This is a genomic window from Nocardia sp. NPDC051929, from assembly GCF_044548645.1.
In the GTDB taxonomy this organism is placed as follows: domain Bacteria; phylum Actinomycetota; class Actinomycetes; order Mycobacteriales; family Mycobacteriaceae; genus Nocardia; species Nocardia sichangensis.
Map to the genome: position 1 here is coordinate 1 of NZ_JBIUCG010000036.1, position 52,980 is coordinate 52,980.

Annotated in this window: 28 protein-coding genes and 2 pseudogenes; 17 read left to right on the plus strand and 13 right to left on the minus strand. The window is 66.7% G+C overall.

Going from position 1 to position 52,980, the window contains the following annotated elements:
* Positions 1-133: 133 nt before the first annotated feature.
* Entirely contained in the window at positions 134-913 is a 780-nt protein-coding gene (locus ACIHAX_RS35395; RefSeq protein WP_355079110.1) for a purine-nucleoside phosphorylase, read from the plus strand.
* Positions 914-2,410: a phospho-sugar mutase gene (locus tag ACIHAX_RS35400; RefSeq protein ID WP_397281993.1), complete on the plus strand. Its 1,497-nt coding sequence runs from the start codon at positions 914-916 to the stop codon at positions 2,408-2,410. It abuts the gene before it with no gap.
* Between the two features lie 11 nt (positions 2,411-2,421).
* On the opposite strand, the gene upp is transcribed toward ACIHAX_RS35400, so the two are convergent.
* The gene (gene upp, locus ACIHAX_RS35405; RefSeq protein ID WP_355079106.1) at positions 2,422-3,045 is read right to left on the minus strand and encodes a uracil phosphoribosyltransferase; all 624 of its coding nucleotides are present in this window, start codon (positions 3,043-3,045) and stop codon (positions 2,422-2,424) included.
* Positions 3,046-3,189: 144 nt separating this feature from the next.
* Here upp and ACIHAX_RS35410 point away from each other — a divergent pair, with 144 nt between their 5' ends.
* The 5 genes from ACIHAX_RS35410 to ACIHAX_RS35430 are packed head-to-tail and all read left to right on the plus strand — an operon-like array spanning position 3,190 to position 6,592.
* Positions 3,190-3,510: a hypothetical protein gene (locus tag ACIHAX_RS35410; RefSeq protein ID WP_355079104.1), complete on the plus strand. Its 321-nt coding sequence runs from the start codon at positions 3,190-3,192 to the stop codon at positions 3,508-3,510.
* Between the two features lie 4 nt (positions 3,511-3,514).
* Positions 3,515-4,627: a C40 family peptidase gene (locus ACIHAX_RS35415; protein ID WP_355079102.1), complete on the plus strand. Its 1,113-nt coding sequence runs from the start codon at positions 3,515-3,517 to the stop codon at positions 4,625-4,627.
* Positions 4,624-4,965 (plus strand): hypothetical protein, encoded by a 342-nt coding sequence (locus ACIHAX_RS35420; RefSeq protein ID WP_067803443.1) that lies wholly within the window; start codon positions 4,624-4,626, stop codon positions 4,963-4,965. The genes ACIHAX_RS35415 and ACIHAX_RS35420 overlap by 4 nt, the downstream gene beginning before the upstream one ends.
* The gene (locus ACIHAX_RS35425) at positions 4,962-5,309 is read left to right on the plus strand and encodes a YbaB/EbfC family nucleoid-associated protein (RefSeq protein ID WP_355079100.1); all 348 of its coding nucleotides are present in this window, start codon (positions 4,962-4,964) and stop codon (positions 5,307-5,309) included. Before ACIHAX_RS35420 ends, ACIHAX_RS35425 begins: the two co-directional genes overlap by 4 nt.
* A 26-nt stretch (positions 5,310-5,335) precedes the next feature.
* Positions 5,336-6,592 (plus strand): primosomal protein, encoded by a 1,257-nt coding sequence (locus ACIHAX_RS35430; RefSeq protein ID WP_397281995.1) that lies wholly within the window; start codon positions 5,336-5,338, stop codon positions 6,590-6,592.
* Here ACIHAX_RS35430 and ACIHAX_RS35435 read toward each other — a convergent pair whose 3' ends face one another.
* The 4 genes from ACIHAX_RS35435 to ACIHAX_RS35450 all read right to left on the minus strand — a co-directional run bounded on the left by ACIHAX_RS35435 (position 6,593) and on the right by ACIHAX_RS35450 (position 10,742).
* Positions 6,593-7,249 carry a hypothetical protein gene (locus ACIHAX_RS35435; protein ID WP_364437749.1) on the minus strand — a complete coding sequence of 219 codons (657 nt, stop codon included), beginning with the start codon at positions 7,247-7,249 and terminating at the stop codon, positions 6,593-6,595. It lies immediately after the preceding gene.
* Positions 7,250-7,356: 107 nt separating this feature from the next.
* Complete coding sequence (locus ACIHAX_RS35440; RefSeq protein ID WP_355079094.1) at positions 7,357-8,454, minus strand: adenosine deaminase; 1,098 nt, start codon at positions 8,452-8,454, stop codon at positions 7,357-7,359.
* A 477-nt stretch (positions 8,455-8,931) separates the two neighbouring features.
* Positions 8,932-10,221, minus strand: a complete 1,290-nt coding sequence (locus tag ACIHAX_RS35445) for a thymidine phosphorylase (RefSeq protein ID WP_364437753.1) — start codon at positions 10,219-10,221, stop codon at positions 8,932-8,934.
* A 119-nt stretch (positions 10,222-10,340) separates the two neighbouring features.
* On the minus strand, positions 10,341-10,742 hold the full coding sequence (locus ACIHAX_RS35450) for a cytidine deaminase (RefSeq protein WP_356964662.1): 402 nt from the start codon (positions 10,740-10,742) through the stop codon (positions 10,341-10,343).
* A 276-nt stretch (positions 10,743-11,018) separates the two neighbouring features.
* On the opposite strand from ACIHAX_RS35450, the gene sdhC reads away from it, so the two are divergent.
* From sdhC to ACIHAX_RS35470, 4 genes are read left to right on the plus strand one after another with little or no spacing between them, the layout of a single operon-like run.
* Positions 11,019-11,417, plus strand: coding sequence for a succinate dehydrogenase, cytochrome b556 subunit (gene sdhC / locus ACIHAX_RS35455; RefSeq protein ID WP_083863252.1), 399 nt, complete (start codon positions 11,019-11,021; stop codon positions 11,415-11,417).
* Between the two features lie 2 nt (positions 11,418-11,419).
* Entirely contained in the window at positions 11,420-11,851 is a 432-nt protein-coding gene (locus tag ACIHAX_RS35460) for a succinate dehydrogenase hydrophobic membrane anchor subunit (protein ID WP_039796191.1), read from the plus strand.
* A gap of 16 nt (positions 11,852-11,867) precedes the next feature.
* Positions 11,868-13,637, plus strand: a complete 1,770-nt coding sequence (gene sdhA, locus ACIHAX_RS35465) for a succinate dehydrogenase flavoprotein subunit (protein ID WP_355079085.1) — start codon at positions 11,868-11,870, stop codon at positions 13,635-13,637.
* On the plus strand, positions 13,637-14,410 hold the full coding sequence (locus ACIHAX_RS35470; RefSeq protein ID WP_355079083.1) for a succinate dehydrogenase iron-sulfur subunit: 774 nt from the start codon (positions 13,637-13,639) through the stop codon (positions 14,408-14,410). Before sdhA ends, ACIHAX_RS35470 begins: the two co-directional genes overlap by 1 nt.
* Positions 14,411-14,681: 271 nt before the next feature.
* Here ACIHAX_RS35470 and ACIHAX_RS35475 read toward each other — a convergent pair whose 3' ends face one another.
* Both ACIHAX_RS35475 and ACIHAX_RS35480 read right to left on the minus strand, forming a co-directional pair.
* Positions 14,682-14,873, minus strand: a complete 192-nt coding sequence (locus ACIHAX_RS35475; protein WP_397281999.1) for a hypothetical protein — start codon at positions 14,871-14,873, stop codon at positions 14,682-14,684.
* Positions 14,870-15,151, minus strand: a complete 282-nt coding sequence (locus ACIHAX_RS35480) for a hypothetical protein (protein ID WP_397282002.1) — start codon at positions 15,149-15,151, stop codon at positions 14,870-14,872. The genes ACIHAX_RS35475 and ACIHAX_RS35480 overlap by 4 nt, the downstream gene beginning before the upstream one ends.
* Before the next feature lie 189 nt (positions 15,152-15,340).
* Here ACIHAX_RS35480 and ACIHAX_RS35485 point away from each other — a divergent pair, with 189 nt between their 5' ends.
* Positions 15,341-16,705, plus strand: a complete 1,365-nt coding sequence (locus tag ACIHAX_RS35485) for a hypothetical protein (RefSeq protein WP_397282004.1) — start codon at positions 15,341-15,343, stop codon at positions 16,703-16,705.
* Here ACIHAX_RS35485 and ACIHAX_RS35490 read toward each other — a convergent pair.
* Positions 16,689-17,225: an NUDIX domain-containing protein gene (locus tag ACIHAX_RS35490; RefSeq protein ID WP_397282006.1), complete on the minus strand. Its 537-nt coding sequence runs from the start codon at positions 17,223-17,225 to the stop codon at positions 16,689-16,691. The two genes, ACIHAX_RS35485 and ACIHAX_RS35490, sit on opposite strands and share 17 nt — an antisense overlap.
* 313 nt (positions 17,226-17,538) lie before the next feature.
* Complete coding sequence (locus ACIHAX_RS35495) at positions 17,539-19,251, minus strand: AIPR family protein (protein ID WP_397282008.1); 1,713 nt, start codon at positions 19,249-19,251, stop codon at positions 17,539-17,541.
* Positions 19,252-19,361: 110 nt separating this feature from the next.
* On the opposite strand from ACIHAX_RS35495, the pseudogene ACIHAX_RS35500 reads away from it, so the two are divergent.
* Positions 19,362-19,874, plus strand: a pseudogene (locus ACIHAX_RS35500) (succinate dehydrogenase iron-sulfur subunit); the annotation flags it as partial.
* A gap of 113 nt (positions 19,875-19,987) precedes the next feature.
* Here ACIHAX_RS35500 and ACIHAX_RS35505 read toward each other — a convergent pair.
* Complete coding sequence (locus tag ACIHAX_RS35505) at positions 19,988-20,479, minus strand: helix-turn-helix domain-containing protein (RefSeq protein WP_355079081.1); 492 nt, start codon at positions 20,477-20,479, stop codon at positions 19,988-19,990.
* A 94-nt stretch (positions 20,480-20,573) separates the two neighbouring features.
* On the opposite strand from ACIHAX_RS35505, the gene ACIHAX_RS35510 reads away from it, so the two are divergent.
* Complete coding sequence (locus ACIHAX_RS35510) at positions 20,574-21,074, plus strand: hypothetical protein (RefSeq protein ID WP_355079079.1); 501 nt, start codon at positions 20,574-20,576, stop codon at positions 21,072-21,074.
* An 83-nt stretch (positions 21,075-21,157) separates the two neighbouring features.
* On the opposite strand, the gene ACIHAX_RS35515 is transcribed toward ACIHAX_RS35510, so the two are convergent.
* The 3 genes and pseudogenes from ACIHAX_RS35515 to ACIHAX_RS35525 all read right to left on the minus strand — a co-directional run bounded on the left by ACIHAX_RS35515 (position 21,158) and on the right by ACIHAX_RS35525 (position 21,809).
* Entirely contained in the window at positions 21,158-21,322 is a 165-nt protein-coding gene (locus tag ACIHAX_RS35515) for a hypothetical protein (RefSeq protein WP_397282011.1), read from the minus strand.
* Positions 21,323-21,369: 47 nt separating this feature from the next.
* Positions 21,370-21,675 (minus strand): annotated as a pseudogene (locus ACIHAX_RS35520) (HEAT repeat domain-containing protein); the annotation flags it as partial.
* A 38-nt stretch (positions 21,676-21,713) separates the two neighbouring features.
* Entirely contained in the window at positions 21,714-21,809 is a 96-nt protein-coding gene (locus ACIHAX_RS35525; protein ID WP_397282018.1) for a hypothetical protein, read from the minus strand.
* Between the two features lie 206 nt (positions 21,810-22,015).
* Here ACIHAX_RS35525 and ACIHAX_RS35530 point away from each other — a divergent pair, with 206 nt between their 5' ends.
* From ACIHAX_RS35530 to ACIHAX_RS35540, 3 genes are all read left to right on the plus strand, one after another.
* Positions 22,016-23,698: a hypothetical protein gene (locus tag ACIHAX_RS35530; RefSeq protein WP_397282012.1), complete on the plus strand. Its 1,683-nt coding sequence runs from the start codon at positions 22,016-22,018 to the stop codon at positions 23,696-23,698.
* Positions 23,699-23,847: 149 nt separating this feature from the next.
* Positions 23,848-24,282, plus strand: a complete 435-nt coding sequence (locus ACIHAX_RS35535) for a YbaB/EbfC family nucleoid-associated protein (RefSeq protein ID WP_397282014.1) — start codon at positions 23,848-23,850, stop codon at positions 24,280-24,282.
* Positions 24,283-24,445: 163 nt separating this feature from the next.
* Positions 24,446-52,980: sigma-70 family RNA polymerase sigma factor (locus tag ACIHAX_RS35540; RefSeq protein WP_397282016.1), on the plus strand; the 28,535-nt coding region annotated here is incomplete at its 3' end.

Sequence of the window (52,980 nt, forward strand, 5' to 3'; positions counted from 1 at the left end):
CGGCGCGGGGGGGGGGGGGGGCGGGCCGCGGTGTGCTCTCCACCCCGCCCGGCGGGGCCCCCCCCCCCCCCCCCAACACCCGGCCCGCCAACACCCAGCGCCGCAGGCGCTGAAATCCACTATCGTGACGATCATGCTTGCCGAACAGGCCGCCGAGGCGATCGCCGAACGTACGGGAGTGTCACGCCACCGGGTCGCGGTGGTACTGGGGTCCGGCTGGCAGGACGCGGCAGCGGAGATCGGGGCGCCGCGGGCGTCGGTGTCGATGCCGGAGCTGCCCGGTTTCGGGAAGCCGACCGCGCAGGGCCATGTCGGCATGATCCATTCCGTCCAGGTGGACGACAACGCTGTGCTGCTGTTGATGGGACGCCAGCATCTCTACGAGGGGTATCAGCCCGCCGATGTGGTGCACCCGGTGTCGGCGGCCGTGGCCGCGGGCGCGGAGATCATCGTGCTGACCAACGCCGCGGGCGGTATCCGCTCGGGTCTCCGGGTGGGTGAGCCGGTGCTGATCAGCGACCATCTGAACTTGACCGGCCGCACGCCGCTGGCAGGCGCGACCTTCGTCGACCTGGTCGACGCCTGGGATCCGGAGTTGCGGGCGCTGGCCAGGGAGATCGACCCGAGCCTGGCCGAGGGCGTCTACGCGGGGCTCACCGGGCCGCAGTACGAGACGCCCGCCGAGATCAGGATGTTGCGCACCATCGGCGCTGATCTGGTCGGCATGTCCACCGTGCTCGAGGCCATCGCCTGCCGCGCGCTCGGTGCGCGGCTGCTGGGCATCTCGCTGGTCACCAACTTGGCCGCGGGGGTCACGGGCGCGCATCTGTCCCATGCCGAGGTGCTCGCCGAAGGCCACGCCGCCGCGCCCCGCCTCGGCAAACTGCTGCGCGGCGTGCTGGAACGGGTGTAGATGCTGCGCTTCGGCACGGCAGGCCTGCGCGGGCCGCTGCGCGACGGCCCCGACGGCATGAATGTCACCACGGTGAGCCGGGCGACCGCCGGCCTCGTGGCGTGGTTGCGTGATCGCTGCCTCGGGGGCGGCGCGGTGGTCGTCGGCCGCGACGCCAGGCATGGTTCCGCCGAGTTCGCCACGGCGACCGCGGAGATCTTCGCCGCCGCGGGCTTCCCGGTGACGCTGCTGCCGCGTCCGCTGCCCACGCCTGTGGTCGCGTACGCGGTGCGTGAGTTGGGCGCGGTCGCGGGCGTGCAGATCACCGCCTCGCACAATCCGGCCACCGACAACGGCTACAAGGTCTACCTCGACGGCGGGTCGCAGTTGATCGCCCCGGCCGACGCCGAGATCGAGCGCTGCATCGAGGCGGTCGCCGAGCCGATCGACCGCGTGCCGGTCACTCCCGCCGACGACGACCTCGTGCGGCGTTATCTCCACCGCGTCGCCGCACTGCCCGCCCGGATCGGCGGATCCGGCGCGCGCGCCGGAATCCGGATCGCGCTCACTCCGCTGCACGGCGTCGGCGGCGAACTCGCTGTCGAAGCGCTCCGCGCGGCGGGTTTTCCCGATGTCCATGTGGTCGATGACCAGTTCCGGCCGGACCCCGACTTCCCCACCGTCGCGTTCCCGAACCCGGAGGAACCCGGCGCGACCGATCTGCTGCTCGCGACGGCGGCACGAGTCGGCGCCGACGTGGCGATCGCGCTCGATCCGGACGCCGACCGGTGCGCGGTCGGCGTCCCGCGGCCGGACGGTGGCTGGCGGATGCTGCGCGGCGACGAGACCGGCGTGCTCCTCGGCGACTGCGTGCTGCGCACCGCCCCGGATGATGCGCTGGTGGCGACGACCATCGTGTCCTCGCGGCTGCTGTCGAAGCTGGCGCCCGCGCGCGGCGGCCGCTACGCGGAAACGCTCACGGGATTCAAATGGCTGGCTCGGGCGGGCGACGGCTTGGTGTACGCCTACGAGGAGGCGATCGGCCACTGCGTCGACCCGGCGGCGGTCCGGGACAAGGACGGCATCTCCGCGGCCGTGCTGGCCGCCGACCTGGTGGCCCGGTTGAAGGCCGCGGGCCGCGACCTGAACGACGAACTCGACGACTACGCGGTGGAATTCGGCCTGCACGCGGGCGATCAGGTGTCGTTGCGACTCGCCTCGGCCGCGGCGGCCGCCGCCGCGGTCGAGCGGTTGCGGACGGATCCGCCGCACGAGATCGCGGGCGAGCCGGTGGAGTACACCGATCAGCTCCGCGTACGTGGCCGGATGCGCACCGACGCGCTGATCTTCCAGGGTGTTTCGTCCCGCGTGGTCGTGCGCCCTTCCGGCACCGAGCCGAAGCTCAAGTGCTATCTGGAGGTGGTCGAACCGGTCGGCTCGCGCGCCGATCTTCCGGCCGCGCGAGCCGCCGCACGCGAACGCCTCTCGGCGCTGCGCGACTTCTGCCGGAAATTCTGACCCGCAGAGATTCAGCGCGGGCCGAATTGCCTGTCGCCCGCGTCGCCGAGACCGGGCACGATATAGGCGTTCTCGTTCAGGCCCGCGTCGACGACGGCGGTGACCAGCCGCACCGGCAGTCCCGAATCCGCCAGGGTCGCAATTCCTTCCGGAGCAGCGACGACGCACACCGCGGTGATGTCGGTGGCGCCGCGTGCCGCGAGCAGCTCCAGGGTGTGCCGCATCGAGCCGCCCGTGGCCAGCATCGGGTCGAGCACGAAGACCGGCAGCCCGGCCAGATCCGCGGGCAGTGATTCCATGTAGGGCACCGGCAGGTGCGTGTCCTCGTCGCGGGCGAGACCGACGAATCCGATTCTGGCGTCCGGGATCAGCTCGGCGGCCGCGTCGACCATGCCGAGTCCGGCGCGCAGCACCGGAACCAGCAGCGGCGGGTGGGCCAGCCGGACGCCTTCGGTGGGAGCGACCGGGGTGACGATCTCGAAGCGCTCCACCTCCGCGTCGCGCAGCGCCTCGTAGATCAGTATTCCGGTCAGATCACGCAGTGCGGCACGGAAAGCCGGATTCGGTGTTCGCTCGTCCCGCATGGTGGTGATCAGGGCGGCGACGAGTGGATGGTCCACGGTGTGGGTGCGCATGAGGGAACGATAAGGTCGGTCGCGGACGCCCCGCCGGACGCCACCGGACTTTTTTCCGAAGCGGCGGAACCGAAACGGAACAGCGCGCGTCGAACCAAGTGGATGACGTACTCTGCCTGGGAACAACAGATGGGGGAAGCTCTGATGCGAAAGATGTCGGCGGACACCGAAGGCATCGCGGCCTACGGTGCGACCGCGCACGTCATGGCCGGTGAGATGGCGGCGGCGGGGGTGAGCGCGGCGGCGGCCGAGCCCGCGTTGCTCGGCCCGATCATGGGGTTGATCGGCGGTGACTTCATGGCGGCCTACGCCGCGGCGCACGCCGGGCACGTGGCCTCGATCGGGCAGCTGTCGGCGGTGCTGACCAGCATGGGCGGCGCGGCCACCGGGTCCGCGGCCGTCCTCACCGAAACCGACGCCGCCCACGCCGGAGCGCTGCGGAGCGCGGCCACCGAGCTGGAGTGAGCGCGTGATCGATGTCAACGCACTGGCCCAGCCGATCCTGGACCTGCTCGCCAGCTTCGGCAGCGGTGTGCTGCCCGCGGGCGGTCCCACCGACGCGCTGCGCAGCACCTCGACCGTGGTCGACCAGATCCATCAGATGGGCCGCGACAGCATCAACGAGATGAACGCCGCGTGGGACGGCCGCGCCGCCGACGCGGCCACCGCGAAAGCGCTGCGCGTGCAGACCACCGCCGCCACCATCTCCGATCGCGGCAACGACATGGCCACGGTCGTGAACCAGGCCGCGGGCGAGGTCGAGACAGGTCAGAAGGAACTCACCGACATCGCGCAGTCGTTTGTGAACACCGCGGCGAGCATGGGTCCGGTCCTGGCGACGCCGGAGGGTCTGACGGTGCTCGTCGGCTCGGCGATCGACCACCTCAACCAGGCGCTCAACGTCGTCGGCCGGGTGCAGAACGAATTGCAGACGCACACCGCGTCGATGAACGACCTGACCCCGCCGCCGCCCACCACGTCGCTCGCCGGTGTGCCCGCCGCCGGCGTGCAGCAGGCAGCGTCCGCCGCGTCCGGCGTGCTCAACGGTGCGGGGTCGTTACTGAGCACCGTGATGGCCACACCGCTGCAGTCGCTGTCCTCGCGCAGTTCCAGTGGCACACCCGGCACGTCGTCGGGTACGCCCCGGCCGGACACCGGTTCGTCGGGGGCGCCCGACGACGGCAAGGGCGTGAAGATCACGCTGCCCGACGGCAGCGTCGTGGAGGCCCCCAACGAACAGGCCGCCACAGCGGTCCGGTCGGCGATCGGCGCCGTCGGCACGCCTTACGTCTGGGGCGGCAACAGCCCGGGCGCCGGATTGGACTGCAGCGGGCTCACCAAATACGCCTACGGCGAGGCGGGCGTCGACCTGCCCCGGCTCGCGGCCGACCAGGGCAACGGGGCCACACCGGTGTCGGCCGGTGACCTGATGCCAGGCGACCTCGCGATCTGGGACGGCCACGTGGCCATGGTGATCGGCAACGGGCAGTTCGTCGAGGCGGGTGACCCGGTCCAGATCAGCTCGATTCGAACGGAGAACTCAGGCATGGACTTCCACGGCTTCTACAGGCCGACGGCATGACCCGACCCCAAGTCCCGAATGTCACGGTCGCGGCCAGCAGCAACCGGTCGGGCACCATCTCGGTGCGCGCCACCGACCAGGGCATGCCGGTGGAGATCAAGTTCGAGCGCAGCGAATACCGCTACGGCGCACAGTCGCTCGCGAACGAGATCCTGCGGCTCACCCAGCGTTCCGCCATCGCGGCGCGGGCGCGGCGGCGCGAACTGCTCGCCGAGGCGGGCATGCCCTCGGACATCCTCGACCGGCTCGGCCTGCCCACCCGCCAGCAGGCGGTGGACGAGCTGGACCGGATCGACGACGCGGACACGGGACCGACGAGCTGGATGAGGCCGGTATGAGTGCGGAAATGGACGCCCTGGTCACGTCGGCCACCCAGAAACTGGAGGCGCTGGAAGCCGCGCTGTACGGACTGAAGCAGGTACGAGGGCGGTTCACCTCGGAGGACGGCGCGGTGAGCGTCGAGGTGAACAGCGATGGCGCGCTGGTCGGCCTGACCTTGGCGGAATCGGTCACCTCGCTGCCGCCCGCGGAGGTCGGACAGTTGATCGTCTGGGCGTGCAGACAGGCCGCCGAGGACGCCGGCGCACAGCGGTCCAAGGTCGTTGCGACACTGAACGAGTCGTTCGTCCCCGCGGCGGAGCCGCCCGCGGGGACGAATGGGGGCGGGCCGGATAGTGCCTGACGCGGAAGGTCGATAGGCTTCCGCACATGGCTTCTGGAGACATCGTCCCGATCGAGCTCGGCCTGACCGACGGCGATCTCGTCACCTTGTGGGCACCGCGCTGGCGAGACGGTGACGACGAGTGGGAGGCGTTCCTCGGTCACGAGGACGCCCTCTACGGTTTCGAGTCCGTGGCGGAGCTGGCCGCATTCATCCGCACCAACGCCGACAACGACCTGGTGGACCATCCGGCCTGGAAGGTCATCGCGGGTCTGTCGGCGGTCGAACTGGAGCCGGAGGAGAACTTCTCCTTCGACCTGGTCGCGGTGCCGGAGCTGGCGGCGGGCGAGCCCGACGTCGACACCGTCGCCGAGCTGGAGGACACGCTCGGCATGGTCCGCAACATCGGCGAGGTGTGCGAACTGGAGACGGTGACCAAGTTCTTCGGCTCGCATCCGGTGCTCGGCGCGCTGCCCGGCGGCGTGAGCGCGTTCGTCGGTCGCGACGGCGAGGAGCTGTGGGACCAGATCGGCGCGGCCATCGCCAAGGGCTGGGACGACGTTCTGGACGCCATCGACTCCGTGGTGCGGACGCCCGAGGTCGACGCCGAGGCGGTCGCGGTCGCCGAGGCCGAACTGCTGGCCGCCGAGGAGAACGTGGTCGACGCCGACGACGCGGCCGACAGCGACGAGGACGAGGAGTTCGAGCCCGTCGACCTCGACGAAGAGGAAGACGACGAGGACGAGGACGAGGACGAGTCGTTCTGGCACGAGGTCGGCATCGACCCGGTCAAGATCATCACGTCCGAGGGCAGTGTCTTCACGCTGCGCTGTTACCTCGACGACGAGCCGATCTTCCTCGGCTCCAAGGGCTCGATCACCGTGTTCTCCTCCGAACGGGCGCTGGCCCGCTACCTCGCCGACGACCACGAGCACGATCTGTCCCGCGTGAGCACCTTCGCCGATGTGCAGACCGCGGCGGTGGACGGCTCGCTGGAGGTCGAGGTCACCGACGAGAACGTCTACGTGCTGCCCGGCTTGGCCGAGGACCTGGCCGAAGGCCCGGAGGCGGTCGACATCGAGCAGCTGGACCTGGCGGTCGAACTGTTCACCGACGCCGCCGACTACGCCGACGACGACACGGTGGAACAAGCCCTGGCCCAGTCCACCCCGCTGGGCTGGTATGTCTCCTACCTGCTGAACCCGGACCCCACCCGGCTGGCGCCCAACCCGCCGTTCGCCGCCGAGTCCCAGGCCTGGCGGGAACTGGAACGCAACCTGGAGTCCCGGCTCGACAAGCAGTAATCAGGTCAAGCGGATCCAGACCTGCTCGGCCTGCCCGAGCAGGCGTCCGTCGGCGCTGTAGACCGCGGTCGAGGCGAAGCATTTGCGGCCCTGCTCGCCGTGGAACTCGCCCACCACGACGCAGCGCTCGTCGACGTGCGGGATGCCGTGCACCGTGGCGGTCATCGAGCCGAGCAGCGCGGGACGTTCGAGCATGCCGGGCAGCGACCAGCCGCCAGGGCAGTCCATCGCGGCCCACAGCAGCGGCGGCCCCAGCGGCACGGTGGCGTCGGGCACCCACGGCGCGGCCACTCGGTTCTCATCGAGCCTGCCGGGTTCGATGCGCAGACCGTCCGCCCGGCAGCTGCCACAGACGAAGCAGGAAGCGAACATCTCGATGCTCGTGTAGCTGCGTGTCGCCTCCACCGCGTCGTCGAACGCGACATGACGCGGTGCGTCGCGTTCGAGTTCACCGCCCTTCGACTCGGCGATCAGCTTGTCCCCGTCGTAGAGCCGTTCGTCCCGCACGTCGAGCGGCGTCTCCAAGGGCGGCGGACTCCGCAGTACCACGGTGACGGCCGGCTCGGGGCGCCGGTCGGCGAGCAGACCGGCCACGTAGCCACCGTTGCCGGAGTCGGGCGGTCCGTTGAACCGGCGGGGGATGCGCAAAGTCGCCATAGTCGCCACGCTAGCGAACCGGTTGCCGACTGCGGAACCTCGCTGCCGCGCGGTGATCCGGCGCCGCCTACCCTCGTGCGCGCCCGCAATCCGTCCTATGAACAGCGCTACCCGATGAGGACCGCGTATCCGGGCTTGATGATGTCGTCGATGATCCGCAACCGCTCGGGAAACGGGATGAACGCCGACTTCATGGCGTTGATGGTGAACCGTTCCAGGTCGCTCCAGCCGTAGCCGAACGTCTCGACCAGCTTGAGCATCTCCTGGCTCATGCTGGTATCGCTCATCAGCCGGTTGTCGGTGTTGACCGTGACGCGGAAACGCAGGCGGGCCAGCAGGTCGAAGGGGTGCTTGTCCAGCGAGGGCACCGCGCCGGTCTGCACGTTCGACGACGGACACAGCTCCAGCGGGATGCGCAAGTCGCGGACATAGTTGGCGACCAGCCCGAGCTGTGCGTCCTCGACCGCGCCGGGCACGGTGATGTCGTCGGTGATCCGCACGCCGTGGCCGAGCCGGTCGCAGCCGCAGAACGCGAGCGCCTCGTGGATGGACGGCAGACCGAAGGCCTCGCCCGCGTGGATGGTGAAGTGCGCGCTGTTGGCGCGCATGTATTCGAACGCGTCCAGGTGCCTGCTCGGCGGGTAACCGGCCTCCGCGCCGGCGATGTCGAAACCGCCCACTCCGCGATCGCGGAAGCGCACCGCCAGCTCCGCGATCTCCCGCGAGCGCGCGGCGTGCCGCATCGCCGTGAGCAGACAGGTCACCACGATCGGGTGCCCGTCCTCGGCGGCGGCCGCCTCGCCTTCGCGGAAGCCGGTCAGCGTGTGCTCGACCACCTCGTCCAGCGTGAGACCGCGCTCCAAGTGTTGTTCGGGGGCGAAACGCACCTCCGCGTACACCACGCCGTCGGCGGCGAGGTCCTCGGCGCATTCGCGGGCGACCCGGCGCAGGCCCTCGGGGGTCTGCATCACGGCGACGGTGTGCGCGAAGGTCTCCAGGTACCGTTCCAGCGATCCGCTGTCGGCCGCGTCGCGGAACCAGGCCGCCAGCGACGCCTCGTCGTCGGCGGGTAGATCCTCGTAGCCGCACTGGGCGGCGAGGTCGAGCACCGTCGCGGGCCGCAGGCCACCGTCGAGGTGGTCGTGCAGCAGCGCTTTCGGCGCTTGGCGGATCGAGGCGAGGGTCAGAGGCATCGGTCCAGTCATGTATCGACGGTAGCCGCAGCGGGCCGAAACGGCAGCCGACTTCGGCCGTAACAACCATCTCGTTGCCCGCCGGATGCTGCCCGGTCCACAGCCGGACACCGACCGGTTCTGCGTCACCCGCGCGTCACGTGTGCGGCCCACTACAGGCCGGAGTACCGCAGCCCCTCGGACCGGCCACCGACGCAGGGACCGTGGACCGCAAGCGCGTATGTGCGCTGATTCCGGATCGGGAGCCTGGTGATGCTCACCCCTTACAGAGGCCGAACGGTCGAGCCTCTTAGAGAGGCCGAACGGTCGAGTACGGCGGAGGCCCGGCCGGGACAGGACGTGTGGAGCAAGCAAGCAGGTGAGCCGCTGGACCGGTGTGGGCGCCGAGACGAGCATCGACATTCCCGCCGAGGTGCGACCCTGAGCCCACGAGACGGAACGACCCCTCGACCGCCCATTGGTCAGTCCCGAGGGGACACCGCGGACAGCTCAGGACGTGATCCGATCGAGAACCAGCTGGCCCGGAATGGGCACGGCATCGGTTCCGATGGTGACGGCGTCGCGCAGAGCTTCCATCGCGCCGGGGAACGCCTCGGGAGTATCGGTGTGCAGAGTGAGCAGCGGCTGTCCCGCTGTCACGGTATCGCCCGGCTTGGCGTGCATTTCGATGCCCGCGCCGAACTGAACAGGATCGCCCTGACGCGCCCGGCCCGCCCCCAGACGCCAGGCGGCGATGCCGACACCCAGCGCATCGAGCCTGGTCAGGACGCCGTCGGCGTCGCAGCGCACGGTCTCGGTGTGTTTCGCGGTGGGCAGCTTCGCGTCCGGGTCGCCGCCCTGGGCGCGAATCATCGTCCGCCAGTGATCCATCGCCCTGCCGTCGGCCAGCGCGTCCGCGGGGTCGGTGTCCAGCCCGGCCAGCGCGACCATCTCGCGAGCCAAGGCGATGGTCAGCTCGACGACGTCGGCGGGACCACCGCCCGCGAGCACCTCCACCGATTCGGCGACTTCCATGGCATTGCCCGCGGTGCGGCCGAGCGGGGTGTCCATGGCGGTGAGCAGCGCGACCGTCCGCACACCCGCGTCGTCGCCGAGTTCGACCATCGCGGTCGCCAGCTCGCGCGCCCCGGCGAGGGTCTTCAGGAACGCGCCGGAGCCGACCTTGACGTCCAGCAACAGCGCCGCGGTGCCCTCGGCGATCTTCTTGCTCATGATGGAGCTGGCGATCAGCGGGATCGATTCGACCGTGCCGGTGACGTCGCGCAAAGCGTAGAGCCGTCGGTCCGCGGGCGCGAGGTCGGCGCCTGCCGCGCAGATCACCGCGCCGATGGCCGGATCGGTCAGGAGATCTCGCATCCGCGACGCGGGCACGTCCGCCTGCCAGCCGGGGATGGATTCCAGCTTGTCCAGGGTGCCGCCGGTGTGACCGAGACCGCGCCCGGACAACTGCGGCACCGCCGCGCCGCACGCCGCGACCAGCGGCGCCAGCGGCAGCGTGATCTTGTCACCCACGCCGCCGGTCGAGTGCTTGTCCACGGTCGGGCGCGGCAGACCGGTGAGGTCCATGCGCCGCCCGGACGCGATCATCGCGGCGGTCCACCGCGCCGTCTCGCGCCGCGTCATCCCGCGCCAGACGATCGCCATGGCCAGCGCCGACATCTGCTCGTCGGCCACCGCGCCGCGGGTGAAGCCGTCGACCACCCAGTCGATCTGCGCGTCCGACAGCTCACCGCCGTCGCGCTTGGTCGTGATGATCGAAACCGCGTCCAGTGCCGTCACGGTCGACAGTTTGGCATGGGCCGACGCACACCCGGGTTCTCGCCGATGGGACGGAACCGCGCGCGCCGCCTCGGCTGTGCGCGCCGAGTCGAGGTCGTCCGCCGATTCACGGATCCGGCCTATACCTGCCCGGCGTCCAGGTCGTCCGGGCCGAACGCATCCGGCAACAGTGTGCGCAACGGCACCGGCCCGGCCTTGTGATCCACCAAGAGATCGCCTCCACCGTGCTCGTGGAGCAGTTGGCGGCAGCGCCCGCAGGGCATCAGGATTTCGCCGCGAGAATCGGTGACGGAGATGGCCCGAAGACGCCCCCCACCCCCCGAAATCAAGTTACCGATGAGTACACATTCGGCACACAGGCCCAAACCGTATGAGACATTTTCCACATTGCAACCGCTCACTGTTCGGCCATCGACACTGAGAGCCGCGGCGCCGACCGGAAACCGCGAGTACGGCGCGTAGGCGTTGTGCATGACTTGAAAAGCGTTGTCGCGCAATAATTTCCAGTCGATTTCCGACACAGAGAACCCCTTCGGGACCGAGCCGATCACGGCCGCGCAAGGACCACGACGGAACCCCGCACCCATCAAGAAAGGTAAGCCTAACCCGATCCGGTGTCGCGCAACGCACGGTACGCCGAATTAGTTCCGGGATTGCTGGAGGATTAGAGTCCAGAACAGATCGGTTCAGGTTCCCTGCGACGGGCCGGAGTACAGCCACCTGGGCATTCGCCCGCCACGCCGTCGGCGTCGGATCTGAAACCGGGTCCATCAACGACGTTGGAGGCACCGCACTCTATGACCACGATTGAAGCTCCGGCCCAGCCGAAGCGGAAGACGCTGTACCGAGGCGACCCCGGAATGTGGTCGTGGGCGCTGCACCGGATCACCGGCGTCACCATCTTCTTCTTCCTCTTCGTCCACGTGCTGGACACCGCCCTGGTGCGCGTGAGCCCGGACACCTACAACGAAGCGATCGAGACCTACAAGACGCCCATCGTGGCGTTGATGGAGATGGGCCTGGTCGTCGTCGTCCTGTTCCACGCGCTCAACGGCGTCCGCGTGATCCTGGTGGACTTCTGGTCCAAGGGCCCGAAGTACCAGCGCCTGATGCTCTGGATCATTCTCGCGATCTGGTTCCTGCTGGCCGTTCCCGCGATCGGGCGCCAGTTCTTCTACCTGTTCACGGAGCACTGAAAATGAGCGCACCTGTCATCGGAAAGTCTTACGACCGTCCGGCCAGCCTGGACCTGCCGCGTTCGCCGCGCGCGCGCTCGAACAACAACTTCGAGAAGTACGCCTGGCTGTTCATGCGTTTCTCCGGCCTGCTGCTGATCGTGCTTGTACTCGGCCACATGGCGATCATGCTGCTGCTCGACGGCGGCGTGAAGCGACTCAACTTCGCCTTCGTCGCAGGCCGCTGGTCCAGCCCGTTCTGGCAGTTCTGGGACCTGACCATGCTGTGGCTGGCGCAGCTGCACGGCGGCAACGGCCTGCGCACGGTAATCGACGACTACTCCCGCAAGGACTCGACCCGCTTCTGGCTCAAGACCCTGCTGGCCGTCTCGATGATCCTGATCATGGGCGTGGGCACCTACGTCATCTTCACCTTCGACCCCAACATCAGTTAGGAACAGGCCCCCTCGCATGAGTGAATCTCGTCCTGTCCAGGAGCACCGCTACGACGTCGTCATCGTCGGCGCGGGCGGCGCGGGCATGCGCGCCGCGATCGAGGCCGGCCCGCGTGCTCGGACGGCGGTGCTGACCAAGCTGTACCCCACCCGCAGCCACACCGGCGCGGCCCAGGGCGGCATGTGCGCCGCGCTGGCCAACGTCGAAGAGGACAACTGGGAATGGCACACCTTCGACACCGTCAAGGGTGGTGACTACCTGGTCGACCAGGACGCCGCGGAGATCATGGCCAAAGAGGCCATCGACGCGGTGCTCGACCTCGAGAAGATGGGCCTGCCGTTCAACCGGACGCCCGAGGGCAAGATCGACCAGCGGCGCTTCGGCGGGCACACTCGCGATCACGGCAAGGCCCCGGTTCGCCGCGCGTGCTACGCCGCCGACCGCACCGGCCACATGATCCTGCAGACGCTGTACCAGAACTGCGTCAAGCACGACGTGGAGTTCTTCAACGAGTTCTACGTGCTGGACCTGGTGCTCACCGACACCGATCGCGGCCCGGTCGCGACCGGCGTGGTCGCCTACGAGCTGGCCACCGGCGACATCCACGTCTTCCACGCCAAGTCGATCGTGTTCGCCACCGGCGGTTCGGGCCGGATGTACAAGACCACCTCGAACGCGCACACCCTGACCGGCGACGGCATGGCGATCGTGTTCCGCAAGGGCCTGCCGCTGGAGGACATGGAGTTCCACCAGTTCCACCCGACGGGCCTGGCCGGACTCGGCATCCTGATCTCCGAGGCCGTCCGCGGCGAGGGCGGCATCCTGCGCAACGCCGACGGCGAGCGGTTCATGGAGCGCTACGCCCCCACCATCAAGGACCTCGCGCCGCGTGACATCGTCGCCCGCTCGATGGTGCTCGAGGTGCTGGAGGGTCGCGGCGCGGGCCCGAACAAGGACTACGTCTACATCGACGTGACCCACCTCGGCGAGGACGTGCTCGAGGAGAAGCTGCCCGACATCACCGAGTTCTCCCGTACCTACCTGGGTGTGGACCCGGTGAAGGAACTGGTGCCGGTGTTCCCGACCTGTCACTACGTGATGGGCGGCATCCCGACCCGCATCCGCGGCGAGGTGCTGCGCAACAACAGCGACGTCGTCCCCGGCCTCTACGCCGCGGGCGAGTGCGCGTGCGTCTCGGTGCACGGCGCCAACCGTCTGGGCACCAACTCGCTGCTGGACATCAACGTGTTCGGCCGCCGCGCTGGCATCGCCGCCGCGGAGCACGCGCAGCGCAGCGAGTTCGTCGAGCTGCCGGAGAACCCGGCGCAGATGGTGCAGGACTGGCTGACCCAGCTGCTGAGCGAGCACGGCGACGAGCGGGTCGCCGACATCCGCACCGAGCTGCAGCGGTCGATGGACAACAACGCCTCGGTGTTCCGCACCGAGGACACGCTCAAGCAGGCGCTCACCGACATCCACGCGCTCAAGGAGCGTTACGCGCGGATCACCGTGCAGGACAAGGGCAAGCGCTACAACAGCGACCTGCTCGAGGCCGTCGAGCTCGGCTTCCTGCTCGAGCTGGCCGAGGTCACCGTGGTCGGCGCGCTGAACCGGAAGGAATCGCGCGGCGGCCACGCCCGCGAGGACTACCCGGACCGCGACGACGTGAACTTCATGCGCCACACGATGGCCTACAAGGAGGGCTCGGAGCTCCTTTCGGACATCCGCCTGGACTTCAAGCCGGTGGTGCAGACCCGTTACGAGCCGATGGAGCGTAAGTACTGATGACTGCTGTTGCCGAAGCACCCTCTTCGCAGACGCCCGCTCCGGTCCCCGAGGGCTCCGTGATGATCACCGTCAAGGTGGCCCGGTTCAATCCGGAGGACGACAAGGGCGCGCACTGGGAGTCCTTCCAGGTGCCCGCGCTGCCGACCGACCGCTTCCTGAACCTGCTGATCTACATCAAGTCCTACTTGGACGGCACGCTCACCTTCCGCCGGTCCTGCGCGCACGGCGTCTGCGGTTCCGACGCCATGCGGATCAACGGCGTCAACCGGCTGGCCTGCAAGGTGCTGATGAAGGACATGCTGCCCAAGAACGGCAAGTCGATCACCGTCACCGTCGAGCCGATCCGCGGCCTGCCCGTGGAGAAGGACCTCGTGGTGAACATGGAGCCGTTCTTCGACGCGTTCCGCGCGGTGAAGCCCTACCTGATCACCTCGGGCAACGAGCCCACCCGCGAACGCATCCAGAGCCAGGCCGACCGCGCCCGGTTCGACGACACCACCAAGTGCATCCTGTGCGCCTGCTGCACCACCTCCTGCCCCGTGTACTGGAGCGACGGCAGCTACTTCGGCCCGGCCGCGATCGTGAACGCCCACCGCTTCATCTTCGACAGCCGCGACGAAGCCGCCCGCGAACGCCTCGACATCCTCAACGACGTCGAAGGCGTCTGGCGCTGCCGCACCACCTTCAACTGCACCGACGCCTGCCCCCGCGGCATCGAGGTCACCAAGGCGATTCAGGAAGTCAAGCGAGCGCTCCTGTTCACCCGCTGATTTCACGGCTCAGCCGAAACCGAAGGCCGCTTTCACCACCCGGTGAAGGCGGCCTTCGCCTTTCCTGGAGCGGACCGCATTCGTCACGGCCGCTCGTTCGCAGGAGACTGTCGGCACTCATCTTCTGCTAGCACTCGAAGTGGCAGGCAATCCGCTGTTGCGTCGCAGTCGTCGACAGCTTCTGAGTCGTCGGCACCGATCGGATGCGGGATTCCGTACTCGTCGACCGCAGCCCAGGTACCGTCATCCCAACGCAGCCAACCGATGCGGGTCATGCCAGCGCCTCGTCCGCCAAGCCGCTGCTGTACGCCGATGCAGCGAGATATTGCAGGCAGTTCGGGCCGTGCCCCGAATGAGCGTTGAGGACGAACCTAGCTTGGTCGAGGGAACGAAAAGCGCCCTCCACGTAACAGTTGCGATGGAAATGACGCCACTGTTCGACGTCCGCCGAGGTAATGGTCATCGAGCGATCCGTTCCGCCCGCAGCGACGGCGTGATGTGTCCGGCGTCGACCAATGTCCAGTAGGCAAGCCGCTTGATGTCACAGGTTTCGGCCGGGCAATCGCGATACTGCTGCATAATCCTGTGCGCTTCCGCAACGGAGACACTAGGTAAGACATCCCTGATTCGTTCCCTTGCAGCAGAGGGTTGATTCTCTCGTTCGAGGTAACGCAAACCCAGACAAAAGGCGGCGACAGTGGCGAGGATCGTGACGACCAAAATAGGGACAAAAGGGTGCATGACTGACCTCGAGTGTTGTGGGCACTGTGGTGCGACGTGGACAAAGCCGAACGCCGCCGGACAGTTCCAGGAGACCGTGCACATCCCGTCATTGGTAAGACGCGCAACTCGGGCGGGTGTGTGCAATGGGTGTGTGAACGCGGGCGTGATCATGGCGTCCGTGCTGTTTTCCGTGACACACTCTCGGACATGGGACGTCAGCCCAAGCAGCCGAACTGGCACCTCGCGGAACTGTTGGAGGAAGCCGGTCTGAGTCGAAAAGGTCTCGCACGCCGCGTAGTCGAGCATGGGAGCGCGGTCGGGGTCACACTTCGCTACGACCACACCGCAGTAAGTCGGTGGCTGGCCGGTGAGCAGCCGAAACCGCCGGGGCCGGAACTGGTGGCCGAAGTACTCACCGAAGTAGTGGGCCGTCGTGTAATCCCCTCCGACTGTGGAATGTCCGGCGGGGCGAGCACTGCCGACCTCGGATTGGAATTTTCGTTGAGCCTGTCGGAGGCAACAGCTGCCGCGACCGCGCTATGGAGGAGTGATGTGGAGCGACGACGTTTCTTGATAGGAGCGTCATACGCTGCGGCGGTCTATCCGGCCGCGTCGATGCGATGGCTGACCATGCCCGCGCCGGAACATCCGATTTCTTGCTCAGGTATTCGCCGGATCGGCCAGTCCGATATCGATGCGGTGCGAAAGATGAACGCCGCTTTCCGCGACTTGGACAATCGTGTCGGTGGCGGCAAGGTTCGCTCGACTATCGTTCAATATCTCCACAGTTCGGTAGCGCCACTACTGCGTGGCAGCTACACCGAGCCGATTGGGCGTCAGTTGTTCGCTACCACTGCTGAACTCACCAAGCTTGCAGGATGGGCCGCGTATGACTTGGAAGAGCACGGCCTCGCACAGCGCTATCTGATCCAAGCTTTGCGGATGACCCGCGCCGCAGGAGACGCCGGACTCGGCGCTGAGATCCTCGCCGCGATGAGCCATCAAGCCATCTATGTCGGCCGACCGGGCGACGCGATCGATCTCGCTCGAGCGGCGCGTATCTCAGCGCGCACCGCTGGACTGGCGGCTCTGGAATCCGAATGCCACGTGATCGAGGCACATGGTCACGCGGCGCGCGCAGACAGTTTCTCATGCGCCGGTTCCCTCAATGCGGCGGAACGAGCCTTCGCCCGCGCTGAAAGCACCCGCCCTCCCTGGCTCGAGTACTTCGATGATGCCTATTTGTCCGCCAAGACCGCACACTGCTTCCGTGACCTCGGCGACACTGCCCGTACGGCCCATTTCGCCGAACGATCATTGAACATGTCAGACGGCTACGTCCGAGGGCGCGCGTTCAACCTGTGTCTTCTGGCATCCGCCCACGCCGATGATGACCCGCGAGAAGCAGTACGGATCGGCACCGAGGCCCTTGAGATCGCCAACGGCCTGGAATCACAGCGGACGCTTGCATACCTGCGAGAACTTCGCCATCGACTCGCTCCGTACGCCACGCTCCCGGAAGTCAGCAAATTCCGACAGCAGGTGCTCTCGATCGCTAGGCGGGCAGACTGAGCGCCCGGTACACCGCCACCACTGTCGCCGCGCCGACAATCTCGCCGCGGTCAATCATCGCGGCCGCTTCCTCAAGCGGAATCCATCGGATGTCCTCGGCCTCGTTGATATCTGGTTCGGTGTGGGTCAGGTCGGCACCGCGCGCAAGGTAAACCTCCTGCGGCTGATCCAAGGTGCCAATCGCAGGCTGATAGGTAACCAGCCGTTCCATTGACCGTGGACGCCAACCCGTCTCTTCTTCGACCTCCCGCGCCGCAGCGGCGGCGACGTCCTCGGCATGATCCACATAGCCGCCCGGTAGCTCCCATACCCAGCGGTCGATGATGAAGCGGTGGCGGTACATGAGCAGTGCCTCGCGTCTTTCGTTGAGCACCAACGTCATCGCACACCTCGGCATCCGTGCCACATACTGGGTGAACTTCACTCCATCGGGTAGCTCGACATCGACGGTCGACAACTTGATATGGCGATTCTCGTCCACGACGTGCTCATCGTGGATTGTCCACTGCGTCCGGGCCACGGTTCGACCGTATACGCAGACGACCATCCACAGGCAACACACCCATGACTTGTTACCGCGTAGAGTCTCCGAAGCTGACTACCTGTCTTTCGCGCATGCCTACGGCGGCTACGACGTCACGACATGGCCGACCTTCCGACTCTTCGCCGACATCCAGGAACTTCGGCCATCCAAGAAGTCAACCGAGCGCTTCTGTCCAACCGCTGGCGCCCCGTGCTAGCCGGTAACCGAATGCCTTCTACTGAGTTCACGGGAGGCCTTCGCTCACATGCACATACACCTCGATGCTTGCCAGGTGACTATGCAACAACGTCTAGCGACCCCGCATGAAGTGACTAATCATCTCCTGCGTGAAGGGCTGACGCTTCAGGCGATCAGCAGTGGGCAGCTGACCACCCGCCGAGCGGATGATCTTGTGGGCAGTCTCGCGAAAAATCGCCACATAGTCGGGTTGACGTAGCGTATCCACGATCTGCTGACTTTGATCGTCAATCGATCGCTTATTCAAACTCGCAGAATTTCCGCCGAACAAATCGTACTTGTAAGCAGTCAATATATGATATCGGATTGGCTTGAATTCCGGCTCCAAAGTTGTTCTGAAGGCAGTCTCTAACCGATACGCGGCGAAGGCGGAAGCGAGGTAAGGAGCCAAACGATGACTATCATCGAAGATCGAGTCGCCAACTTCAGCGTACAAATGCGCAGGGTACCTGGCAGCCAGATGCGGAAGATCAAGAAATGTCGCAGCAACGGCCCGCATCTGCTCACTGATCGTGACAATCCTGGTGCGGGTGACGTCGCGATAGTAGAACTGACCAGCACGTCTTTCGTAGGTAAGTCCGGCGTTCATCGGATCCTGCGAATAGAAATCCTCCAATCGCTTCTGAAATTTTGTTAGAGCAATGAGGTCGCTGTCATTTACTGCAGTTTGCGAATTCGTAGCTCGAATTATCCGAGTCGCAACATCTTCATCGTCGGTCACCACAAGCCTCATGGGTACAAAAACCGAATCCGCGACTGCGGCCAACTGCTCCTTTGCAAGAAATATGCAATGGCTGGTCTGGCACCCGTTCACAACTTGGTAGCCAGTAAGCGAGACAGCATCACCGGGCTTGGGAGCGTACGACCTAGCGACCACTGTTACGCCATTGTTGAGCACGGGCAAAAGTGACCTCGATGGCGAACCAAGCGTCTCAATGATCTGCTGGTTAACCGCATTTTCCTCGCCTTTGAATCCGCGCACGTTGTCATAAAAGACCCGCTCATTAAGCGACCCGTTCTCATTCTCAATAAGCTTTAGAAGCTCCCTTATCGAGATGACACCGAGGATCGCTTGGTTGATTCCAGGCATCTGCGGTAGATTGACCGCCTTCTCCAGCACAATATCCGATTCGTTGGCGTGCAGCTTTCTCCTAGATGCTTCATATATACTGGCCGCGCCGTATACTTCGAATACTAATTCGCCCACGTAACTCAGGCTGCGAACTTCTTTCTGCACCGTTGCAACCCTGTCCTGCACCACACCGTCAGAAAGGGCGTCGTCATTAGCTGTTGTAACGTAAGCAAGATTTACTCGCGGTCGATCCTTAAGCCTTGAAGCATAGCCGTCGTAGATCGCAAATAGCGCCTCGGAGATTGCTGATAGTTTCGGATGGTGCGCTGGGACTTCATTGGAAAGAACCTTTTTGATTGCATCACCGAAGTTGAGTATTTCCGATGTATTTACACTCGTCGATGTTTTGACTTGCATCAGAGTCAAAGTGACTTCAAGACTGCGTTTGCTGTCGCATACGGCGGATACTTCAGTCGGACCAGCAACAAGCTCACCATTGACCTCAAGGAGAGCAAGATCAATGCCGAGTGTACCGGGATCAAGTAGCAAATCAGTCATGTCGATCTGATCCAGGAGGTCGTCACGCAGTAGCAGCGTCGCGACGAATAACTCGAATGCATCGGATTCGCGCATGTCAAGCAGTTCCTGCGTCTCGCGAAATTCCTTGAAAAGCCCCTTGATGAGGGGATCCACCCTGCCTCCTCGTGCAGTCTCTACCGCGCCAGACCGTCGCTGGCGCAGAGTACTTAGCTCCTTGTGGCAGCAAGATTACGCGGATTCACCGACAGGAAGCCGAGATCAGCAACCAAAACCGGCTGGCCTGCAAGGTGCTGATGAAGGACATGCTGCCCAAGAACGGCAAGTCGATCACCGTCACCGTCGAGCCGATCCGCGGCCTGCCCGTGGAGAAGGACCTCGTGGTGAACATGGAGCCGTTCTTCGACGCGTTCCGCGCGGTGAAGCCCTACCTGATCACCTCGGGCAACGAGCCCACCCGCGAACGCATCCAGAGCCAGGCCGACCGCGCCCGGTTCGACGACACCACCAAGTGCATCCTGTGCGCCTGCTGCACCACCTCCTGCCCCGTGTACTGGAGCGACGGCAGCTACTTCGGCCCGGCCGCGATCGTGAACGCCCACCGCTTCATCTTCGACAGCCGCGACGAAGCCGCCCGCGAACGCCTCGACATCCTCAACGACGTCGAAGGCGTCTGGCGCTGCCGCACCACCTTCAACTGCACCGACGCCTGCCCCCGCGGCATCGAGGTCACCAAGGCGATTCAGGAAGTCAAGCGAGCGCTCCTGTTCACCCGCTGATTTCACGGACCCAGCCGAACCGAAGGCCGCCTCCATCGATGCGATAGAGGCGGCCTTCGCCGTTTGTGAGGCGGACTGCTTCCATCGGCGGTCACTGGCATCCTCAGCCGAGGTCAGACCGGGTTCACGAGATGCGCCCCAGGTCCGGGTGTGCGGCGGATCGTCGAGGGTGGCAAATGGGTGTGGCCACCGGCGCATTCGAGGACGACGCGGACCGGCTTCTGGCATTCCTCGCCGCTTTCGGTCTGGTGGCGGACCACTACCGAGGGGCCCTGCGGATCTGCCAGATATTTGTCGCCCCATTCGAGTAAGGCGATCAAGGTCGGTCGCAGATCCAAGCCGCGCTGGGTGAGGCGGTACTCGTAGCGCTGGCGAGTCCCTGGTTCCCGATAAGGAATTTTTTCCAGCACGTCGGCTTCGACGAGGCTGTCGAGCCGGGCCGAGAGCAGATTGCTGGCTATGCCCAAGCGGTCGCGGAACTCGCTGAACCGTCGCGCGCCGTCGAGCGCCTCCCGCACGATCAGTAGCGACCAGCGTTCTCCGATCACCGACAGCGCACGTGCCACTGAGCAGTTGACGGGGTCGATGCGCGGTGCGGACGTCATGCGGCCACGATACCCATCTGAGTTGACTTTTTATATCCAGGGTCATACGGTGCCGCCATCTGAGTTCCATAACTAAACCTAGGAGACGGTCGGCATGCCCATGCTCGATGTCTACATCCCTGCGGGCACCTTCACTCCCGAGCGCGAAGCAGCCCTGCTGAACCGAATCACCGAAATCCTCATCCGGCATGAGGGTTTCGACCCGTCGGACCCGATCACACGCTCCGTGTCGTGGGCCTTTCTGCACCGGCCAGCCGCCGTGTTCGTCGGCGGCGCGCCCGCGGAAGCCCCACGGTACAAAGTGGTGCCGTCCGTACCGGAGGGACAACTCGACGCGATCCAGCGGGCCGGTGTCGTCCGGGAGATCACCGAGGCCATCCTCGACGCCGAAGACGGCGCGTGGCCTCGTGACCCCGGCCGCATCTGGGTCTTTCCCACCGAGATTCCCGAAGGACACTGGGGCGGTTCCGGCGAAATCAAAACCTTGAAGGACATCCTGGCCCGATTGACCGGCGGCAACCTCGACCAAGCCTCGGCACTAGCCACCGAACGAATCACAGCCAGCCGACTCGAACGCGATCGGGCTCCGCGATGACGACGAGTGGCACACCAGCGAGAGCTCTACTCGACGTTTGCCACAGCCATGTGCCACTCGCGGGGGTTGGCGCGCTTCGCGAGTTAAGGAAGCGTGCCTTTATGGTCGGGGCGAAATTCGAGCGTTGCCGCGAGGGCCGAGGCGAGAGCGGCCACGGCGCGATCGTCGTCGCGGGTCAGTGGCCGCAGGGTGTTGAGCGCGATGGTGCCCGGCATCTCGGCGAGCGCTCGAGTCAGGCGTAGCCGCACCGCCGAATCACCCTAGCGGTGACAGTGTGGCGAGCGTGGCGGCCGGCCCCGATCTTGGACAACGTGTGCAGCGCTTGACTGCGAGCCTGAGGACGTTCGGAACCCAGCTCCGCGCGAAGTTCCGGAACCGTGATCGCCGATGGCAGCCGCGTCAGCGCCCACGTGAGCATGTCCCGCACGAAGAAGTCCGGCTCGATAGCGCACCGTTCTATCAGCGCGTCGACGAAACCGGGTTCGGGATGCGTGCCTACCGCCAGCGCCGCCTGCAGCCGCGTCGACGAATTCGCGGCCGCCAATGCGTCGAGCAGCCGGGTGTGCTGTGTATTTCTGTGTGTCGAATTGATGGGGACCACCTCCGACAGCCAGTGAAAGCCTTCACACAGTGAGAAGGTCAAGCGAACTTCGGTGCGCTCGTCCACCTCTCCCCCGCGATGACCACGTGGTCGAGGAAGCGGAGGCCTACGGTGTGGGCGGCTTCGGTGAGCAGGGTGGTGGTGTGGCGATCGTCGGAGCCGTGGTTCCAGCCTCATGCACGCAGCGCTGGCCACCACGTTCCCGCCGACGGGAACACCAGCGACCGTCGCTTATGCTTCGGCTCGGGTCGGCCCAGCGCGTGGCGGTTCGCCGATGCGCGACGTCCCGTTCAGCAGCCGAAGACGGCCGGGCCGTCTCGATATCGACCTAGGGGGTCGCGTGGCCGAATCACTGTCGGTCGACCTCGCCCAGCTGCGCGAATCGGCGGCGGAGTTGCGGCAGGCGGCCGAGGACGCCGAACGGGTGGCGAACGAGCTGAAGGCGGCACTCGCCGACGAGGGTGAGTTCTGGGGTGACGACGAAGCCGGCGAGACGTTCGCCCACACCTACAAGCCCGGTGCCGACCGTACGTTGGAGGGGTTCGACGACCTCGTCGCGGACATACGGGCGATGAGTTCCGCGATGAAGGATGCGGCCGATGCGTTCGAGGACCGGGACCACGACGGCAGGCGGAACATCCGAAACTCGGCCGACGATGGCATCCCGTACACGAACGCACCGAGCCAGAACCGGTCGGCAGGACCCATTCCGCAGACGACGTCTAGCGAATCTCTCAGTCCCACAGATGATTCCGTACGGTCGCCGGGCACGTTCGATCGCACGGCGAACGGAGACTCCGCCCGTCCGCAGCCGGACACCCCGAACGACCGCGTCGATACACAGCAACCACCGACATCCGGCCAGCAACCCCCGACACCCGGTCAGCAGCCCGCGAATCCTGGCCAGCAGCCCGCAGAGTCCGGACAGCAACCTCCGGAATCCGGACAGCAGGACGATTCGACGACCAATCCTCCAGAAACCGAATCGCAGGACAAATCCGGTGACCAACCCCCGGCGGCCGAGACCGGATCGCCGACGACGCCCGGTAACGGCGCAGAGCGGCAGGGAGCGCCGGCGGATACACCGACGAGGCAGCAGGCGGGTCCACAGACGATGCCGGGCGGCCGCAAGGACGCCGGCAAGCCGCCGGCGGGTACGCCGTGGACGCGGAACGGGTCGGGCACCCCTTGGGCAAAGGCTCCGAGCCCCTCGGCCGCGCCGGCGAACGAAACCCCGCCTCGGATATCTCCTCCGCGCACCCCGCACCGCCCGCCCGCGGGCAAGAAGCCGGAGCCGGCTCGTCTCGGGCGGAAGCGGGCCCCGAAACCCGCAGGCGTGCGGGCTCACCGAGCAACCGATGCCGAGGCCATGCGGATCGCTCGGGAGATGGCCGCTCGGCACAACATCGAAATCGTCGGATTCGACGCGGCGGGTATCGCCGCGGCAACGGTCCAGGACATCGCCGATGCTGTCGACACCGTCCTCCCGCGGATGCCGGTCGTGCTGCGCGGAGTCGAGATCCGGGATGTGACGGATTCGCTGTCTTCCGTCGAGGATCGCAGCACGGCAAAGCGATCCGGTGAGGTGGCGCCGTGGATCGTACTGGCTCACGCTGCTGTGATCGATCCTCGGACGTTGGCCGGCCGTTCCCGGGCGACGACCCGATCCGGTCCTCCACGGCGACCGATGTATGCCGCGATCCTGCGGGAACTCGGCGCCGCGATCGACCTCATCGGCGGGTTCCGGGCGCACAAGGAGGCGCAACGCGCGCTCATCACCGAATACGTGCGGATCGACGACCCCCGAGGCCAGACGCTGAGCCGGGTGGTCGCCGGCTACAAGCGGTGGCGGGCGCAGCTCGGCGACGACTGTTTCGAGCAGGGTCTATTCGTTCCGGGCAGGGCGCTGGCCGAGGGATTCGCCGCGGTCGAATCGAGTGACGACGAGGCCAACGGCCCGCAGAAGGTGCTGGGTCGGCTGCTGGTGACGATGTCGCGTGCGGCGGTGCCGGACCGGCGATGAGACCCGCCTCGGCCCGGGCGGACGGCGTCTGGTTCTTTCTCCCTTCCCACCAGCGGTGAACCACGCACCTGTCGGTCATCATTATGGGCACGTTCGGAGGTCCGCGGTCGTCGCTGTCCGCTGAGGAATTCGAGTCGGAAGGTCGTGGCATGGATCGATGGGAGCGCGAAGGCCTGCGCTCGGCCAACAACGGCATGCGCAACCAGCTCGAACATCTCCTCGACTCCTTCGAACGTCAGCAGGGTCGGCTCGCCGATGTGTTCCGAGAACTGGAGAATGCTCGCACGCAGGCGAGTTCTCCCGACCAATCGGTAGAGGTGACGGTGGACGCCGCCGGCGTGCTGACGGACCTGCGCCTCACGGCCGCGGCGATGCGCCAGACACCGGAGCAGTTGAGCAGGGCGATCGTGGAGGTCACCCTGGCCGCGGCGCACCGGGCGAAGCAGCAGGCCGAGGCGCTCGCCGCACCCATCGACGACGAGCTCGACGACCTGCCCGACCTGCCCGATATCTCCCCGGGCGCCCCCAGCCTCAACGAGATTCGCGCTTTCTTCCGCAGGGACAACGAAGGTTCCCCGAGATAATACGGGGCCGCGTAGTGCAGATGATGCTGCGTACCTGCCGACGACCGGAGAGGAACCTCCCGCAGGCGGAAGGACACGGGATTCGGGTGCGACCGTGCGATGGCGGCGGCAGTAGCGTTCCCGGAGCCGCTTGCCGGACACGCATCGATGAACGCGTGCCCACATGACGCTGCGGTTGCCGGCCTGGCTCCCCCCGGTCGTAGTGATGTGTGTCGCCGGGCACTTCCCTCTGGGCGACGAGGACGCGGAACGACGCGCCGCCGACGCTTGGTCGGATAAGGCCGAATGGTGTCGTGAGCAGGCTGAATACCACGAAGCCAAGGCAAAGCCGCCCGAGGGCTCACACGGCGAGACCGTCGCCGCGATCGCCGACAAGCACCGGCGCACGGCCGAGCGCTTCCGACAGCAGGCCACCAATTGCGACAGCCTCGCCAGACAGCTCTACGAGAGCGCCAACGCCACCGAGCTGCAGAAGATGGTCATCATCAGCATGGCCGTGATCCTGGCCATCCAGCTGGCCCGGTGCGCCCTGATGTTCGCGGCCGGTGGTCCGATCCAGGCCGCCATTGCACAGATGGCGACCCGGACCGCGGCGCAGCGCGCGTGGATGAGGTTCGTGGCGTTCCTTTCCGGACGCGGTGCGGAACTGGCGGCGGAACGCGGCTCGATGGTGCTGCTGCGCAACGGAGTCGTGATGGGAGTAGCGCTGGGCGGCGGCACCCAAGCCGGCGCCCAGGCGATCCAGGTTGCCAAGGGCGACCGCGAACAGATGGATTGGAAATCCATCGGCGTGGCAACGGCCGCCGGCGGTGTCGGTGGCGCCCTCGGCATGCTGTTCGGACTCTGGGCGGGGCCGAAGGTCGCCACCATCGGCGCGAACGCCAACAGCACCGCGGGGCGGGTGGCCCTGCAGCTCGCCGGCACCACCATGGTCGGCGCCGGAGCCGGAGCCGTCGGCGCTCTCGGCGGCACCGCCGTCTCGCTTGTGCTGTCCGACCAGCCGTTCAGCCGCAAGGCCTTCACCGAGGGCCTGATCCCCGGTATGGGTAGCGGATTCATCGGCGCGGCAGCCTTCGCGGCACAGGGGATGCGCAGCCGGGCACCACTTCCCGACACGACTGCCGACCCCGCTGCCGCACCGGAGGTCACCAGGGCCGAGCCGTCGCCTGGTTCGCTCGTCGACGCACTGCGCTCGCATGGCATCGTCACCGCTGACTTCGATCCGAACAACCCCTCCCACACCCATCAGCAACAACAGATCGACAATCTTGTGGCGCTGCTGCGCCAAGCCGGGGCAACCGCGGACGCACCAGCCCGTCCCACACTCCCGTTGAACAATGCCGACTGGCAGCCCGCGAATGTGCCGAATGTGTCGCCCGACAACCTCAACCCGGTCAAGTCTGTCAAGCCGCCCTCCGACGCTGTTGCCACACCTGCTGATCCGGCCCCCGCAGGGACAAGGCCGAAAGCTGACGGAGGCAATCAACAACCCGATGTGTCGCCGCCGAAAGAGTACAAGCCGCGTCCGGAGCAGCCGTTCTCCGTGCCGAACAACAGCATGGACTGGGAAGCACCCGCGGGCATGCCCGGCGCCCTGATCGACAACGTCAATCCCGTCAAGACCGTCACCTTCCCCGCGGCCGCCATCGCGTCCACCATCAACCCGGTCGGCGTGCCGAGCATCGGGACGGATCCGACATCGGCGGAGGCGCCCGGGTCACGGAACGCTCCCGCCGGACGACCGGATTCCGACACCGTGGGCGCCGCTGAAGCTCCTGTCGACGGGGAACTGCCTCCAGCACCGCACGACTCGAATAACAGCACCGCCGAGAACGCGGGCACAGCACGGCAGACCACCGAACATGATCGCCCTGCAGCCGGGCCGGACCACTCGGGGCGACCACACCCCGCGGACACCGGCGAAGACAGTGCTCGACCGGCAGACGTCGCGCCCGGGTCGGCTCACGGCAACCGGGTCGGCTCCGAGAAATCGCCGGCGGCACCGCATTCGCCGGAGCACGCCGCGGTGCCGGACAACGCCGCCGCCACGGCCCGACCGCATCCCGGCGGCCGGGACACGGCGGGCGAGGGGCCGGCCGGGAGAGGGCGCGCCGTCGCGGATGCCCGAGGCGACGATCCGGCGGCCGGGCCATCGTCATCGGCACGGCAACGAGGTGTCGCAGCGGACGAGGAAGCCGCTCCGCGCACCGTCACGGCCGACCCGCACGACGCATCGGCGCAACAGAGCACGACCGTGCCTGCGACCGAGCGCCGAGGGGCACAACGGGTTCCTGGCGTGGCCACCGATCCCGAGCCGGCCGTGCCCGAGCTGGTACCGGCAGCGCACAAGGAATCGGCCGACGGCCTGTCTTCGGACCACGACGTGTCCCCGAGTATGACGATCACCATCGACCAGTCGCCCGCTCCACAACGCGGTGATTCCGGTCCGCGCTCCCCCGGCGGGGACAGGTTCGTGGACGCGGGCGGGCAGCAGCGGCAGACCGCGCAGCCGTTGGGCGGCCCGGCGCGACCTGCCGCAGGCGCCCAGCCCGGCACACCCGCTGCCGGTTCGCCGGGTGCTGCCGGAGGCAATCGGCCGCCACGTGTGTCGGCCCCGAAGGCTGCTGCCGCGGAGCGCCCTCCCGCCGTCGAACCGGTCCGAGGAGCGCGCGGGCCGGCCGAGGACGGCCATGCCCCCTCAGGGTCGGCAACCGCTCACGCCACCGACAATGACAACCGGAACACACCACCCTCGGCCGCCGAACCGGAGTCGGAGCACGGTCGCACGGCTGACGGCACCACAGGCGACGAGACCGCGCGAGCCACGCATCCGGACGAGGCGAACGCACCGGAGCACGCACTCCCGGCCGACGACAGCGCGAAAGGGCAACAGGCCAAAGGTCATCCCGATGTAGTCGACGAGGCGGGACCATCGAAACCGAAGCCCGGCGAGTCCGATACCAGCGGAGACGATATCCCTGGCGGTCGAGCGGCCGACGACAGTGCGAGTGAGCAGCAAGCGAAGACTAGATCCGATATCCCCGACGACACGGAGGCGCCACCACCCGAGTCCGAATCCGCTCGCGCACAGGGAGATTCGGATGCTCCGCCCACCGCTCGCAACGAAGACCCTGCCGCGGACGCGCGTGCGAGGGCGAGAGCCGAGGTAGAGCAGCGTAATGCGGCCGAGCGGCAGCAGAACGAGCTGGTGCGCGAACACCACCGGCAGCGTGTCGAAGTGGCGGCCGAGCGCGAGCGGGCCGCCCATGCCGAGCTGCAACGGCAGGAGAAGGCCGTACGGGTGGCGGAGCAGCATGAGCGGGCCACCCGCGTCGGCTTCGGCGACGAGATACGCGATCTGTTCGGGCGGGGCACGGCGGAGGATCGAGTGGCCGTCGAAGCCGCGCGGGCCGCTCAGGAACAACTCCGCCAGGCTCGGGCGAGGTTGGCCGAGTGCCGGGATGCGTACGAGGCGGCGGTAGCCCAGCATGACGCCGCAGCTCATGCCAGAGCCCGTGACCTCGTCGAAATCTCGGACAACGCGGGCGTTTCGCTGATGAACGACTACAAGGCTGGGGTGCTCACCGATCGCGACGCTGTGTTCGACGTCGTTGCGCAGGAGCGAGTTCGCGCGGCCTTGGATGCCGGTCGCGCCAACGGGGCGTTGCGAGAGCCGGGCAGCACGGCTGACGGTACGAGCCCGATGGCGAACGCCGCACCGGAGTCGTTGATCGACGCGATCGTGCGGGGATCCATCGAGGAGCGCATCGCGGCGATGACCGAGTGGATTCGCCGGGGCGACGACCGGCATCGGCTGGTGCGAGAGACACAGGTTGCAGCGTTTCTGCTGCTGAAGCACGGCCCGGTCGATATGAAGACAGGCGAGGGCAAGACCATCGTGATGACGATGAAGAAGCTGGCCGATGCCATCGATCACGGCACCGCACATGCATGGACCAGCAGTGACCTGCTCGCCGGTGAGCTGGCCGCTGAGTTCGAGGCGTTCGTGGCGCGGCCGGAGGCGGATATCGGGATCGATGTGGTCCGGATGGATCAGGACGGTCCGTTGCCGGATCCGGTGCCCGGCCGTAGCCGGATCATCGTGGGCACGAAGGAGGACTACCTGTTCCGGGCGTTGAAGGTCGCGGATTCGATGATGAACGAGCTCGCGGCCAGTGGCATGTCGCCCCAAGAGGTGACGGCACTGCGGGACTTCCTCAACACGAAACCGTCGATCGATCTGATCAAGGAGAGGCTGGATGCCGCGGCATCCGACCACGGCCTGGACCTCCGGTACGACCCTTTCCCGGCGGGCAAGCTCACCATCGACGAATTCGACACCATCTTCGACGGCAACTCCGAATGCGTACTTTCCCCCGGGGCGGCGGAGGAGGCCCCACCCGAGGTGGTCGCCGAACTGCAGGGGATCTGGGATCGGCTGACGACAGCAGAGCGCGAACACGGCTTGACGGCAGCGGATTTCAAGAGGCCGGAGAACACCCGGGGAATGTGGGCCGCGGAAACGACCCCGGCAGCGGTCGCCAAGCTGGAGAGGGTGGCGGGTGGACCGGTCACCGCCTCGGAGCTGAAGCTGTACGCCGATGCCGCCAACGCCCGCTGGGGGCTGGAGAAGGGCACGCACTACATCACCCGGGCGGACGAAGGCGAGGGCGCGAAGATCGGCATCCTCGCTCACGAAACCAACGACAAGGCGATGTGGGACAGGACGAAGTCGACCGAGGTGCGCTGGCAGGACGTCGGTCAGTTCGTCGACCTCAAGGAAGGGCTGCCGGTCCGGGCGAATCAGGAACATTCGCTGCGCATGTCGGATCAGCAGTTGATCGGCAGCAAATTGCTGTTCGAGCCGTCTGGTTTGTCCGGGACCATGAAGGGCGTCGAGGGCATCACCTACGACCTGTACGGCGTGGGGCCGGTGCCGGAGCTTCCGACATTCTATACATCGCAACGGGTCGTGGAACCGCCGAAGTTCTACGAGAACACGCATTCGAAACTTGCTCAGCTGGCCCGCGACATCGTCAGGGACGCACATGTTGTCGACGGGGAGCAAACGGGCCGTGCGCAGTGGGTCGTGTGCATGGACAACGGCGAAATCCGGGGCGACCCGGATGCCGGGCGGATCGGACTGATCGACCTGCTCCGCACAGCGGCGAAGGAAGAACACGGCGAGGCATTCGAGCTGAAGTTCGAGGTGGTCGATGCGGATTTCTACGCCGAGCACGGCGGTAGCAATGCCGACGCCGAGGCCCTGGTCAGGCAGAAGATCGAGGAATTCGGGGACAAGGGCACCATCTATATCACCAACAAGGACGGAGGCCGCGGCGCCGACCCGACACCGTCGCAGGAGGTGATCGATCTCGGCGGTGTCGACGTCAAGGTCAGCGGCGGGCCGTCGTACTCCGAGCGGGTGAACGACCAGGTCGACGGTCGTGGCGCCCGTGGCGGATCCGGCGACGACCGGGAGCACGGTGGCACCCCGGGTTCGGCGGTGCACTACGTCTCCCCCGAGGACTTTCTCGGCAGGGTCACCGACCACGGCGTCACGCAGCAGGTCGTCCAGTACACGGAAGCCGTCAAGGCCCACCGGGCCGCCCAGGAACAGCACGAAGCCCTCAACACCGAGGCGACGCGCATCGAACTGAACAGGACCGAAACGGCGCTGCGAAACGCAGAGTCCGACCTGTGGAAGCATGCCGTCCCGGCGATGAAGGACGCCGTCGAGCAGAATCAGCTCGCCTCCAAGTACGCGAGCGCCAACCAAGCCAACGCCCCACCCACGGACGCACATGGCACCGCGACCCAGCAACCCCAGCAACCCCCTCCCCGATCCGCGGGGACCGCGGCTCCGCATGCGACCGGTCCACATGCGACCTCGCACGCGCCTGCCGCCACCCACAACGGCACCCCCGTCCCGACCGCCGCAGGCCTCGCCGCCGGGGCAGCATCCAACCTGGCTTCCGGTAACCCACCGGTCGCAGCCAACCTGCGTGACGAGCACGGCGACAGCACCCTCCGCCACCTCCTGCGGGTGCTGGACGCACCCGGCGGACAGGCGGCCGCACCGTTGCTGCCGGTCGCGCAGGCCGTCCGCGACGCGACATTCGATCAGGTCGAGTCGCACGGGATCCCCATCGGCACCGACGTCGCCGACCACGTGCGCGAGACCGCACGAAATCTTTTGCACACCAGCCTGAATCAACTCGATCCGGCGCAGCGTCAACTCGTCACCGACGCCGGGACGGTGCTGCAGCAAGGACACCGGCTCGAGGACGCGCACACCGCAGCCGTCGCCCAGTTGATTGCGCAGGTGCCGACCGCCCAGCCGGAACTGGCGGCCGCTGCGGGCACCACCGTCCCGTTCGACCAGCTGCCTACCGGCGACCGCACCGAGACACTGCAGCGGGCGCAGCAGGGCGATCGGTCCGCCGCGCAGGCCTTGGACCGCCATTTCGGCCCAGCCACCGCCCAGGCCATGTGTGCCGTACTCAGCGGGGATTCGGAGCACGGTACCCCACCCACGCGGATCCAGCTCCTGGCGCACGCCGTCGCCCGGGCCACGCTCGGCGCCGCCGACGCCGGTGGCTGGCAAGTCCCCCCGGGCATCGACATCGGCGACTGGCTGCTCAGCCAAGCGCGAAACACGTGGCTCGACAGCCTTAATCACCTGAATCCCGCCGTACGCCGACTCGTCAGCGAAGCGCTCGATCCCAGATCCCGCAGCGACGACCTCACCGACGCTCAGGTCACCCTCTTCGGGTGGGTCGCGCAGGAGATCGCAGTGCGGGCGGCCGATTCGACGGCCCGGCAACGGGAACCCTCGGCCGAGAATCGCGACCGTGCGAACTCCGCGAGGACGGCCGAGGCCGATCGAAAAACCAAGCAGGCCATCGCCCGGAAATTGTTCGAGAAGTTCGACATCGAGGTACTCGGACTGGACAAACCGGAAATCTCCGTCGACACAGCTCTGTCGATCAGGAATGCGATTGTCGACGGTTTCGCGGCAGGGCAGGAGATCAAGCTCGACGTCATACTGGTCGCCCCCATGGTCGGCAATACCGGTGCCTGTATCTGGACTCCCCAAGGCATCGAAAAGGACGCCCCGACCTTCATGGTCTTGAACGAGAACCTCTTCGGTGACCCGGAGAGATTCCGGAACACCATGCGGAAGGCGGTGCAGAGAGGCCACCTGATGGCCCCGACCGGCGATCCCGCGTACGACGCCGTCAGTCACGAGATGGGCCATCTACAGGATCGAGCCGCACGGAAGGGGCTCTACGACAAAAAGCCGATTGCCCACCTACGAGACGGAGCGGTCCAGGGGAAGGACTACGAAGACTCCAAAGAGGCCCGGGCATTCGGATTCCTGTACACGCATTTCGCCGAGTTCAAGAAGGCCGGCATGCTGGCACCGGACCTCGATTTCGACGATTGGCTGGGGCAGCTCGATTCGTACAGCAGCAGCAGGAAAAAGCTGAAGGAGGCAGAGGAAGACAACCGAAGACTTGCGGGCGAAGAGCCACAGGGTACGGAAATGGGCACCTACGAGCCCAAAATGGGTGACCTCGCGGTATTCAATCCGGCGGAAGCCCTGGCCGAGGCGAACAATGCGTTCGGCAGGACCGCACCGGCCGATCGCACACATCCCGCCTACGTCCTGCAAGCCCTGCTTCGCGACATTCCGTATTTCCAGGTGTTGCGGGAAGCCGAACAGCGCAATGCTTTGGTGCAGGCGGACTATCGCGGTCCGGTCCCGACTGCGTCGGAATCCGGCACGAGCATCGCCTCGAACGGCCCGTCCGCATCCCTGGCCGCGAAATGGCGCGCTATGTCCCCCACCGCTCGCGCCGACTACGCGGAACAGCAAATCGCATACCTGAATCCCGACACCGGTTTCGTGCTCGACGAGTTGGCCCGGCTCCAGGCGGAGCACCGCGCCACGGTCGCGCCGACCCCGGACCGCACCGCACAGACGCCCGAAACGCGAACGCCTCAGAGCCATTCATCGCGTGCGGCGACCGGGCGACCTGACGACAGGTCGGCATTCCCACCTGAGTTCTGGCAGCAGCACAGTCGGTCCCACGCGCAGGCAGCTGTCCCGGCCCCGATCCACCTCGGCGCCCCCGACGATGCGCAGCCGGACCCGACACGGCCCGTCCCGAACTTGCCTCGCTCAGTCCAGGCGTCCAGGCGTGCTGCTTTCGACAGTTTCCGGCGGCAGATCTTGGCGATCTACGTCGCCGGCCCGTCGATCGAACGGAGCGATGCGGTAGCCCGCGCCCTGGCCGATGCCGACCCCGAGGATCTGCGGCGCGCTCTCCGCGAGGCCGGGCTCGAACCGAACCAGCAGCGGGTACTGCGCCAGTTCTGGCCGGGCCAGTCGGACCGGACGGCCGCAGCGGTGCTACCGGCTCCCGGCGAGGACATGGACCCTCTGCTGTGGGCTCCGATTCGCAAATTCGCCTCGGCAGTCGCTCGCGTCCGGGCAGCCGGAGAATCTCCCGCACAGGTGGTTGCGGAACCAGATCGGACCGAATCCGACGCTGCGATCCCCGACAGAGGCGGGCTGACCCCCCGGGAGCTCGAGGTGTTGCGCCTGAGTGCGCGCGGCCTGTCATACCCCGAAATCGGTCCGCTGATGGGGATCTCGCACAAAACCGTCCAGAGTTACGCCCGGCATGCGTGCGCCAAACTCCGCTGCCCGAGTGTGATTCCCGCGGTCCTCGCGGCAGATCGGGAGGGATGGCTGGACGAACCATCCGGCCCGCACGTCGACGTCGAATTCTCTCCGGACGAGGTCGCCATCCTCCAGCTGGCGGCGAACGGCCTGGACAATCGTGAAATCGCTACCGAGCTGGCGACGACGCGGTATCGGGTGCGGACGTTCATGGCCGCGCTCCCCGGCCGGTTGGGTGTCGAGGGCAGGCTGCCCGGGCTGCTGGCGGCACAGCGGCAGGGGGCGTTCCAGCCCGGCGATCCCCACTCCGCGGCAACGCGGAAGCACGTCGACCTGTCTCCGCGCGAACGCGAGGTTCTCGACCTGGTTGCGGCCGATCTCACAGATCAGGCGATCGGTGACCAGCTGGGAGTTACGGCAGCTACGGCACGGGGCTATCGGGTCCAAATCCAGGCCAAGCTGGGCACCTCGGATCACGAGGAACTCGCAGACCGGGCGCGTAGCCTCCAGTCGCCTCCCGCAGAGGCGCGGACCGTCGAACTGAGCGAAGTCGAGGCGCTCCTGCTCCATCTGGTCACCAAGGGAGCGCCACCCGAGGCCCTCGCAACCGCACTCGGCATGCCGCGGAGCCAGTTGGATCCCTTGCTGGTGCAACTGGCCGACAAGATCGGTACGCGCGGCAGGATCCGGGTGTCGGCGCAGCGACGAGAACCGTCATCGCAGCACGAGAGGCTCGAGGCGCTGGCCGAGTCGCTGCCGGGCACGAGCCGTGATCCGGCAGCGGTGTCCTGGGCCACGTTGCGCGCCTTCCGATCTCGGATCGCCACCCACCCGTCCGAACTGACAGGGCGTGAACCCGAGGTGCTGCGGCTGGCCGCGCAAGGCCTGTCACTCAAAGCGATCGCTCGCACGTTGGGCGGATCACACGCCACCGTGATCAACGAACTCGACAGCATCGCGGTGAAGCTCGGAACCCCTGATCGGGCCGTGCTACTGATGGCGGCGCAGCGGGCATGGTCGGCCGAACACCCGGAACCGATACCCGAACCGACGGCCGACGTCGGTCTGACACCGCAGGAGACCAGTGTCCTGCGCCTAGTGGCCCGGCGGTTCACGAACCCGGCTATTTCGGCAGAGCTGGGCCTCTCGGTGCCGTTGGTGAAATACATCCGGCGCGGCCTACGCACCAAACTCGGTATCGACGACACCGCCGGGCTGGTCGCCTGGGCACTGCACAGCGGTATCGCCGTCGACGATCGCGCGGACGCCCCGGACCAGGAGTTGCAGGCACGCGTCACGGACGCGCTGCGGCGGGCAACGGCGACGGATACCGACCGAGAGTCGACACCCGACTCCCACGAGGCCTCGTCCATCCCCGCCGACATCGACCGATCCGGCGAGTCACCATCGGCCCAGCCCGCCGAAGTGGCCTCGGACCCGGCCCAGAGCGCGCTGGCCGAGCAACTCCGGCTGCCACCCGCTGCGGTGACGCGGGGAGCTGTACGCCTCGCCCTCACCCTCGTCGCGGAACAGACACGAGCCATGCCCACCGCCGCGACCGGCATCGACGGTCAGGAACTGAGTCGATGGATCCGGTCCCAGCTCGAACTGCACGCGGATCAGGAAGCGGCCACTCACGAGGGCGCGCTTGCGGAGCTGGAGCGGCGCGACGACGAAGAATCCGGACCGCTGGATGCGGCCGACCCTGAGGCTGATCCACTGGACCAGAACGGTTTCGACAATCGGCGTCGGACCCTCGACCAAGAGTTGCGGGCACTGCTGGGGTTGCAAGACCTGAGCCCGCCCCGGCCGATGACCACGGGCGAGGTGCTGGCCGAGCTGTACTGGATCACGAGCCTGACGGACTCGCCGGAGGTGGAACACCTTGTCGCCGCGAGTGAGACCTTCCTGTGTGCCACTCTCGAACCGCTGGCGGCAGTCCCGCTGGATCCGGTCCAGATCCACACGCTGCGCAGCCAGCTGGCGCAGCAGGTGGGCGTCGCCGACGACGAACTGACCCGCACGCACGCCGAAGTGCTGGCCGCCGACGAGACCGTCGCGCCACAGACGCGCCGTCTGGCGGAGCGCTACCTCACCCTGCGCCCGAGCCAAACCGAGCAGAAACCGACACGAGCCGATATCGCCCGGCTGGCGGGTGTGGGCGAGTCGTATGTCAGCAGCGTGTTCAACGGACGATTCGGCGTCAAGCAGCCGTGGCACGGCGAGACTACGCAACGCGTCCTGGCCGCGGCTCACCGGTTGGGTGTACCGCCGGACCGCGCGGACATCGCGGCCCTCACCGATCCGAACTTCGTGACGCGTCGCGTTCGTCCGGCGCGCTGGATCGGCGACGAGTTCGTCCCCGCGCGGATCAAGCCGCAGCCGCCTCGCGACACATTGGCCGAGGCAGCGGGTGCGGCCAAGGCCACGGTCCGTGATGTGGTGAAAGGCTCGGGCACGCACGATGACATGCGGCTGGTGCGCAGTGCGGCCGACGAGATCGGGTTCTGGTATCACCCGGACGGGCCGATGGGGACGGTCGACGCGATCGCACTGTCGGAGAGCGAATTCCACGTCCTGCGCCTGATCGCCGACGGCATCACCGAAGATTCCCTCGCCGCCGTGCTCGGGATGACGCCGGACCAGTCGAACCGGCTGCTCGTCCGACTGGCCGAGCGGGTGGGATTCGAGGGGCCCGTCCGTATGCCCACGAACGCACAATCGAGCGGTTTTCCCGACGGCACCGTGCCGTCGTCCCCGAAGCGCACCGATCTGTCACCTCAGCAGCTCCAGACTCTGCGACTGGTGGTGGCGGACTTGCCGTATACCCCCATCACGGGCACGGTCCCCGCGGACACCGTCCAGGCGTTCCGTTCCGCCCTCGCGGAGCAGCACCCCACCGCACTCACCGGCAGGGAAAGGGAAGTACTCGCGCTACTCGCCGAGGGCCTGACTTCCGGACAGATCGCGGCCAGGCTCGGGTTGTCCCGCAACACGGTGAACGGGTACATCGCGCGCGCGGAAATCAAGCTGCATACCGACGGCCTGCGTCCCACCGTGCAGGCGGCGCAACAGGCAGAGCAATCACAAGCGGCCAGCGAACAGCAATCGGCCAGTGACCGTGAGGCGACATCCGGCACCCGCATCGATCCTGTCGCGATCGACCTCGGCGATTCCGACGAGCCGGACACCGCTTTGCAGCGCGCGCGGCAGGGGGATGCAACGGCGTTCAACGAGCTGCGCGAGCGATACGGCCGGGCCTCACTCCGGGAAGCGCTTGCCCGACTCGGGCTTCCGGCCTCGCCAGTCGGCCGCGACTTGCGGCCGCTCCTGCAGGTGGCACAGGAGCTCAACCGCATGGCCTTTCGGATCGCGGAGGCGCACCGATGGCGTGCCGATGTGGGCACGAATCCCAGCGAATGGCTGGACGGCATCGTGCGAGGCCTAGTAGACGGCTGGTTCGGGCTGAATGCCACGCAGCGCAAACACGTCACCGAGGCGGTGGACGGGATGCGGCGTGGTGCAGCGATCAGCTTGGTGCAAAGAGGCGCGCTGAACAGATTGGTCGACGCCGGCGAGCAGGTGATAACAGACGCCGAAACGCATGCGACCGACTCGTCACAGCAGACGGATAGTGGGCTCACAAACCGCCAGTTCACAGTGCTCCGGTTGATGGCTGCGGATATGACGAGCCCTGAGATCGCGGAGGAGCTGGGGCTGTCCCCGGGGACCGTGAGCATCTACGCGGCCCAGGTTCGCCAGAAACTCGGTGCCCGTACCCGGGCGGAAGCGGTGTACATCGCACTGAGCACAGGCATACTCCCCGGCAGTCCCCGCGCCGACGGCGAGACACCCGGTCGCGAAGATCTCCAACTGACCAGTCGCGAAATCCACGTACTCGGGCGGATCGCGAACGGAGACACCAGCGACGACATCGCTCAAGACCTCGAGATCTCTCCGAGAAGCGTGGACCAGTTGGTGGGTCGAGTCGGCCGGAAACTGGGCGCTCGCAACCGTCCTGGAATCGTGGCTGCCGCGGCAAGAACCGGCGGCCTCCCGCTCGCCGACCCTGCCGACGCCGTTCCGGGCACCGGCCGAATATGGCTGGCCGATTACGAAACCAACGTGGTCACTCGGATCGCGACCGGTGAGACCAGCAAAGATATCGCGCAGACGCTGGGCCTTTCCCCGCTCACCGTGGACGACTACCTGATGCGGGTCTGCCGAAAACTCCGCGTGCACAACCGGGCGGCGATGATAGCCGTCGCCATCCGCTCCGGACTCCTGCCGGGGACCACCCGAACCGCTGTGGAAGGTCCCGAGTTGACCACCGCCGAAACCGATCTGCTCACGCGGGTCGCGAACGGCGACACGAACGCCGATATCGCGGAGGATCTCCAGATTTCGTCGAGCGCGGTCGACAAGGCGCTCGCCCGTATTCGCGAGAAACTCGGCACCCACAACCGGCCGCAGACAGTAGCAGTGGCTATCCGTGCCGGCATCCTGCCCGGCACCGATACGGTCGAAGCGGCTCCTCCCGCAAACCCGGCCGAACTGAGGGAACAGCATGGGATCGACACGTTCGGATACGTGCTATCGCTGCTCGGAGTATCAGCGAAAGGCGGCCGGCGAAGCGAACGGCTTGCGCGCGCCGTGCAACTGGCATTGGAGATCAATGACGATGTATTCCGGCGCTCGGCCTCCAGCTCGGGCGGCGACATCGCTCAACGATTGCGCGAATCTGCGCGCGAAATACTGGAGCACAGATGGTTCCACCCGCTCCGCGCGAAGATGCTGGCAGTGCTGCGCGCCGATGGCGTCACCGAATCGGACCCCAGGTACGGCCGCCTCGCCGAATTGACCGTCACCGAACTCCGTCGGTACCTCGACGAGATCGGTGTCACCACGCGCTGGGTGTTTCTCGAGCTGGCGGACAGTCTGCATCGCGGCCGAGACATAGGTTCGTTGTCGCGGCAGGAAAAGAACAGTGTGCTGCGGATAGCGGATATGCCACGCGCGGAGCGAGTCTCGCCGCCGCTGCCGGACGCCTCGCCACACATCGCCTCCGGAGCCTCGCGAACCGGACGAGAGGAACCCGATCCAGCGGCTGACACCGACCGAATCCGTTCTGGAACAGCGGATTACGAAATGGCCACTCGCGAAATCGACATGCTCGCACTCGTTGCGAAGGGTCATTCCCACCGCGAGATCGCCACCATGCTGGCACTTTCGAGCCGTGAGGTCGGCGCCGCCATGCATTCGGCGGCGGCGAAGTTGGGAACCGCTCACTGGGCGGAAATGCTGGAGGTGGCGCGGTGCAGGGGGATCGATCTGAATGTCGGCAGCCCGGCTACTTCCGGGCGCGACCGGCCCCGAGACGATGGTGCGGCACGATTCAACGCCTACCGCTCCGCACTGGCAAATGCCTTGGCGGCAAGGACCGGGGAGTTGGGTTCTGCCGCAGTGCTGGCCGAGGCCACCCCCGGACAGATCGCGGAGGCCAGTAAACAACTATCATCCGCCGAGCGACAAGCTCTGGCGAACCTGTCTGCAAGGCAACCTATTCTGCGGGACACGTCCGCCCGGCCGGCCGTCGCCGCCGCTCGACGTCTGGCTTCGATTCTCGTTGCCGAGCAACACAGATCGGATGTCCGGCTGGCACGGGCGCTGGCTGAAGCTACCCTCGACCAACTGGAGGAAGCGCTCGGCACGCTCACGGACCAGCAACGGAAGATCATCCGCGCTGTCTTCACACGCAGGCTGTCCCTCGAGACCATGGTGTCCGGTCTCGGCTATCGGGATGAAGCCACAGCCAAGTCGTTCGTGATGAACACAGTCCGGCAAGTCGGACAGCACCTGGCCGGAATACCCGTCTCGGTACGGCTGAGTGACGCACAGTCGAGTGGCACAATGCCATTCGGGCATGCGCAACATATGGCTGGACGCAGCACAGTCGCCCACCCACCACCTGGCGAAACCGCCTTCGAGCGCGGTCGTCGTGAGGCCGAGGAGGAACGAAGGGCCGCCGCCTCAGGCATCAGCGAAGCTGAAATCGACCTGCTCAACCAGCTTCTGCGCCGCCTGGATCAACTCTCGCCCACCACCGGTCGTGCGTCCGGTCCCGACCCTGTAGCCATCGACCTCGGCGACCCAGACGGACTCGACTCGGAATCGGCGGAATCCCGGACAGGCGGGGACGGCATCACCGAATTATCCACGCAACGGTCGAGCTGGGATTCGGCAAGAGTAATCGACGAAAATGCGACGGCCGCCACGCATACCCCCGCAGGTGTCGCTGCGGCCCTGCAGAACAGCCTGCCCGGCGCGGTCAAGCAGGTACTCGACCATATCGATGTCGAACTGCGATCGATGACCGACGCCGAGCGCCGCGACGCCGTCGACCGAGCCGACCTCACCCGGCTCCCCGGCTGGGTGGTCGACCGCCTCGCCCATGAAGCCAAGGCTCAGGAGCTCGCCCGCGAAACCACCACCCCCGAGCAGCGCGCCGAATGGCAGCACCGGGCAGAACAATTCGACCACGAACTCGCTCACATCCTCGGCCTGCCACAGCCAGGAACCGGATGGACCGACCGCATCAGCAGCGACCCGCTGCACCACCTCCGCGCCCTCACGCGCCGCCCGGACGCGCCCGCCGAACTCCTTCACCTGGTCGACACCGCCACCCGATGCCTGAATCTGCAGGACATCGCCGCGGCCGTCGAACCGCTGCACCAGGCGCTGGCCGACTGGCCCATCGCCGAACACACCGACCGGGCCGCCGCGATCGCCTGGGAGCTCGCGCTGCAAGCCCGCGACGACGGCGGCGGGACACCCGAAATCTCCGCTGCCATCCACGGACAATCAGGTCAACGCTGGATCGAGATCCACGTCGGCGACGACAGCCGCACCCTGCCGGCGCGCGAGAGCGGCGACCGCCCCGGGTGGCGCGCCGTCGACCTTCTCGACACACACACCGAAACATGGGGATGGGCGCTGCCCCGCGACAGCGGAAAACAAGTCTGGTTCAAGCTTTTCGAAACGGCCGACACCAACGACCCCTCGCAACCACCCCACGAACTCATTCTCGACCTGTCCATACCGCAGGGCTCCTTGCAACAGGGCCCGGGCCTCGCGCGGCGAGCAGTACGACAGCGCTTGCGACAGGCCGGTCACCCTGATCCCTACGACCTGACGGTACTCGTATCCGACCTCGTCCAAAACGTCTACCGCTACGCCGACCAAGGCGACGCCAGGGTACGAATCCGGATCGACGGAAGCACGATTCGCGTCGGAATCACCGATACCAGCCGTGGCCTACCCGCGCGACAAGAGGCAACCACCCAGGGCACCGTCAGCGCCGCCGCTTTCACCGATGACCAAGCCGCCGAATGGGACGGAACCGGGATCGTCGCCGACACCCACGGTTTCTTCCTCGGCATGCTCGAATCAATGGCCTCGGTCTGGGGTGTGATCCTGGAACGCGCCGGCGGCAAAACCATCTGGTTCGAAGTGCCGATGCCGCCACCTACGGCGTCCGGCACTCCCACCGATCAACCACCGAACACACCCGCATCCGATCCGAACACTCCCGGATCGATCGGCATCGACCTGACCGGACTCGGCCTGGACCCTTCGACCGCCAGCTCGAACCCCGATCCCACCGACGCGAACGACGAGACGCAGAACCGGTCCACCCCACCCACGGACACCGACAGTCGGCGCCAGCCCACGCCCGGCACCCGTATCGACCCGGTCGCCCTCGCCCTCGACCCCGACGAACCCAATGCGCCGGAACCCGCCACACCGGAACCGCCCGAACAGCCGGCTTCCACCCAACGAGCGTCGACGAACCCGAACGAACACGATCCGGCTGCACTGCCCACAACCCAGGAACTGGTCGCGGATCCGGAAAAACTGAAGACGTTGCGGCAGGAAGTCGACGCACTGCGGCGGCAACTCCTCGAGCTCAGCAACGGACGCGCGGATCTGTCGAGCGCGGCAGCGGTGGACAGGTTGCTGGGGGCGCTGCTGCAACTCGGGCGAGAAGGCAAGCTGAACCCCCGCCAGGCCCGCGCACTCCCGCTGGTCGAGGAGTATCGCGAGAAGTCCGGTCTCCTCGACGACGCCGAACGAGTCCGCGGCCAATACCGGGAACACAAGGCGAATGCCGCTCACCAGACGGATCAGCCGGAAGGCATTCGGCCGACGGAATCGCGTGGACCGGATCCCGTCGCCATCGATCTCGACCCCGACGAACCAGAGACATCGAGCACGCCTCCACCCGGCGCTCCACGGATCCACCCCCACCAGCCGGTGAATTCGAGCGAGCACGCAGCCACCGGTCCCGATGAAAGCCCTCCCGCAGGCCGTCAGCCCGACAACGCGGAATCCCGTGAAACCGCGCAGTTGCGGGCACTCCGTGATGCGGTCGCCGCGAGACTCTCCGGCGCAGTCGAGGTTTCGAACGATTCCGTGCTGAATCGAGCACCCGCTCTGATCGATGAACTGGTGGCCTTGCGGCGCCAGCCGGATGCGCAGGTCCCGGCGGAACGGCTGCGGTTGCTGGAGCAGTTCGCGCATCAGATGTCGGCATGGCTGGCCTGCGCGGACGAAGCCGCCGAGGAAAACGCCGCCTACGAGCAGGGGCTGCGGGAAGGGACACCTGCCGTCCTGCGGGCTCGGCAGGACGCCGCGGAGATACGGCTCGGATCGGCTCTCGCCGCCGTCGCGGAGGTGTGGGCACAGACCGGCCCCCGAACAGACACGCCTATCGTGACCCGGCCCGCGGACCACCTCCGGCCAGAAGAGACAAAACGGCTGCGCGAGGTGGCCGAAACGATCTTCGGGGAGATGGTGGCCGCGGGGGCAGCGCTCGATGCCGTGAACACCGCTGACCGCCAACAGCTCGCCGAGGCCACGCGACGCTATGACGCGCTGTGGGATATGTCGCAGTGGCTGGAGGAACTGCTGACCTTCGCGGAGCAATTGGATACGACACGGATCGGCCGGGAGCGCCTCTCGTTCCTGCTCGACCACTTCCGCGCGATCTCGGAGCTATTGGCAGCAACCCAGATGCGCGACACTGCGGCCGCCGCCCTGGCCGCTGCGACCGATCGACAACGACGACTCGCGCAAGCCGCTGAGAACTATGGCATAGCCGACCGCGGGGTCCGCGCTATCGCGGAGATGCTGGGCGAACCGCGGCATCGCGCGACGACCACTCCCCCGGCGGCGCAACCCGGCGCACCCGTCGTCTGGCCCGGCGCGGACGGACAACCCGACTTCATCGCGCAGACGCAGCCCCGGCAGCACGATCCCACCGAGCCCGGTCCCGGCGAGTCAGCGTCGCCTGATCGAACCCCCGAGGACCGCGCAGCGCAGTCCGGATCGGAACACCCACGGGGAGACCATGTCGAGGAACCCCGCGGCTCCGAGGAAACCGCACCGCGGCGCTACGTCGAGCAGAACCTGACGGTGGAGGATCTGGGTGCGGTCGCGGCAGCGAGCGATCGAGGCGCGCACGCGCACAACGAGGACGCCTTCGCCCTGATCCGAGCGAATGTCGGTGGCGAAGAGGCCACCGCACTGATCGTGAACGACGGTCTCTCCCGGCCGAAGGGCGGTCGCCGCGCCTCCGCCGCCGCCAAGGCAGCCGCCCACGATTTCGTGGTGGCGGCGCTGCGGCGGGCCGACCGCGACGGCCGGATCGATCCGGTGGCCGTAGTCGAGGGCGCCGTGGCCGCCGCCCAGGAGGCGGTACTCGCTTTGCCCCCGGAGTCTCCTGCGGCCGAGCCGCCCGCCACCACGATCGTGGTCGCGTTGATGGAGTCGGGACGGCTCACCATCGACTGGGTGGGCGACAGCCGCGCGTACTGGATTCCGCTGGACGGCGGCCCGCCGATACAGCTGACCAGGGACGACTCGAAGGTCCAGGATGTGCTGGACGTCTTCGACGACACCACTCGTGAAGAAGCCGAACACTCGGCGATCGGCGGGCCGGGTCTCACCCACAACCTGGGCCGCTCCCTGGACGGGCTGAAACCGCGCGAGAAGGCCCGAGACATACGCGGCGACGGTGTCGTCCTGGCGCTGACGGACGGCGTGTGGGAACCGATCAGCCCCGACGACCCCGAACCCGTCGCGGCCATCGTCCGGCGGTCGCTCGCCGAGTCCCCGGGCGATCTCGGCGCCGTCACGCGCGCACTGGTACGGGCAGGCATCGAAGCGGGCACAACCGACGACGTCACCGCCGCCGCGGGATTCCTGTCGGCCGCGAACATCGACAACCCCATGAATACGGCGACGGACCACGACGGACCCGCGACCCCGGCCGATCGCGGCGCTGACCCCGTCGCGATCGACCTCGATCCGGACGAGGCCGATCCCACGCCGGTCGGGCCACGACAACCCGGAACCACCTCGCCGCGGAACTCGCCGGATCGCGCTGGGGCACAGCCGGGCCCACAGCACGGCACGACCAACGAGGCGAACACTGCCGGCCGAGTCGGCACCCCGTGGGACACCGCACTGCGGCTGCGGCAGGTCCTCGAGCAGCATGTCGCGAGCGGACGACCGGAACTCGCGACCGCCCTGCTCCGGCAACGGTTCGAGCCCGAGATTCCGCGCCTTGCTGCTGATTTCGGGCAGCAGGCAGCGCACCACATCGCCGACGAGGTATGCGCGACGGCGATCGCACGCCTCGGGCGGCTCGGTAACCGAAATATCGAATCGTGGTTGAATAACATTGCGCGAGAGAAAATCTCGCACCACCGCAGTTTCGCGGGCCCCTGGTACAGCATCCGGCAGTTCGTTTCCGAATGCGCGCGACTCGAGCAAACCGATCCCCTGGTCCAGCTGCTGGCCGAAGCCCGAACCACGGATGTGCGGCGCATCCTGGAGGGGTTGCCGAGCCACCGGCGTGATCGTTTGATCCGCGCCTTCTGGCCCACGAGTCCGGGCACATCACCTACCTCGCCCGACGGCACCGAATCCGATCGCGATGCGCTCTGGGTCGCAGCGCGGCAATTGGCCACAGCGGTGGCGACCGCGGCCAACTTCCCTGCCCGGCTACCGGTTCGGGCCGCAAGCAGCGCACCTCGGATCGCCCGACCCAGCAGCGCCGCCGCGACGACGTCCTCGCCCTGGCTCACCAGCAGGGAACTCGAGGTGCTCAACCTGATCTACCAGGGTTTGACCCCTGCGGAGATCGGGAGACGGCTGGGCGTCGACCCGAAGGCGGTCACGAACTACCAGAAGAGTGCGGCCAAGAAGTTCGGTACCACCGGCGCGATCCGGACGGTCCTGGCGGCAAAGCGGCAGGGGTTCGTCCACGACGGAAATCGACCACCAGCCGGTACGGTCCGCCTGGACCGCGAGCAACGACAACTTCTCCAGTTGATGGCCGATGGCCTCACGGATCAGGCCATCGCCGAGGTGCTGGGCGTGGCCAAGCTCACCGTCAAGCGCCGCCGGGCCCGGATCGGCGCCGTACTCGGCGAGACGAAGCGAACTCCGATGCTGATGAAAGCCGTGCGGCTGGGAGCCTTCGACGAACCTGTGAGCGAAGACACCACGCCGAGCGCACCCCGCAGACCGGACACCGTCGCCATCGATCTCGGCAACCCCGACGAACCTGACGCACCCGGCCCCGCACCGGAGGGATGGACGGGCGACGTGACCGGATCTCCCGCCGGTGCGCCGATCGAGTTGCCTCGCAGCATACGTCGCCTGCTCGAGGCAACCCGGCACGAACTGGAGGAAGTGGCGGAAGAAGCACTGCGGCCGGTCCGGGACTCCGGGAAAGACACCACGCACCTCCACGCTGAGGAAGCCGAGGAGATCGCACGGGCAATCAACGAACTTCGCGCCGGACAGCGCCTACGGTTCGCCACGATGCTGCGCCGACAGGTGCTCGATGCGGAGTCGGCTCAGCTGCTGACCGAAGTGCAGTTGATGCGCGAAGTTCGCGAGCATTTCCGCTTTCTGAAGCCCCATATCGACAACGTTCACCGGTACGCGGCCGAGGTCCGCACCGCATCGGCGGTCCTCGCCGCCCGTGAGGTGCTCCGTGCGCAGGGCCTGCAACCCGTTCACGACGATCAAGGAAGGTTGGTCGACGGGATCGGGGTTCTGCCGGGACGCCGGATCGTGGTGGCGTCACCGCTGCTCGGCCAGCAGAACCTGCTGGATCTGCAGGTACCGGGCCTGCGGGAATGGGCAGCGCGCGAGAACGTGACGATCGAGTACCAGCGGGTATTGATCGGGGCGGACGACCAGGTAACAGTCGAACCCGTGTCGGGTGTTCACGACGAGCTGGAAACGGGACTCCGCTTCTATCGAAACCACGAGGATGCAGCGTGGATGAACGGGCTCATCGATGAACGATCCTTCAAAGAAAAGGTCGAGGAAGCGGAGCGGTCCGGCAGGAAGTCCCCCCCAGAATTACTCAAGGACTACACGGATGATTACACGACTTCGATCTTTGTTTTCAAAGTCACTTACAACAACGGCTTCCGGGTCATCGAGAAGCATGTGAGGGACAAGACTCAAGCCAACGCCGAAGAGCTTTCGACAATCATCCTTCAAGCCGCCGGCGCACGACCACCAGGATTCTTGCGCCGCAAGGATCGCGTGTTCTTGGTCGAGTACGTGCCGGGGGTCGAAGCCGATAAGATCACCGCCAGCGGCAGAGATGAGTGGGCACGATTCTTCCACACACCCGCCGCGCAACGGCAGGGCCTCGGCGACACCGCGATCCGCCCGTGGGATCGACACGAGGGCGGAAATTGGCTACTCGAGCGCGGTATACATCTGCGACCCATCGACAACAGCAACGGATTCGTAATTCCGTGGACGAAAGACGGATTCACCGATACCGACTGGATGAAAGAGGGATTCGTCAACCATTTCGTCAAGGCAATCAATGGCACGCCGACATGGGTCCGGCACAATTACCCGCGCGCCAGGATTCAAGAAATGCGGCGAAAGATCATCGACGCGGAATCAGAATTCACGCGGCTGGAGCACGAATCCTCCTACCCGGATGTTCTCGAAATCCTCGCCAAAATCGAAGAGAACGCGGTGGATCCGGGAGTACCGCACGTCGGCCCTTCTGACGTACTGCACATTCTGGCGCGGATGCGTGATGAGCTCGCCGACAAGTTCGAACTCGATGGTGAGCGCGCCGACTGGACTCCGTCGGAGTGGCGCCGTGCGGTCACCGACCTGAAACAGCAGTATGCCGACCATATCGATCCGCTCGTCCGGCGTTATGTCAACACCTTGGACGGGCTGGTCAAACTGCATCTGCACGCGCAATTGAACGTCGTGACCGCTGAGGATCTCGGCGCCGGTCGACCAGACGTGGTCACCAACTATCTGGACAACCTGTCGCAATGGCTCACCGAGCTGGAGCAGGACTCCACCCCCACGCTTCTCCTCGGTGAGTCCGACGAACAATGGCAGGCCCGGTTCGATCGCGAAATTGCCACGGCAGCGGACGACGACGAGCACGCACCCCCAACTGATCGGGGTCCGGATCCTGTCGCCATCGATCTCGGCGACGCCGACGAACCCGACACACCGGCGGAGCAATCAGCTCGGGGCACCGCGACGCCCGGCGCCACCCCGTGGTCTCGACCCGCACAGAGCGAGACGCCGCCGAAAACCGCTGCGCTCGATGTGCGCCTTTCACGGCCCGATCCCACCGCATCGGAGCCTCGAGCAGGCGGCTGGACACCCTGGAAGGACAGAGCGTCCCTCACCGAGGCCGCGCGAAACGCAGGCAGCACTCGGAAAGCGGTCGTGCCACACTCTCGGTCGGAGCTGCAGGCACCGCCGACAACCGCGCGCATCGATTCGTTCGACGAATGGACCCAGGAACTTCGAGACCTGGGAATCGACACCGAACAGATGATGTCGGATCTGACGGAAATCTGGGACTACCTGCGCCTCGACCCGAAAGTCCACGCGACGTTGGTGAAGAGAATTCAGGAGCTCATGGATGAGTTCCCGGACATCGACATGGCTACCGCACCCGTGTCTATGCCCGATTTCCTGCGCTACGGCCTGCCGGGCATGACCAGACGGGAACTCGTGTCCGCCGTCGCGAACGAGGTGCGAGGAATCATCGAGACATCGGCGATGGGACACATCGTCGAGCAAGAAATACCTGACAACGTACGCATCGCCTACCAGAACGTGGCCGGGTCGCTCGAACTCGCCCGAGTCGGATCGACCCGACAAGAGTTCCGGGTGTTCACGCGACTCGTGGAAGGCAGGGACTACAAAGAAATCGCGACGGAGCTCGAAGTAACGCCGTGGGCGGTGCGGAAGTACGTCACATCGATCTACGCCAAGTTCGGCATCGAGGGGCGCAGCGGGCTGGAAGCAGCAATCCGCGCCCGCCACGCCGACAGCACCGCCGCGGCCACCTCGCGCAATTCCGCGGCGCCGACCGAGATCACCGATGAGACATCGCAAGCCGACAAATCAGCGCGCCGCCACGGGGGCATCGACCCGGTCGCGATCGACCTCGGCGATGACACCGAGTCCGAGCACCCCGCACCCGCGCAGCCGAACACGCACGAGGCCCGGGACGACGCGAACATCCCCGAGCGGTGGCGCCTGGAACGTGCCTGGGATCAAGAGCGGATCGCCGCAGTTCGCGCGGGCGACCCCGGCGCTTACGACGAGCTGTACGAGCGGTACTACGGATGGGGTCTCGGTACCGCCATGGAGATTGTCCGCGACCGATCCGACGCCGAGGACATCGTGGCCGACTGCTTCGCCGACCTGCTCGTGAGGATCCGCCGAGGTGACGGGCCAGAGCTCAGTTTCGGCGCCTACCTGCGCACGGCCGTTCGTCACCGGGCGTACGCCGCCAGCGCTCGCGCCGGCCGGCAGGTCCCCACCGACGATATGGCCGCACTCGATCGAATCCAGCTGGGCGGCGATCGAGCACCGGAGGTCTCCGAGGAAACCCCTATCGGTCTGGCGTTCGAATCGATGCCCGAAGAATTTCGCACAGTGCTCTGGCTCACCGCGGTCGAAGGCTACTCCCCAGAGGAGGTAGCCGACCACCTGGGGGCTGCGCCGAGTGAAGTGAACAACCTGATCGCTCGCGCACGTGCCGAGCTGGGCCGGAAGTTCGCGGCGGAAATGCCGCAACACGGCCCGCTGATCAGGGCATTGGCCGCGCTCGCGGCCGACAACGAAGGCCTCGCCTCGGTGCTCGCCGAGGGCGGCGAAGCGCTTGCGATGGATGACGAACGCCTGGCCACGGATGTGGCCGTGATTCGAACAGCCCAGCACGAGCGACCCGAACTGCTCGGCAGCGTAGTTCGACGCCTTCGCCCCGGACCGCGGGAATACTTCGTCCGCTGGTTCATGGGGCAGACGGTGGCCGACATCGCGGCCGCCACGGGGCGCAACAACGACCTCATCCGGAAGCGGCTGCACAACGCGGTTCGCACGGTGTCGATGGCGTTGTCCCACGTCGGATCTCCCGCTCTGCGGCGCTCCGAACCGCATCCCAGCGGACTCACGGATGAGGAGATGCTGCTGCTGGTCGAGGCGGTCTGGGCTCACGACCGAGATCTGCTGGAACCGGTCACGGGGCCGGTAACCGAGGCCGAGCAGGCAGTTTTCGAGTCATACTTCCGGCAGGGTCGGACAGTGCCCGAAATCGCGACGGCGCTGGCCTGGAGGCCGAAGCGAGTTCGCCGCATGCTGCACCGCATCGCACGGCGCATGGCCTCGACCCTCTCGCCGGAGGTCGTGGAGCGGTACCTGAGTGGCGGACCCCTCCGGCGGGCCACCCAGGTCGATGTCGCCCGGGAAGCGGGAGTCAGCACGATAACTGTGAAACGAATCCTCGCTGGGCATCCGGATGCCGGACCGGAGACGATCGAGCGGGTTCGGGCGGCCGCGCGCCGTCTCGGTGTGCGACATGGGCGGGCCGGGATCGTCGCCGATGGCGAAGAACAGACGTCGAATTCGCCGGTTCCCGTTGTACGCATCGATCACGATCGAGTGCCGTACCACCAGCGGGGTAGGGAGTTGCAGCTCGTCCGCGGGACGTCGAAGGATGAGTTGCGGCGCCTGATCCCGTTCCTTTCCGAGGGAGACCAGAACGTCGCAACGCTGCTGCTCCTGGAGGGGCTGTCCGTCTCCGTCACGGCGGAACGATTGGGCCGCCCGGCTACCTCGGTGCAACAACGCCAACATGACATCGCCGACCTGCTGGCGGCAATGCTGTTGTCGGAGAATTGGGAACTACTGCTGGTCGAGGCGGTCCACGCGCACGAGCCGGCGATATTGGCAGCCTGTTTTCCGCGACTCACCCGTCTCCAGCAGCAGTATGCCGATCAGTACCTGACACAGGGCCTTTCGACACTTGACATATCGAGGACCCGGGGTATCCAGCAGACGACCGTCAACAAGCTGCTGCGACGAATTGCCCACATACTGGCGAGAGAACTACCGCCCACATTGGTGCGGCGCTATCTGAGGGCTGGCCCACTTCGTCGAGTGACTCTGGCGGACATCGCCATTCGGGCCGGAGTGGCCGAGGGGACGGCGCGCCGGGTACTCGCGGGCGGACACGCCGATCCGAAGACGGAGCAGCGGATTCGGACGGAGGCCGCTCGGCTCGGATGGGCAAGTAGACGTCCCGGCGTCGTGGTGGACAATCCAGACGAGAGGTCACCGGTCCCGGCGGTCCACGAGGGCACCGCCGACTATCCGCGCCGCGGCAGGGCGTTTCGGATCATCCGATCAGCGCCAACGGAAGTGCTGACGGAATGCATCAATCGACTTCCGCGGGACCTGCGAACAGGCGGCGCCCTGTTGTACTCCGACGAGCTGACCATCGAGGAGAAGTCGAAGGCACTGGATTTGTCGCCGGCGCGGGTCGCCGCGCTGCGGCAGGCCGCCGCGCCACGGCTGGCGACATTGCTGTCCGTCGGTGTGTTGCTGACCGACGGCTCGGCGATGTTCCTGATCGAGGCGATCGCGGCGCACTACCCGGATGTGCTGGGGCCGTGCTACTCGCAGCTCTCGGGCACCGAGTGGGAATACGCCGAGCTGTATCTGGTGCAGGGTCTCTCGCAACCCGAAGTCGCTCGAGCGACGGGCCGCAGCCAGAGCACCGTCAAGGGCGCGCTGTATCGGATCGCGCACGTGCTGGCCGGGGAACTCCCGCCAGAGCTGGTGTCGCGGGTGCTGAGCCGAGGCCAACTCCGACGAGTGACGCTCGACGATGTGGCCACTCGGGCGCAGGTGAGCAAGGCTCAGGCGGATCGCGTGCTCAACGGTCGCGGCGGAACGAATCCCGAGACGACGAACCGGGTGCGGTCGGCCGCTACCGAGCTCGGCTGGACGCAGCAGCGGCGCGGCATCGTGGTCGTGACCGAGACGGGTGTCGAGCCGATCCAACCAGCGAACGTGACGCCGACGACGCGAACCACTACCTCCGATACGCAGCCGACCTCGACCGCTGATCGCATCGACCCGGTCGCGATCGACCTCGGCGATGGCACCGAGTCCGAGCGTCCCGCACCCGCGCAGCCGAACACGCGCGAACCCCGTGAGCTTGCGCCCAACGCACGCCGAGCATTGGAGCGGGCAGAGGACGAAGCCGCCGAAGTAGTCGCCGAGGTGTTGCGCCAGGCAAATCGGCTCGGGGTCGATACCGCTGACCTGCACCGGAAGAACGCAGACCAGATCGCCGAGGGAATAGCGCGACTGAAAGACATCCAGGCCCGCCGGCTGGATGCTGTGCTACGCCGACGCGTCCTCGATCAGCTGGCGGTCAAAGTGCTCCTCGACGACGAGGCGCTGCCCGCGATAAATGATAGATTCCAGCAGGTCAGACCCCAGATCGAAGCCTGGCACAAGTACGTGGGCGAAGTGCGTGAGGCATTGGCGGTGCTCGCGGCCGAGGATCTCTTGGCGGCAGCGGGTGCGCGCAGACTCGGCAGAGGTGTAGGTCTCGTCCATGGCGAGGACGGAACCATGCGCATCGTGGTTGCCTCACCATTGCGCGGTCAGCAGCATCTGCTCGATCTGGCGGATCCCTTCCTGCGGGAGATGGCAGCCCAAGACCAGATCCCCATCGATCACTGGCGCGTACAGGTCCGTCCGGATGGCCGGGTTACCGTCGAGACGGTGTCCGGAGTCCATGCCGAGCCGGAATCAGCGCTGAAGTTCTACACCGATCCCGACGCGATCGCGTGGATGAAGGACCTCGTCGACGAGCGGTCCTTTGCTGACAAATTGGCGGAGGCAGAAGCTTTCGGTGTGCGCGGACGCAAGACCCTCAAGGGCGACTCGGGCGATTCGACGATGTCGGAGCAGGTGGTGCTGATCACCTACCGCAACGGTTTCCGCGCGATCGAGAAGACGGTCCGCGACCTCGATCAAGCGGATGCCGAGGAGCTGGGCAGCCTGATATCCAGAATTATCGGGGTGCCGGCCCCGCAGACGCTGCGGCGTGACAAGCGCGGTCTCGTCCTGCTGATGGAATATGCGTCGGAAGTTGTCGATAATCCGGCAGATGGCTCCTCCATGGCCCGTTTCAGACACACACCGGTCTGGCGGCGACTGGTACTGGCCGAACGACTGCTACGAACATGGGACCGGTTCGAAGGCGCGAACCTGGGGGTCGACCACGGTGTTCGACTGATTCCGGTCGATTTCAGCAATTCGTTTCATGAGCCGGACCTCGACCCCGCGATGGCAAGGCTATTGGCGGGCAATCTGGAATTTCCACCGGCCGAGCTCGAATCGATCCGAGATGGCATCGGTGACGCGGAGCCTGCATTCGAGTCCATGAATCGGCGGCAAACGTGGTACGAGGACGTTGTCCACATCTTCAGAGAGTTCCTGGCCTCCAGAGGCGCTTCGGAACCGCCGCGCACCACGCTGGCCGACACCCTGGACCTGCTCGTACGACTTCGCGACGACCTGGCGTACCGATTCGGGGTCGGTCCCGAACAGGAAGACCCACGCGCGTGGCGTGCCGTAGTCGCGGAACTGCGACGGGAATTCTCCAACCGACGCGACGAATCCATGCTCGCCTACGTCGACACCCTGGACGGACTGATCAAGCTCCTTCTGGACGGGCAGCTGCTACAGGTCGGGGCCGACGAACTCGACGACGACGTCTGGCCGGGCCTGATCGACGCCTACCTGGACGGCCTGTCGGTGCGAATCGCTGATCTGGCCGACGGCGCGCCCTACCCGATGCCGAACGGTGAATCCGATGCCGAGTGGCAGGCGCGCTTCGACCGCGAGATGGCGCGGACCGTCGCCACCGAGCAACGTCCGCCCGCCGAACCGGACGAACAGTCACGGCCGGCCGACCCCGTCGCGATCGACCTCGGCGACAGCGAGCACGAACCCGAACCACCGATCGACAACGCCGAGTCCCCCGACCCGTCGGCCGCGCGGGCGAGTAGGACGGCAACCGAGATCGTGGCCGCCCTGGAGCACGCCGACTGGCTGCCGATCGAGGTCAGGGCCGCTGTAGGTGATAACCGGCGAGCGTTGGCCCGGCGTGTCGACAGGCTCCCCGATCTGCAGCGAGAATGCCTGCGCTACAAGCTAGTCGAGGGGCGCACGACCGCTGCGGTGGCCAGCCTTCTGGGCAAGAGCCGCGGGGCCGTCACCATGGCCCAGCGCCGCGCCATGGCGAGCTTGTCCGAGATGCTGCCGCCCGGTTCACGCGCTTGGCTGCAGGCTCCGCAGAAGACAGCGCGGAGTCAGGCGGTCGAGCAGGACAAGACCGCCGACGCGACCGCGCCGCCCGTGATCTCCGAAGAAGACGCGGCGCTCGACGAGGAAATACGTGAGCTGGAGCGTGGGGGGGGGGGGGGGGGGGGGGGGGGGGGGCGCCCGGGCCCGGGGGGGGGGGGGGGCCGGGGCGGCCCCCCCCCCCCCCCCCCGCGGGGGCGCCCCCCCCCCCCCCGCCGAGGCCCGGCGGGGGGCGCGCGCGGCCGGGGCGG

Coding starts and splice junctions, on each gene's coding strand:
- ACIHAX_RS35395 (WP_355079110.1), top strand. CDS start 134: ATGCTTGCCGAACAGGCCGCCGAGGCGATCGCCGAACGTACGGGAGTG.
- ACIHAX_RS35400 (WP_397281993.1), top strand. CDS start 914: ATGCTGCGCTTCGGCACGGCAGGCCTGCGCGGGCCGCTGCGCGACGGC.
- upp (WP_355079106.1), bottom strand. CDS start 3,045: ATGCGCACCCACACCGTGGACCATCCACTCGTCGCCGCCCTGATCACC.
- ACIHAX_RS35410 (WP_355079104.1), top strand. CDS start 3,190: ATGCGAAAGATGTCGGCGGACACCGAAGGCATCGCGGCCTACGGTGCG.
- ACIHAX_RS35420 (WP_067803443.1), top strand. CDS start 4,624: ATGACCCGACCCCAAGTCCCGAATGTCACGGTCGCGGCCAGCAGCAAC.
- ACIHAX_RS35425 (WP_355079100.1), top strand. CDS start 4,962: ATGAGTGCGGAAATGGACGCCCTGGTCACGTCGGCCACCCAGAAACTG.
- ACIHAX_RS35430 (WP_397281995.1), top strand. CDS start 5,336: ATGGCTTCTGGAGACATCGTCCCGATCGAGCTCGGCCTGACCGACGGC.
- ACIHAX_RS35435 (WP_364437749.1), bottom strand. CDS start 7,249: ATGGCGACTTTGCGCATCCCCCGCCGGTTCAACGGACCGCCCGACTCC.
- ACIHAX_RS35440 (WP_355079094.1), bottom strand. CDS start 8,454: ATGACTGGACCGATGCCTCTGACCCTCGCCTCGATCCGCCAAGCGCCG.
- sdhC (WP_083863252.1), top strand. CDS start 11,019: ATGACCACGATTGAAGCTCCGGCCCAGCCGAAGCGGAAGACGCTGTAC.
- ACIHAX_RS35460 (WP_039796191.1), top strand. CDS start 11,420: ATGAGCGCACCTGTCATCGGAAAGTCTTACGACCGTCCGGCCAGCCTG.
- sdhA (WP_355079085.1), top strand. CDS start 11,868: ATGAGTGAATCTCGTCCTGTCCAGGAGCACCGCTACGACGTCGTCATC.
- ACIHAX_RS35470 (WP_355079083.1), top strand. CDS start 13,637: ATGACTGCTGTTGCCGAAGCACCCTCTTCGCAGACGCCCGCTCCGGTC.
- ACIHAX_RS35475 (WP_397281999.1), bottom strand. CDS start 14,873: ATGACCATTACCTCGGCGGACGTCGAACAGTGGCGTCATTTCCATCGC.
- ACIHAX_RS35480 (WP_397282002.1), bottom strand. CDS start 15,151: ATGCACCCTTTTGTCCCTATTTTGGTCGTCACGATCCTCGCCACTGTC.
- ACIHAX_RS35485 (WP_397282004.1), top strand. CDS start 15,341: ATGGGACGTCAGCCCAAGCAGCCGAACTGGCACCTCGCGGAACTGTTG.
- ACIHAX_RS35505 (WP_355079081.1), bottom strand. CDS start 20,479: ATGACGTCCGCACCGCGCATCGACCCCGTCAACTGCTCAGTGGCACGT.
- ACIHAX_RS35510 (WP_355079079.1), top strand. CDS start 20,574: ATGCCCATGCTCGATGTCTACATCCCTGCGGGCACCTTCACTCCCGAG.
- ACIHAX_RS35535 (WP_397282014.1), top strand. CDS start 23,848: ATGGATCGATGGGAGCGCGAAGGCCTGCGCTCGGCCAACAACGGCATG.